Source organism: Desulfonatronospira sp. MSAO_Bac3, assembly GCF_003838035.1.
In the GTDB taxonomy this organism is placed as follows: domain Bacteria; phylum Desulfobacterota; class Desulfovibrionia; order Desulfovibrionales; family Desulfonatronovibrionaceae; genus Desulfonatronospira; species Desulfonatronospira thiodismutans.
Map to the genome: position 1 here is coordinate 1 of NZ_QYZY01000057.1, position 57,671 is coordinate 57,671.

General features: G+C 53.9%; 49 protein-coding genes (1 of these 49 running past the window's edge). 24 read left to right on the plus strand and 25 right to left on the minus strand.

All coding sequences use genetic code 11. The features are described from left to right. The 21 genes from D5S03_RS01775 to D5S03_RS01875 form a co-directional block, all read left to right on the plus strand. A partial coding sequence (locus tag D5S03_RS01775; protein WP_287042509.1) for an autotransporter assembly complex protein TamA occupies positions 1–861 on the plus strand: 861 nt, incomplete at its 5' end. Positions 862–906: 45 nt separating this feature from the next. Continuing rightward, positions 907–5,283 carry a translocation/assembly module TamB domain-containing protein gene (locus D5S03_RS01780; protein WP_287042510.1) on the plus strand — a complete coding sequence of 1,459 codons (4,377 nt, stop codon included), beginning with the start codon at positions 907–909 and terminating at the stop codon, positions 5,281–5,283. 710 nt (positions 5,284–5,993) lie between these two features. Then, complete coding sequence (locus D5S03_RS01785; RefSeq protein WP_008871247.1) at positions 5,994–6,377, plus strand: NADH-quinone oxidoreductase subunit A; 384 nt, start codon at positions 5,994–5,996, stop codon at positions 6,375–6,377. Then, positions 6,353–6,901, plus strand: coding sequence for an NADH-quinone oxidoreductase subunit B (locus tag D5S03_RS01790; protein WP_008871246.1), 549 nt, complete (start codon positions 6,353–6,355; stop codon positions 6,899–6,901). Before D5S03_RS01785 ends, D5S03_RS01790 begins: the two co-directional genes overlap by 25 nt. 120 nt (positions 6,902–7,021) lie before the next feature. After that, positions 7,022–7,609, plus strand: a complete 588-nt coding sequence (locus tag D5S03_RS01795; protein WP_008871245.1) for an NADH-quinone oxidoreductase subunit C — start codon at positions 7,022–7,024, stop codon at positions 7,607–7,609. Beyond that, positions 7,606–8,766, plus strand: a complete 1,161-nt coding sequence (locus tag D5S03_RS01800; RefSeq protein ID WP_008871244.1) for an NADH-quinone oxidoreductase subunit D — start codon at positions 7,606–7,608, stop codon at positions 8,764–8,766. Before D5S03_RS01795 ends, D5S03_RS01800 begins: the two co-directional genes overlap by 4 nt. After that, entirely contained in the window at positions 8,763–9,746 is a 984-nt protein-coding gene (gene nuoH / locus D5S03_RS01805; RefSeq protein WP_287042511.1) for an NADH-quinone oxidoreductase subunit NuoH, read from the plus strand. Before D5S03_RS01800 ends, nuoH begins: the two co-directional genes overlap by 4 nt. Beyond that, on the plus strand, positions 9,743–10,282 hold the full coding sequence (locus D5S03_RS01810; RefSeq protein WP_287042512.1) for a 4Fe-4S binding protein: 540 nt from the start codon (positions 9,743–9,745) through the stop codon (positions 10,280–10,282). The genes nuoH and D5S03_RS01810 overlap by 4 nt, the downstream gene beginning before the upstream one ends. Further along, the gene (locus D5S03_RS01815; RefSeq protein ID WP_287042513.1) at positions 10,283–10,807 is read left to right on the plus strand and encodes an NADH-quinone oxidoreductase subunit J family protein; all 525 of its coding nucleotides are present in this window, start codon (positions 10,283–10,285) and stop codon (positions 10,805–10,807) included. Next, positions 10,804–11,112 carry an NADH-quinone oxidoreductase subunit NuoK gene (locus D5S03_RS01820; RefSeq protein WP_287042514.1) on the plus strand — a complete coding sequence of 103 codons (309 nt, stop codon included), beginning with the start codon at positions 10,804–10,806 and terminating at the stop codon, positions 11,110–11,112. The genes D5S03_RS01815 and D5S03_RS01820 overlap by 4 nt, the downstream gene beginning before the upstream one ends. 2 nt (positions 11,113–11,114) lie before the next feature. Next, positions 11,115–12,599, plus strand: a complete 1,485-nt coding sequence (locus D5S03_RS01825) for a monovalent cation/H+ antiporter subunit D family protein (protein WP_287042515.1) — start codon at positions 11,115–11,117, stop codon at positions 12,597–12,599. A gap of 34 nt (positions 12,600–12,633) precedes the next feature. Next, positions 12,634–12,888, plus strand: a complete 255-nt coding sequence (locus D5S03_RS01830) for a hypothetical protein (protein WP_287042516.1) — start codon at positions 12,634–12,636, stop codon at positions 12,886–12,888. Continuing rightward, positions 12,878–14,662, plus strand: coding sequence for a Na(+)/H(+) antiporter subunit D (locus tag D5S03_RS01835; RefSeq protein ID WP_287042517.1), 1,785 nt, complete (start codon positions 12,878–12,880; stop codon positions 14,660–14,662). The genes D5S03_RS01830 and D5S03_RS01835 overlap by 11 nt, the downstream gene beginning before the upstream one ends. Positions 14,663–14,827: 165 nt before the next feature. Next, complete coding sequence (locus tag D5S03_RS01840; protein WP_287042518.1) at positions 14,828–16,450, plus strand: complex I subunit 4 family protein; 1,623 nt, start codon at positions 14,828–14,830, stop codon at positions 16,448–16,450. Between the two features lie 127 nt (positions 16,451–16,577). After that, positions 16,578–17,951 carry an NADH-quinone oxidoreductase subunit N gene (locus D5S03_RS01845; protein WP_287042543.1) on the plus strand — a complete coding sequence of 458 codons (1,374 nt, stop codon included), beginning with the start codon at positions 16,578–16,580 and terminating at the stop codon, positions 17,949–17,951. Between the two features lie 300 nt (positions 17,952–18,251). Then, positions 18,252–18,866 carry a precorrin-8X methylmutase gene (locus D5S03_RS01850; protein ID WP_008871235.1) on the plus strand — a complete coding sequence of 205 codons (615 nt, stop codon included), beginning with the start codon at positions 18,252–18,254 and terminating at the stop codon, positions 18,864–18,866. A 95-nt stretch (positions 18,867–18,961) separates the two neighbouring features. Further along, the gene (gene cbiD / locus D5S03_RS01855) at positions 18,962–20,086 is read left to right on the plus strand and encodes a cobalt-precorrin-5B (C(1))-methyltransferase CbiD (protein WP_287042519.1); all 1,125 of its coding nucleotides are present in this window, start codon (positions 18,962–18,964) and stop codon (positions 20,084–20,086) included. Then, positions 20,083–20,946 (plus strand): undecaprenyl-diphosphate phosphatase, encoded by an 864-nt coding sequence (locus D5S03_RS01860; protein ID WP_008871233.1) that lies wholly within the window; start codon positions 20,083–20,085, stop codon positions 20,944–20,946. Before cbiD ends, D5S03_RS01860 begins: the two co-directional genes overlap by 4 nt. A 12-nt stretch (positions 20,947–20,958) precedes the next feature. Continuing rightward, positions 20,959–21,546 carry a DedA family protein gene (locus D5S03_RS01865; RefSeq protein ID WP_008871232.1) on the plus strand — a complete coding sequence of 196 codons (588 nt, stop codon included), beginning with the start codon at positions 20,959–20,961 and terminating at the stop codon, positions 21,544–21,546. Positions 21,547–21,657: 111 nt separating this feature from the next. Continuing rightward, positions 21,658–22,008: a type II toxin-antitoxin system RelE/ParE family toxin gene (locus D5S03_RS01870; protein WP_287042520.1), complete on the plus strand. Its 351-nt coding sequence runs from the start codon at positions 21,658–21,660 to the stop codon at positions 22,006–22,008. After that, positions 22,009–22,320, plus strand: coding sequence for a helix-turn-helix domain-containing protein (locus D5S03_RS01875; RefSeq protein ID WP_008871230.1), 312 nt, complete (start codon positions 22,009–22,011; stop codon positions 22,318–22,320). It abuts the gene before it with no gap. A gap of 5 nt (positions 22,321–22,325) precedes the next feature. Here the strand turns inward: D5S03_RS01875 and D5S03_RS01880 are convergent, their stop codons facing one another. The 16 genes from D5S03_RS01880 to D5S03_RS01955 form a co-directional block, all read right to left on the minus strand. Beyond that, positions 22,326–23,081: an ABC-type transport auxiliary lipoprotein family protein gene (locus tag D5S03_RS01880; RefSeq protein WP_008871229.1), complete on the minus strand. Its 756-nt coding sequence runs from the start codon at positions 23,079–23,081 to the stop codon at positions 22,326–22,328. Next, positions 23,078–24,202: an MlaD family protein gene (locus D5S03_RS01885; RefSeq protein WP_008871228.1), complete on the minus strand. Its 1,125-nt coding sequence runs from the start codon at positions 24,200–24,202 to the stop codon at positions 23,078–23,080. Before D5S03_RS01885 ends, D5S03_RS01880 begins: the two co-directional genes overlap by 4 nt. Next, complete coding sequence (locus tag D5S03_RS01890; protein ID WP_008871227.1) at positions 24,199–24,981, minus strand: ABC transporter ATP-binding protein; 783 nt, start codon at positions 24,979–24,981, stop codon at positions 24,199–24,201. The genes D5S03_RS01885 and D5S03_RS01890 overlap by 4 nt, the downstream gene beginning before the upstream one ends. 232 nt (positions 24,982–25,213) lie before the next feature. After that, positions 25,214–26,353, minus strand: a complete 1,140-nt coding sequence (locus D5S03_RS01895; RefSeq protein WP_008871226.1) for an MlaE family lipid ABC transporter permease subunit — start codon at positions 26,351–26,353, stop codon at positions 25,214–25,216. A gap of 41 nt (positions 26,354–26,394) precedes the next feature. Then, complete coding sequence (gene ettA, locus D5S03_RS01900; RefSeq protein WP_008871225.1) at positions 26,395–28,080, minus strand: energy-dependent translational throttle protein EttA; 1,686 nt, start codon at positions 28,078–28,080, stop codon at positions 26,395–26,397. A 448-nt stretch (positions 28,081–28,528) separates the two neighbouring features. Beyond that, on the minus strand, positions 28,529–29,389 hold the full coding sequence (gene cobJ, locus D5S03_RS01905; protein WP_083804021.1) for a precorrin-3B C(17)-methyltransferase: 861 nt from the start codon (positions 29,387–29,389) through the stop codon (positions 28,529–28,531). Next, positions 29,290–30,324 (minus strand): cobalt-precorrin 5A hydrolase, encoded by a 1,035-nt coding sequence (locus D5S03_RS01910; RefSeq protein WP_287042521.1) that lies wholly within the window; start codon positions 30,322–30,324, stop codon positions 29,290–29,292. The genes cobJ and D5S03_RS01910 overlap by 100 nt, the downstream gene beginning before the upstream one ends. A 1-nt stretch (position 30,325) precedes the next feature. Continuing rightward, positions 30,326–31,102 carry a precorrin-4 C(11)-methyltransferase gene (cobM, locus tag D5S03_RS01915; RefSeq protein WP_008871222.1) on the minus strand — a complete coding sequence of 259 codons (777 nt, stop codon included), beginning with the start codon at positions 31,100–31,102 and terminating at the stop codon, positions 30,326–30,328. 251 nt (positions 31,103–31,353) lie between these two features. Further along, the gene (gene cbiE, locus D5S03_RS01920) at positions 31,354–32,583 is read right to left on the minus strand and encodes a precorrin-6y C5,15-methyltransferase (decarboxylating) subunit CbiE (RefSeq protein WP_287042522.1); all 1,230 of its coding nucleotides are present in this window, start codon (positions 32,581–32,583) and stop codon (positions 31,354–31,356) included. Positions 32,584–32,589: 6 nt separating this feature from the next. Further along, positions 32,590–34,302: a bifunctional sulfate adenylyltransferase/adenylylsulfate kinase gene (locus D5S03_RS01925; protein WP_008871220.1), complete on the minus strand. Its 1,713-nt coding sequence runs from the start codon at positions 34,300–34,302 to the stop codon at positions 32,590–32,592. 430 nt (positions 34,303–34,732) lie between these two features. Then, a complete protein-coding gene (locus D5S03_RS01930; protein ID WP_353745144.1) occupies positions 34,733–34,819 on the minus strand; it encodes a tryptophan-rich sensory protein in 87 nt (28 codons plus the stop codon). 9 nt (positions 34,820–34,828) lie between these two features. Further along, positions 34,829–35,044: a hypothetical protein gene (locus tag D5S03_RS01935; RefSeq protein ID WP_008871219.1), complete on the minus strand. Its 216-nt coding sequence runs from the start codon at positions 35,042–35,044 to the stop codon at positions 34,829–34,831. Next, on the minus strand, positions 35,034–35,483 hold the full coding sequence (locus tag D5S03_RS01940) for a PIN domain-containing protein (protein WP_008871218.1): 450 nt from the start codon (positions 35,481–35,483) through the stop codon (positions 35,034–35,036). The genes D5S03_RS01935 and D5S03_RS01940 overlap by 11 nt, the downstream gene beginning before the upstream one ends. Before the next feature lie 160 nt (positions 35,484–35,643). Further along, positions 35,644–36,090, minus strand: a complete 447-nt coding sequence (locus D5S03_RS01945; protein ID WP_008871217.1) for a TspO/MBR family protein — start codon at positions 36,088–36,090, stop codon at positions 35,644–35,646. Between the two features lie 12 nt (positions 36,091–36,102). Further along, positions 36,103–39,180: an efflux RND transporter permease subunit gene (locus D5S03_RS01950; protein ID WP_008871216.1), complete on the minus strand. Its 3,078-nt coding sequence runs from the start codon at positions 39,178–39,180 to the stop codon at positions 36,103–36,105. 193 nt (positions 39,181–39,373) lie between these two features. Continuing rightward, complete coding sequence (locus tag D5S03_RS01955; RefSeq protein WP_287042523.1) at positions 39,374–40,537, minus strand: efflux RND transporter periplasmic adaptor subunit; 1,164 nt, start codon at positions 40,535–40,537, stop codon at positions 39,374–39,376. 463 nt (positions 40,538–41,000) lie between these two features. On the opposite strand from D5S03_RS01955, the gene D5S03_RS01960 reads away from it, so the two are divergent. After that, a complete protein-coding gene (locus D5S03_RS01960; protein ID WP_287042524.1) occupies positions 41,001–42,056 on the plus strand; it encodes a radical SAM protein in 1,056 nt (351 codons plus the stop codon). Positions 42,057–42,259: 203 nt separating this feature from the next. On the opposite strand, the gene amrS is transcribed toward D5S03_RS01960, so the two are convergent. Next, positions 42,260–43,441 (minus strand): AmmeMemoRadiSam system radical SAM enzyme, encoded by a 1,182-nt coding sequence (gene amrS, locus D5S03_RS01965; RefSeq protein WP_287042525.1) that lies wholly within the window; start codon positions 43,439–43,441, stop codon positions 42,260–42,262. A gap of 284 nt (positions 43,442–43,725) precedes the next feature. Here amrS and D5S03_RS01970 point away from each other — a divergent pair, with 284 nt between their 5' ends. Both D5S03_RS01970 and D5S03_RS01975 read left to right on the plus strand, forming a co-directional pair. Next, on the plus strand, positions 43,726–44,628 hold the full coding sequence (locus D5S03_RS01970) for a DMT family transporter (RefSeq protein WP_008871212.1): 903 nt from the start codon (positions 43,726–43,728) through the stop codon (positions 44,626–44,628). A gap of 571 nt (positions 44,629–45,199) precedes the next feature. Next, the gene (locus D5S03_RS01975; protein WP_008871211.1) at positions 45,200–45,460 is read left to right on the plus strand and encodes a hypothetical protein; all 261 of its coding nucleotides are present in this window, start codon (positions 45,200–45,202) and stop codon (positions 45,458–45,460) included. Between the two features lie 487 nt (positions 45,461–45,947). On the opposite strand, the gene D5S03_RS01980 is transcribed toward D5S03_RS01975, so the two are convergent. The 8 genes from D5S03_RS01980 to D5S03_RS02015 form a co-directional block, all read right to left on the minus strand. Next, positions 45,948–46,298, minus strand: coding sequence for a flagellar protein FlaG (locus D5S03_RS01980; RefSeq protein WP_008871209.1), 351 nt, complete (start codon positions 46,296–46,298; stop codon positions 45,948–45,950). Between the two features lie 69 nt (positions 46,299–46,367). Next, positions 46,368–48,254: a flagellar assembly protein A gene (locus D5S03_RS01985; protein ID WP_287042526.1), complete on the minus strand. Its 1,887-nt coding sequence runs from the start codon at positions 48,252–48,254 to the stop codon at positions 46,368–46,370. A gap of 138 nt (positions 48,255–48,392) precedes the next feature. Beyond that, a complete protein-coding gene (locus tag D5S03_RS01990) occupies positions 48,393–50,330 on the minus strand; it encodes an AsmA family protein (protein WP_287042527.1) in 1,938 nt (645 codons plus the stop codon). A gap of 302 nt (positions 50,331–50,632) precedes the next feature. Beyond that, a complete protein-coding gene (locus D5S03_RS01995; RefSeq protein ID WP_287042528.1) occupies positions 50,633–53,773 on the minus strand; it encodes an MFS transporter in 3,141 nt (1,046 codons plus the stop codon). A 257-nt stretch (positions 53,774–54,030) separates the two neighbouring features. Continuing rightward, positions 54,031–54,288 (minus strand): hypothetical protein, encoded by a 258-nt coding sequence (locus tag D5S03_RS02000; RefSeq protein ID WP_008871205.1) that lies wholly within the window; start codon positions 54,286–54,288, stop codon positions 54,031–54,033. 24 nt (positions 54,289–54,312) lie between these two features. Continuing rightward, a complete protein-coding gene (locus D5S03_RS02005) occupies positions 54,313–54,738 on the minus strand; it encodes a DUF4168 domain-containing protein (RefSeq protein WP_287042529.1) in 426 nt (141 codons plus the stop codon). A 233-nt stretch (positions 54,739–54,971) separates the two neighbouring features. Then, the gene (locus D5S03_RS02010) at positions 54,972–56,369 is read right to left on the minus strand and encodes a sigma-54-dependent transcriptional regulator (RefSeq protein ID WP_008871203.1); all 1,398 of its coding nucleotides are present in this window, start codon (positions 56,367–56,369) and stop codon (positions 54,972–54,974) included. A 36-nt stretch (positions 56,370–56,405) separates the two neighbouring features. Continuing rightward, positions 56,406–57,671: the 3' portion of a sensor histidine kinase gene (locus tag D5S03_RS02015; protein WP_008871202.1), read on the minus strand. 198 nt of this gene lie beyond the right edge of the window; only the last 1,266 of its 1,464 coding nucleotides appear in the window; the start codon falls outside the window, past its right edge — the gene reads right to left on this strand; the stop codon is at positions 56,406–56,408.

Genomic DNA, 57,671 nt, shown 5'->3' on the forward strand with positions numbered 1-57,671 from the left:
GGGGAGACACTGGAAGCGGATCTGCAGCTTTCGGATGTGGAGCGCTTTCTGGGCGGAAGCTATACCATTCCCAGCTTCATGCGCCCGGATCAGCGCCTCATCCTCAAATCAGGCTACAGGGAAGAATACCAGGACGCCTATGATGCCACCAGCATATCCGCCACAGGCACCGTGGACCGCGATCTGACCCGTGAATTATCCGTGGGCGCTGGAGCAGGCTACAGACTGGCCCAGGTTGAACAGATGGGAGAGAAAACAGACCTGGGGCTTCTTTTTTTCCCGGGCAACCTCCTGTATGATGCCCGTGACAATGAACTGGACCCTTCCCAGGGCCTGCGCTTCAACCTCAGGCTTACTCCATTTCTGGACACCATGGATCTGGAAACCAGGTTTCTCAAGACTTATGCCAGCCTGAGCAATTACCTGGAGCTTTGGCCTCAAAGGATCGTTCTGGCCAACAGGGTGGCCTACGGGGCCATCGGGGCGGAAGACAAAAGAAAAGTGCCTCCGGACGAGCGGTTTTATGCCGGAGGCGGAGGCTCCATCCGGGGATACGCCTACCAGAAGGTGGGGCCCATGGAGGATGGTGATCCCATAGGGGGGCTGGCCCTGGCCGAGGTCAATACGGAGCTGCGGTTCAAGCTCAGCCGCAACTCAGGTCTGGTGATGTTTCTGGATGGCGGACAGGCCTACGAGGATTCATACCCGGATTTTTCTGAAAATCTCAGGTGGGGAACAGGTATCGGCTACCGCTATTATACAGATTTCGGCCCCTTAAGGGCTGACATTGCCTTTCCCCTGAACCGCAGAAGCAAGGACTCGGCATATCAGCTTTATTTGAGCATCGGGCAGGCTTTTTAAGATGTCAGATGTCAAAGATCAGAGATCAGAGGTGCATCATTTAAGATGAAAAGATATATAAAACGTGGAATTATTGCCCTGGGCATCCTGCTGGTGCTGCTGGTGCTCCTTGTGGGGGCGGCCCTGGCCTGGCTGCAGACAGATTCCGGGCAGAAGCATCTGGAGTCCACCCTAAACCGGGTCCTGGTCTGGGAAGACGGCCGGGTCGAGATAAGCGGTATCTCGGGCAGAATTCCTTTCAACTTCGAGGTCCAGAGCATAGAAATACACGATAAAGACGGTGTCTGGCTGGAATTGCAGGATTCAGGGCTTGACTGGTCTTTGGGGGATCTTTTTCAGGGGCGGATAGTGGTGAGAAAACTCGGAGCCGCGGCCCTTTACATGTCCAGAGCTCCGCACACTGAGCCCATGGAAGAACCTGAAGTGCCTGATGAACTTAAAAAGAAGCTTGAATGGAAATGGCCGTTGCCGCCTCTTATCGTGGAAAGCCTGTATCTGGACAGAGCGCGCATGGGTGAAGAGGTCCTGGGGGAAGAAGCAGAGTTCTTTATGCAGGGGGCGCTGTCGGCGTATCAGACAGGATTTGCCGTGGACGGCCTGAATATCAGCCGGCTGGACAAAGATGAAACCAGCCTGGATATGTCCATGGATTTTTCTCACAATTCCCATGAGCTGGAGTTGTACCTGCGTTTTTTCGATTCGGCCACACTGCCTGCACTCGTTCCTGCAGAAGATATGCCCGACAGCCTGGAGCTTGTCCTGGAAGGCACGGGACCTGTCCAGGACTGGCCGGGCAGCTTGACGGTCAGGGGCGGAGATCTTCTGGACCTGGCCATGGACATGAATATGAAGCTCCTGGAGGAGAGCCTGGAGTTTTCGGCCGATGCAGAAGCTTCCATAAGCCCGGCAATAGCTCCCGAGCCCCTGGATTTTTACTTAGGCCACCCCCTGCATCTGAAAACGCAACTGAGCATGGATTATGCTGAAAACCTGTTGAGCCTGCAGAGCCTGCACCTGGACTCGGAGCAGTTCAGTCTTGACTCCCGGGCCGAGCTTGTCCTGGATGAAATGTTTATGCAGGGCAGCGCTGAGATGCTGGTACAAGATTTAAATCCTCTACTGGATAAGGCACAGTTTGCTTCCACCAGTCCTGCAGAGCTCGAAGCAGAGTTTCATGGGCCGGTCACCTCTCCGGGAGGCCAGGTGAACCTCCGGCTGGAGGAACTCAAGGGGCATGACCTGGATCTGGCAAGTCTTCACCTGCAGGCGGATCTGGAATATCCCGGTGAAGTAAACGGCACCACGGCCCTGGCCCGGGGCAGGGTAATGCTCCAGGGGCTGGGGTATGAACATTATCCGCAGCTTCCCGGCGAAATGGAAATCGGTTTTGATGTGGATTACGCCGACAGCGGCCTGGTGGATTTTAAGGAGCTAAGGCTTGTCTCCCGGAATCTGGAAGCCCTTGCCCGGGGCCGGATTGACCTTGATGATCTAAATTTCGAGGCTGCACTGGAAAGCAAAATCTCTGCCCTGGAAAATCTCATGCCCGAGGAAGCTGCGGACCTGGAGCTTGCAGGTTCTCTAAACTTCAAGGCCGATACTCACGGAAATATTGCAGAGGAGACCTACAACCTGCAGTTGTCCCTTTCCGGTGAAGAGTTCAGCTCCGGGCAGGACCTTCTTGATGCTCTCGTGGGTGACAAGCCGGGCCTGAGAGCTGCAGCATCCATGTCTGAACCTTACATCCTTGAGCTTGAAGAACTGGAGCTCATCACCAAGGAGGCCGAGTTTTTTTCATCCGGGCTGGTGGACCTGAAAAAAATGGATATGGACATTGAGGCCGGCCTGGACATGGCCAGCCTGGAGTTTCTGGGAGCGACCCTGGACCGGGAGACGGGCGGCAGCCTGTCTGCAAGGGCCACGGCCAGGGGCGGCCCCGAGGAGCTCGAACTGAATCTGGATGCCGGTCTTGACGGGGTTAAGCCTGGTGCGGACCTGGATCTCATGGATATCCAGGCTTCCGTGGATTCGGTTTATACCCGGGAGAGTTTTTCGGGAAAAGTCCAGGCCTCACTGGATTCAGAGCAGGGGAGTGTGGAGCTTGGCTCCGACTTTGAGCTGGTTGAAAAAAATCTCAAGGTGGCCAACCTGTTTCTATCCGGATTTGATTCCAGCGTGCGCGGGGACCTGGATCTGGATCTGGATACTTTTCTGGCTCAAGGTGCGCTGGACGTGGATGTCCCGGAACTGTCCGCCTTCGCCGGGCTGGCCGGCCTGGAAATCTACGGCGATCTTCAAGGCAGTGTTTTCCTGGACAAAACCCGGGACAGGCAGGACGCGACCCTGGATTTTCAGGCCATGGACCTGTTGGTGGACAGCATGAGTGTTGTCTACCTGGAGCTTGCAGGGCAGGGGCAGGACCTTTTTGCCGACAGGAACTACAATATCGAGCTGAACCTGGCCGGCCTGGACCTGGGTGAGGCATATCTCAGCTCATGGGAGACTGAAGTGCAGGGGCAGGATACGGACTTAGGCCTTGTCACCAGTCTGGAGGGCCGGGCTGTGTATCCTTTGGAGCTCAAGGCTGATGCCTCATACTCCTTAGACAGGGGGGATCATTTGATAGACCTGGATGTGCTGCAGGGCATTTATGCCTTTGAAGATTTCTCCCTTTTAAAGCCCTTTCAGGTAAAGGTGGGGGATGAAGAAATAAACATAAGTCCGGGTGAGCTGGCCTGGGGAGACGGCCGGCTGGAATTTCACGGCGGCCTTAATTCTGAAGAAGTGTTTTTTGAGGCAGAGCTGCATGATATTTTACTGAGCCAGCTTCCCCTGGAGGCCTTCGAAGTTGTTGAGGGCCGGCTGACCGGTGATTTCAAGGTGCATGGAGATCCTGCCGGGCCGGTGGTCACAGCAGGGGTCGGGCTAAGCGAGCTTCGATCAAGGCACCCGGATATGGAAGATATGCCCCGTCTGGACGTGAATGCGGACCTGCTTGTGGAAGACGGTGCAGTGCAGCTCAAAGCCGCTTTGTTTCAGGGCCCTGATGAACTTCTCGGTCTGGAGCTTGGCCTCCCTGCTGTCTTTTCCCTTGAACCGGCGGTATTTGAACTGCAGGATCCGGCTGTCCTGCAGGGCAGGCTGGTTTCCGATGTTGAACTGGCCAAGGTGGCTCCCCTTTTCCTGCCGCCGGAGCTTACCCTTTCAGGTATTTTACAGTCAGGGGTGGATATATCCGGAACACTGCATGAGCCTGAGCTGGACGGAAAAATAGAACTGGATGACGGCGTTTTTGAGCATACAGTGGCCGGGGTTTACTTAAAGGATATCAATGCGCTGATCCGGGGCAGAAACGACCAGGTAGTCCTGGAAGAGCTTGCAGCAAGTGATGGTGAGGCGGGCAGGATCAGGGGCAGTGGCAGTCTTGGTCTGGATCCGGAAATGGAAATGCCCTGGGATTTCGATCTGCAGATTGAGAATACCAATATTTTGAGACATCCGCTGGCTGTAGTCAATATAACTTCCTGCGACCTGGAGCTTTCCGGGGATATGACCCGGGCTTCAGTAAAGGGGTCCTTGACCTTTGGAAGCATAGACGCGCGCCTGCCTCCGGGGTCCCCACCAGGCGTGGTGCACATTGATGTAACGGAAAAGAACAAGCCTCCAAGTGATCTGCCTCCCCCGCCCAGGCAGATGGATCTGGAAGACTATCCAGTGGATCTGGACCTGGAGCTCAATTTTCCAGCCCGTGTATATGTGCGAGGGCGGGGCCTTGACTCTGAATGGGCCGGACACCTCTATATTGACGGCAAGGCCCATGAACCAAGGATACGCGGGGAGCTGAGCCCTGTAAGAGGCCGCTTTACATTCCTTGACCGCAGGTTCGATCTGGACCGTGATTCCCAGGTTTATCTTGATGGGGCATATCCCCCGGACCCCACCCTGGATATGAGGGCGCACTACCGCCAGAGGGACAGGAATATAACTGTGCGTATTCACGGCCGCGCCCTGAACCCGGATCTGGACCTGGAGTCAGATCCGCCCATGCATGAGGACGAAATCCTGGCCTGGATTCTTTTCGGACGGGACCTCTCAGATCTTACCCCCTTTCAGGCGCTGACCCTTTTGAATGCCGTACGTACTCTGGCAACAGGGGAGGCCGGTCCGGGAGTCATGGACCAGGTGCGGTCCCTGGTGGGAGTGGATGACATCCAGGTCACCAGGGACGATGAAGGAGAACTGCAGTTCGGCCTGGGCAGATATGTGCATGAAAGGGTTTACATGCAGGTCAAGAAGGGGACAGCTCCGGGGTCTGACGAAGTGGCGGTGGAGGTTGAGCTTACCCCGAGGATATCCCTGGAAGGAAGTGTGGAGGCCGATGCCGACGGCGGGGTGTTTCTCTTCTGGAAGCGCGACTACTGAACACTTAAGCAAAACATTGCGATGACACGGACGGTCCTCTTCCAGGAGACGACTTTAAAATCTGTTTTTCCCAGCGCGGATGACAAGGCCGGACAGCCGTGCTCAGACGGGTTGCGGGCAGAAAGCAAAGAGCTGGAAAGGTGCTTTGAAGGTCATACATCTGATTTTCGACTTTTTGCAGTCATATCTGCAAGGGCAAGAAAACACTCTATCATGACGGTCATGAAGATCATGAAGTCAGGAAAAAACAGCAATTTTCCGCCACAATCATGCTTTTACCGGTGACGGCACCGAAAGTATCGGGGGCTTTGCACATGACCTGGTCTATCGATACTGATTTCGCCCCGACCCCGATGTCAGGCTGGTGCAGTCCAGCGCACTGGAGTGTATGCAAATGACACTGTTGTCACAAAGTATACCGCATCAACATGTTTTTTGTGTATCTGCTATCAATACAAAAATAGTTGTGAATAGAGGCCAGCTGCCGCACATCGATGCAAAGTTACCGCCCGCCTTGATAGCTTTGCAGGACGTCTTTTGTGAAACAATGCACAAGTAAGTCTATTTTTTTGAAAGAATTGTTAAAAAAGTTTCTTTTTTTGGTTGACATCACCATAGGTTCTTGTCTACGTCTTTATCAGTTTTGCCACGATGATGAACCGGCTGTGTTCCATCCTTCAAATGTCTAACGCAAAAGGAAGTAGGCCGTTATGAGCGTTTCCTGGCTACATATAGCGATAATCTATTTCTTTGTTCTGGGCATTGTCTTTTTTGCAGTAGTCCCGTTTCTCCTTTCCCACCTCCTGGCCCCCAAAGCCCGGGCCGAAAAATTAAGGATGCCTTACGAATGCGGCATGATTCCTCATGGATCCGCATGGGTCAAATTCGGGATAAACTACTACTTCTACGCCCTGATATTTCTGGCCTTTGACGTGGACGTCCTCTTCCTCTTTCCGGTGGCCACTCACTATGTTGAGGCGCCCGATCTGGTCAGCTTCATTAAGCTGCTGATCTTTATCGTTATTCTGTTCGCCTCAGTCATCTACTTCTGGAAAAAAGGAGTCTTTACATGGCCCAAGAAAATCAAACCCTAACACATGCATATGCTGACACCAGCTATGACGAACCCATAATCGACCATGCACCTGTTCAGAAAATTCTGAACATCTGCAGGGCCATGTCTCTATGGCCCATGACTTTCGGGCTGGCCTGCTGCGCCATAGAAATGATGGGTTTCGGCATGGCCAGGTTTGATTCGGCCCGTTTCGGGGCTGAAGTTTTCAGACCGTCTCCGAGGCAGTCGGATTTGATGATCGTCGCCGGTACAGTCAATAAAAAACTGTCACCCTTAGTGACAATGCTCTACGAACAGATGCCCTCTCCCAAGTGGGTCATTGCCATGGGCAACTGCGCCATCTCCGGCGGTCCCTTTGTCTACAAGAACCAGTACGGTATCGTGGAAGGAGTGGATCGCATAATACCGGTGGATGTCTATGTGCCGGGGTGTCCGCCCAGGCCTGAAGGCCTGCTGGAGGGGCTTTTTCAGGTCCAGAAGAAAATCACCGGCAGACGCTGGTGGCCTGTGCCTGAAACAGCAACTAAAAGCGAACAATGGTAATTTACATTTTTACCTGCTTTTGAAGTAATACTTTTATATAGCATGCTGAAATTGTAGCAGATCATAACGCAGACCAGCGCCTGAAAATGTTCTCTGCACCCTGCCCAAGGAGGTAAGTTGATGAGCGAAGAAAACGCCCAGCCGGAACAGGCGGCCGAGAAAACAAAAAAAGCTGAAAAAGCCGCCGGGAAAGAAGCCAAAAAGGAAGAGCCGCAGGGTCCTGCATATACCGGTTATGACGCCGATTTTTTCGTGACCCCCCAGGACCTCCTGAATGCCGTGGGCAAGCTGGATCAGGCCGGCTTTTTTCTGGAAGACGTTTCCTGTGTAGATATGCAGGAGGGCTTTCAGATGGTCTATCACTTTGATCGTTTTGATCAGCCAGGCCGGGTGGGAATCCGGGTCATGATCTCTAAGGAAAATCCTGAAGTCCCTTCCATTTACGATATTTATCCCGGAGCGGCTTGGCATGAAAGGGAGTGCTTCGATTTTTTCGGGGTGCGCTTCAAGGGTCATCCCAATCTGCTGCCACTGTTGCTGGCTCCGGACCATGACGGACCACCGCCTCTGCTCAAAGAAGAATCTGCACTCAAGGACCTGCACCAGATTTATCCGGACCGGGCACACAGCCCCGTCTCCGCTGACAGCCAGGAATTTATCCAGGCAATCACCAACTGTTCCAACAAACCAAGCAGGGATCAATCATGAACCTTGATCTGAGATTAGACACCAAGGGGGATTTTTATTCCCAGAGGTTCCAGCCCACAGAGCGCGAGGATACTCTGGTCCTGAACATGGGGCCTCAGCATCCATCCACTCACGGAGTACTGCGCATTCTGCTGGAAATCGACGGTGAGTATATTTTAAGGGCCGAACCGGTTCTGGGGTATATTCACCGCATGCACGAGAAGATGGCCGAGGTGATGAGCTACCCCCAGTATCTGCCCAACCCCGGGCGTACCGACTATCTGCACGCCCTGGCCTGGAACTGGGCTCATGTGGCTGCCGTGGAAAGGCTTATGGGCATCGAGGTTCCGGAAAGGGCCGAGTACATCAGGGTCATCACCTGTGAACTCAACCGGATATCTTCGCACCTTCTGTGGTGGGGGGCCATTCTCCTGGATCTTGGGGCGTTTACTCCCATCATGTACGCCTTTGACGACAGGGAAAGGATCCAGGACATTATGCAGCGCAACACCGGGTCCAGGCTGACCTACTGCTATTACCGCTTCGGCGGGGTGTCCGCGGACATCGACGACAAGTTCATTGAAGCTACCAGGGCCGAATGCGCCAGGCTCAAGGATAGGGCCAAGATGTTCAAAGACCTGGTCACGGACAACTTCATCCTGCGCAAACGAATGGAAGAAGTTGGAGAGATCCCCATTGATACCTGCCGCAAGTACGGAGCCACCGGACCGGTACTGCGGGGGTCCGGACAGGCTTACGATGTGCGGCGCGCAGAACCATACTCCATTTACAACCGTTTCGACTTCAACATACCTACCTACGACACATGCGACTCCATGGGCCGCTACCTGGTGCGCATGGATGAGATACAGGAGAGTATCAAAATAATCGAACAGGCCCTGGATACCCTGCCTGAAGGCGATTATATCCTGCCCAAAGCCCCCAAGCGTCCCAAGCCTCCGGCGGGCGATGTATACTTCGCTTTAGAAGGGGCACGGGGGAAAATAGGGATGCACCTGGTAAGCGACGGGGGCAAGTCCCCGTATCGCCTCAAGCTGCGGGCCCCCGGCTTCTCCAACCTGAGCCTTTTTTCCGAAGTCGCCCAGGGAACGCTCATCTCGGACGCCATCGCGATTCTGGCAAGCCTTGACCTGGTAATACCGGAGATAGACAGATGATAGATGCAATACCTACGCCGTTTATTATTATTTTTGTGGGCCTGCTGGCGATTATGGCCTTTGTCGGTCTTAACGCAGTGGTCCTGGTGTACCTGGAAAGGAAAGTAGCCGGTTTTATCCACAGGAGACCCGGTCCTTACGAAGTGGGTCCCCCATGCTTTCCTCACGGAATCCTGCAGCCTGTTGCCGACGGCCTCAAACTCGTGGGCAAGCAGATCTTTACTCCCAAGGGGGCGGACAGCTTCCTGTACTGGCTGGCCCCGATGATCTCCATTGCCCCGGCCATAGTCTGCTTTATCGCCATTCCCTTCGGGCCGCATCTGCAGGTAATAAACACCAATGTGGGCCTGATTCTGATCCTGGCTTTTACCGGGATCAACGTACTGGCCCTGTGTCTGGCCGGCTGGGCCTCACAGAACAAATACGGCCTCATAGGGGCGGCCAGAGATATCTCCCAGGGTGTGGCCTATGAAATTCCTCTGCTCCTGGTGGTCCTGTCCATTGTGTTTATGACCGGAACCTTCAACCTTTTCGACATCGCCGACGGACAGGGAACCTGGCCGTGGCAGTGGTACATAGTATATCAGCCTCTGGCTTTTATCCTCTTTTTTATCTGTGCCCTGGCCGAAACCAACAGAAACCCCTTTGACCTGCCCGAAGCCGAAAGCGAACTTACCGCCGGATTTCACACCGAATACTCAGGCATGGCCTTTGCCTGCTTTTTTCTGGCGGAATACGCCTACATGGTGGTGGCAGCCTGCATCATGGCCATTCTTTTCCTGGGCGGATTCCAGGGGCCTGGTGCTCCCGGAATATGGTGGTTTCTGGCCAAGGTGTATGTCCTGCTGCTGATCATGATCTGGATCAGGTGGACTTTTCCAAGGGTGCGGTTTGATCAGCTGCTCAATATCTGCTGGAAATGGCTGATCCCCCTTGCCGTTCTTAATCTTCTGATAACCCTAGCGGTGATTGCCTTATGATAGTCAAAAGCTTGAGCGAAACCCTGTCGGGCATGTGGAGCCTTCTGGTGGGAATGAAGGTGACTGCGGGCAACTTTAAGTCTTCTCAGATAACCGTCCACTACCCGCGCCAGGTTACTGACCTGGAAGGCTACCGGGGACACATAGAGCTTGTTCCAAGCGATAATGACCCGACGAAGTCCAAGTGCATAGCCTGCATGAATTGCGTGCGTATCTGCCCGGGGGGATGCATATCTATTACGGCCAGCAAGCCCAAGAAGAAGGCGGCAGAGGAGAAGAAGGAGACTTCAGGGACCGAGGCCGAGGCTTTGCCCGAGGGCAAGAAGGAAGCCCCTCCCAAGAAGGCCAAGCCTGAACCGCAGTCCTTTGTCCTGGACTACAACTATTGCTGCCTGTGCGGACTGTGTGTGGAGAGCTGTCCTTCAGGGGCGCTGAGGTACTCCAGCGACGTTTATGTAGCTGGATTCAGCAGGCAGGAGTTTGTCTACGACCTGTTGTCCAGATTGCAATATCAGGCTCAGAACAAGGAGCAGTAAATGGAAAATCTGGAATACGAAAGACTGGCATGGGCGGTGCTCTTCGGGCATATCGCCATAATAGTTGTCGGCGGATTTATGACAGTACTGTCCCAGAGTCTGGTCCGGGCGCTTGTAGGACTGATAATGACCCTTCTTGGGGTGGCCGGGCTGTTTTTCCTCATGGCCGCCCCCTTTATCGCCCTGATGCAGATCCTCATTTATGTCGGCGCAGTCAGCGTGCTGATATTTTTCGCCATCATGCTTACCAGTGCATGGCCGGGCGGAGACGAAAGCGGCAAGATATCATTCAGAAGAATCATTTTCGCCGGACTGGCTGCCGTATCTCCGGCAATCTTTCTGGGCATGGCGGCCATACACACTGCTCCACCTTCCTTCCTTGTTCCCCATGAAACCGAGGTGAGCACTCTCGGCCGCTTCTTTCTGGAAGATTTTATTCTGCCTTTTGAATTGATTTCTCTACTTCTGACTGTGGCCATGGCCGGAGCTGTGGTTCTGGCTTTTGAAATGAGGAGGAAAAAATGAGCGTAATGACCATCTATCATCTGGTGGCCATATTTCTGCTGTGTATCGGCATTTTCGGCATAGCATACAGAAGGACACTTATAGGAACAGTTCTGGGCATAGAACTGATACTTAACGGTGCCGGCCTGAGTATAATGGCATCAGCCCAGCTTACGCCCGCTCCCGACGAACTGGGACAGGTAGGTACTCTTCTGGTAATGGGCATCGCCGCTGCCGAAGCTACTCTCCTGCTGGCCATTTTTCTAGTAGTCTCGAGGCGCTTCAAAAACGTTGATGCCGGCAAACTGATCACCATGCGAGGTTAGAAATGACTGAGTTTGTCTCTTCCTCTTATGTGCTGCTGCCCCTGGCAATTACCCTGGTTGCACCCTTCATCATTCTGCTGCTCAAGAACCATATAAACCTCAGGGAAATGGTGTCATTTATAGCCGGCGCGGCAACGTTCATCTCCATTCTGTATATGGTGCCCTCAGTCCTTGACGGTACCATTTACACATTTACCCTTTTCACCCTGTTGCCCGGCATCACTGTTTCCTTCGCAGTTGACGGGCTATCTCTGATCTTCGCCCTGCTGGCATCTTTTCTGTGGATCATCGCCACCAGCTACAACATCGGCTACATGCGGTCTCTTAAAGAACACGCTCAGACCAGGTATTACTTCTGCTTTGCAGTGGCCATATTCGGAGCGGTTGGCGTAGCTTTCAGCGCCAACATTTTTACCCTGTATCTCTTTTATGAGATAATCACCATTTTTACCTACCCCCTTGTGGCGCATCATCAGGACGAAGAAGCCTACAGCGGAGCCAGAAAATACGTGGTCTATCTCATGGGCACCGCCAAACTTTTTCTGCTCCCTGCGATGATCATGACCTATGTCCTCTGCGGCACCCTGGACTTTCATCTGGGAGACATGGTTCAGGGTATATTCCCTGAAGACGCCCCTACACACTGGGTGGTTCTGACGTATTTTCTGTTTGTGTTCGGTCTGGCCAAGGCTGCCATCATGCCTCTGCACAACTGGCTGCCGTCAGCCATGGTCGCTCCTACGCCTGTATCAGGCCTTCTGCACGCTGTGGCGGTGGTCAAGGCCGGAGTCTTCTCCATCAGCAGGGTGATCCTCTCCGGGTTCGGCGTGGAAACCATGGAAGCACTTCATCTAGGAATCATTACCGCTTATCTTGCTGCCTTCACAATCATTGTAGCTTCCATCATAGCCCTGACCAAGGATGACCTTAAAGCCAGGCTGGCCTACTCCACAGTAAGCCAGCTTTCTTATGTGATCCTGGGGGTAGCCCTGCTCGCCCCCCTGGCTGTAGCGGGGGGAAATATGCACATAGCCCATCACGGCTTCAGCAAGATCACGTTGTTTTTTGCTGCCGGAGCAATATATGTGGCCACCCACCAGAAAAAGATCAGCATGCTCTCCGGGCTTGGCAGGAAAATGCCCTGGACCTTCGGGGCGTTCAGCGTGGCCGCGTTGAGCATGATTGGAGTGCCGCCCGTGGCCGGGTTCATCTCCAAGTGGTATATGATCACAGGGGCCATGGATGCTGGCCATATGCTTTTCGTATTCGTGCTCATGGCCAGCACAATCCTTAATACGGCCTACTTCGGCCAGATAATTTACAAGGCCTTTTTTGAAGCGCCTGCACCCGGCGTCAATATCGAAAGCTACAGGGAAGCACCGTTGTCCATGGTAGTGCCCATCTGCATTACAGCTGCCATATCTGTTTTCCTTGGACTGTACCCAACTGTCTTCTATCAATTCATTGAACTGTTGCTGGGCGTTTAAGACCTGGATAACACAATATCAAGGGAGTTTAGACATGGATCTGGCCAAAATTCTGGAGTATCTAAAAGAAAGGACCGACATACTGGTCAAGTTGTCCTATCTGGTACTGGGATTGCTGCTTGCTTACGATGCCCTGTTCCTGGACAAAACTCCAGCTCACACCTGGATCGAACATTTTCCCGGATTCTGGTCAATCTTCGGGTTCGGAGCCTGCGTGATAATTATCCTCGTTTCCAAGTGGTACGGCAAGCTGGGCATCATGACCAGGGAGGACTACTATGATAACTGATATCTGGATACATCCAACCGCTGTCCTGCTTCTGGGTGTACTTCTGATGCCTGTTTTCAGGGGTCAGGCCAGACCGGTTTATCTCCTGACGGTCCCTATCCTGGCCTTTGGGGCCGTGCTTACCATGAGCCAGGGAGTACACGCCGAATACCAGTTCATGAACTGGGAGCTGGTATTCGGCAACGTAGACCGGTTAAGCCTGGTCTTCGCCCATATCTTTACCCTTTTCTGCATTATTGCAACCCTTTATGGACTGCATGTGCGGGAAAACGGGCAGATCATGGCCGCATGGACATACGTGGCTGGCTCTCTCGGGGTAACCTTCAGCGGCGACTTGTTGACTCTCTTTGTTTTCTGGGAACTGATGGCCTTTTCTTCGGTTTTCCTGGTCTGGTACCGCCGCACAGACGAATCCCTGGCAGCAGGCTTCAGATATCTTCTGGTGCATGGATTCGGAGGAGTGGTATTGCTGGCCGGTATAGTAATTCACTACAATACAACCGGTGACCTTTCCTTTGGTCAGTTCAACGTGGCTGAACCCACCCTGGCTATCTACCTGATCATGATCGGCTTCATTCTCAATGCTGCGGCAGTCCCGCTGCATGCATGGCTTCCTGACGCCTACGGCGCAGGCACGTTTATGGGTTCAGTGTTCATGTGCGCTTTTACTACCAAGACCGCGGTCTACGTTTTGGCCAGGGGCTTCGCAGGTATGGAGATACTTATTATCCTGGGCGTCATCATGGCCCTGTACGGAGTTGTATACGCGGTACTTGAAAACGACCATCGCAGACTTCTGGCTTATCACGTAATCAGCCAGGTGGGCTACATGGTAGCTGGAGTGGGTATTGGAACTCAACTGGCCATCAATGGTGTAGTGGCCCATGCCTATGCCCATATCCTTTACAAGGGCCTGCTTTTCATGGGTTGCGGTACTGTTTTGTACATGACTGGAAAGAGCAAGTTTACAGAACTGGGCGGGCTGTACAAAAAAATGCCCTGGACCTTTGTGTTCACCCTCATCGGAGGCCTATCCATATCCGCCTTTCCCCTGTTCAGCGGGTTTGTCAGCAAATCCATCATTGTTTATGCCAGCTTTGATGATCACCTGTACTGGGCTGCATTCCTGCTGACACTTGCTTCTGCAGGAACATTTCTGCATACCGGACTTAAAGTGCCCTATTTCATCTGGTTCGGCAAAAACAATTGCAGCCAGGAAACATGGGACAATGCCAAGGATCCGGGCTGGAACATGATGACTGCCATGGCCATTGCCTCAGTGCTGTGCATCTTTATCGGCATCTATTATCCGTGGTTGTACAATATGCTGCCCCATTCCATAGACTTCCAGCCTTACACCGCTTACCACACCATGGAAGTGCTGCAGATTCTTCTGTTCACTGCGCTGGGTTTCTTCCTGTACCTGAAGAAGATCACCCCGGAACCCACCATAGCCATTGATATGGACTGGTTTTACCGCAAAGGCGCCAGAAGGTTTATGGCCCTGGCCAAAAATCCAGTGGAATCCATCGATTCTTTCTGGGGTAATCTCTACCACAGATTGGGCCTGGCCGCGCTCATGGGAGCTGCCAGGAAAACAGTGGGCTTTGACAGCAAGGGCATAGACGGTGTTGTGGACGGTTCGGCATACGGTGTCATGAAAATCGGCAGAAATATCAACAGGACTCAAACCGGTAACATTCAGGAATATCTTGGGGCAGGAGTATTCCTGGCGTTGATTGTGGCTGCTTATGTCTTTTTCTATTACTTCTGAATCAGCGCTCATGGTTAACTGCTTTAGCTGTGCCGCAGCATTGTGAAGCACATGAAAAAACAGGCACACCATAATGAACACGCAACTGACATTGATGGCCGATTCCTGAATAATTAACGTACTTTCCTTGAATCATAACGCATTAAACTGTTGGAGACTTTACCAATGAATGCTAGTTGGCCGGTACTAAGCACCTTGATTTTCTTTCCTCTTGCGGCGTCAGTGCTGATAATGTTCCTGCGCAGGGAAACAACTGTGCGCTGGGTGGCTCTGGCCGCAGGCCTGATTGAAATAATTCTGGCTTTGCCTTTGTTGAGCTTCAACATTGGATATGCAGGCTTCCAGTTTGTTGAGAAGTATACCTGGATACCACAGTGGAACATCAGCTATTATGTAGGTGTTGATGGAATCAGTTTTCTTCTGGTGCTAATGACCGTGGCCCTGTTGCCCTTCTATGTACTCTGCTCCTGGTCATACATCAAGACCAGGGTCAAGGAATTTCATATCTGCCTGATGATCATAACCTCTGCCTGTATTGGAGTTTTTACGGCCCTTGACTTTGTTCTTTTCTTCATCTGCTGGGAAGTACAGCTTGCGCCCATGTTCCTGCTCATTGCAGTCTGGGGAGGCAAGGAACGAATATACGCCGCAATTAAATTTCTGGTTTACACTCTCACGGGGAGCACCCTGCTGCTGGCAGCCATTATTGCATTCTATATCCACAGCGGTACATTCTCCATACCTGACCTCATAGTACATGAGTTTTCATTCCAGTTCCAGGCATGGACCTTTCTGGCCATGGCTCTGGCCTTTGCCGTAAAGGTCCCTATGTTTCCATTTCATACCTGGCTTCCTGCAGCCCATGTTCAAGCCCCCACCGCCGGATCCGTGGTCCTGGCATCGGTACTCTTGAAACTCGGTACTTACGCCTTCATTCGCTTTTGCCTGTCCATCACTCCTGATGCCAGCGTATATTTTGCTCCACTGATGATCGGGATTTCACTGGTATCAATAATTTACGGCGGGCTGGTGGCCCTGGGACAGTCGGATATAAAAAAGCTCATCGCCTATTCCTCTGTAGCGCATATGGGTTTTGTAACCCTGGGAATATTCATTTTCAGCATCCGGGGCATGGAAGGTGCCATACTGCAGATGATCAATCACGGAATTGTCACAGGCGGTCTGTTCATGATGGTGGGAATAATCTATGAGCGCAGCCACAGCACTGCAATCAGGGATAATATGGGCGTGGCCAAGTTCCTGCCTGTATATATATTCTTTATGGGCTTCTTTTCCTTCGCGTCACTGGCGTTTCCAGGCACCAACAGTTTTGTGGGCGAAGCTCTCGTTCTCATAGGTGCATTTGAGTACAGCCTGGTCATCGGACTTGTGGCAATACCTGGAGCTCTCCTGGCCGCAGCCTATATGCTGAGACTGCTGCTGTACATGAGTTATGGGGAGCCGGTCGCCCCAAAGGTCAGAGAATGGCATGACCTGAATTTGCGGGAATGGATATACCTGGCTCCTCTGGCGGTCCTGGTGCCCTATATAGGCCTTGCTCCTACTCTGGCCTTGAGCACCATGAGCCCTTCCATAGAAAAAATCCTTGGCTATATCGACTCTGGCAAAGTTAAAGTCAATATTATGGAAGTTGATGAACAGGCTGCGGAGCAAAGGCTTGCAGAATTTCTCCAGGAAAAGAATCTGACTCTTGAGGATGAAGCATACCCTGAAGAACCGTGTATTGGCAGCGGCTACCATCCTGCCGGCGGCAGTGTAGACAGATAAAACGACTCTCACGGGGTATAATAGCTTTAAAGCCGAAAACCCAGGGTTTAAAATAGAAGCAGAAGTATAAAAAAGGAGACAGGCCTTGCTTAACTTCAATCCACAACTCATAATTCCTGAACTGTACATGGTGGCTCTGCTGGCAATTCTGTTTGTCCAGAGCATAAGCCAGAGACTAAAGGACAAGATTACCTGGGTACCATTTGCAGCCATCCTCGGAGCTGTACTCGCCGGTTTTTCCACTACAGATCCGGAGTTTATGTTTTATCAGTCCTACAGGATCGACGGCCTGTCCCAGTTCTTTAAGACCATCATCTTTCTGGGTCTGGCCGTCTGCGCAGCCAATGCCATCAGAGTCGGGTCACTGGGAAAGGCCAACAAGGCGGACTATTTCTTTTTCATGTTCATGAGCGCCTTTGGGCTGCTTCTTCTTTCCAGCACTGTGGAGCTCTTCACTATTTATATTTCCCTGGAACTGGCCTCTTTCAGCCTGTATATCATGCTTCCCTTTCGAAACAAGGACCCAAGATCGGTTGAAGCTGCAGTCAAGTATATACTCTTCGGTGCAGTGGCAACAGCTGTGGGGCTATTCGGAATTTCATACATCCTGGCGGGACAGCACACCACCTATGTAAACGAACTGCTGGCCATGGACTGGTCTTTTTCCCAGCAGCCCATGGCCCTTATAGGCCTTATGCTTTTCCTGCTGGCCTTCATGTACAAGCTGGCTCTGTTTCCGCTTCACTTCTGGGCCCCGGACGTCATGCAGGGCGCCAGCAACGAGACAGCTACCTTTGCCGCCACGCTGCCCAAGCTGGGTGCAATAGTGATCATGGTCCGGCTCATGGGCTTTGATCCCGGCATTGAACTCAAAGTCCTTCTGGGTGTTTTCGCTGCCCTGTCCATGACTGTTGGAAACCTGTCCGCACTGAACCAGAAGGATGTGAAAAGGATGCTTGGGTACTCCAGCGTTTCCCATGCAGGTTTCGTTGTGGTGGGCGTGGTGGCCGGAGGAACATACGGCCTGGCTGCTGCGTCATACTATGCACTGGTATATATGGTTATGAATCTGACTATATTCTGGGTGATCACCCGTATCTCCCAGGAAGGCAGGAACGTCTATCTAAATGATCTGCGGGGGCTGTATTCGAGCTCGCCCCTGCTCGCCCTGGTCCTGGCAGTGTCTGCATTCGCCCTGGTAGGACTGCCGCCCACAGCCGGATTTATAGGGAAACTTTTTGTGTTTGGAGCAGCCTGGGGTGAAGGTTTCTACTGGCTGGTAATCATTGGTGTGCTCAACTCCGCCCTTGCCATATTCTATTACCTGAACCTGGTACGACATGCTTATACCCTGGACGAGGTGGTGCCCTCCAGAATCAAGCTCAGTCCGGCCGGGGCGATTATAGCAGTGATACTGGCTCTGGGAGTGCTTTATCTCGGTGTTATGCCTCAGAATATATTCGACTTCCTGGTCCAGGCCAGTCAGGGAATTTTGTCCTGATAGCCACAGACTGACAGAAATGTAAGAAGCCCTGTATTGTTTGAATGCAGGGCTTTTTTGTTTGCCTGGTCATGGCAACTGTTCACTCTTTATGATATCTGATCCTGCCCTCCAGTGCAGGCATCAGGATTCTTTGTTGCAGGGCCGGGTAGCGGCAGGGCACTTTGTGCTTGATTTCGCCATGAGCAGGGCCTATGTTTTCAGAATAGCGACGCAGGCTCTGGTTAACTGCCGCAGAAGGCAAAGTTTCAAAGCAACTGCTGCAGTAATGATATTATTATAAAACAAGGGAAATTCTAAATGCTTCCTCAGGAAATTGAACAAAAGAGCATGGAGATCATAGCCTCAGAAGCTGGAGGACATTCCTTTTCTGCAGGTCAGTGGGCCGTGGTGTCCAGGATGATTCATACCAGCGCTGATTTTGAGTATATGCAAAGTATCCGCTTTCACCCCCTGGCTGTGGAGTCAGGAGTGGAAGCCATCAAGTCCGGCAGGACCATTGTCACTGACACCAACATGGTCCTGGCCGGGCTGCGCAAAAAGGACCTGGCCGGGATGGGGTGCAGGGCCGTTTGCTACATGGATGATCCGGATGCTGCCCGCCTGGCCCGGGAAAAAGGAACGACCAGGGCCGAGGCTGCAGTGGACATGGCCCTGGATGACATGCAGGGGGGGATTTACGTGGTGGGCAACGCCCCCACTGCGCTTTTGCGCCTGATTTTGCTGATCCGTGAAGGCAAGGCAAGGCCGGGACTGGTGGTGGGGCTGCCTGTGGGTTTTGTCAATGCAGCCGAGTCCAAGGCTGAGCTTGCAGGGCTGGATATTCCCTTTATTACCAACCTGGGCCGCAAGGGTGGCTCCAACGTGGCTGCGGCCGTGGTCAACAGCCTGGTCATTATGGCCGGCTCAAAATAGTTTCGAGTTTAAGAAGTGGTCTGGATTTTTTTGCCTCCTTCATGCAGGACTTGCCGGCCTATGAGTATCAGCGGTTCACCATCTGCCGGAAAACCATGAGTAGAAAGAAAGCGCGCCGTCTGCGAAGCGGATTCACCACGGGCACGGCTGCTGCAGCTTCGACTATGGCTGCGGCAGGTCTTCTGCTGCAGGGTACATGTCCAGGGCAGGTCCGGGTGCGGCTTATTACCGGGGATGATCTGGAAATCCCGGTACATGCCTGCGGGATAGACTGCAAAGACTTTGCCTGGTGCTCGGTGATAAAGGATGCAGGGGATGACCCCGACGTGACCAACAAAGCCGAGATTGGGGCCAGGGTAAGCAGGCTGGAAAACACCGATGAAATATCCATCTGCGCCGGTGAGGGAGTCGGGCACATCACCAAGCCCGGCCTGGAGCTTGCGCCGGGGGAGCCGGCCATCAATCCTGGCCCCAGGCACATGATCCGGGAGAACCTGGAGAAAGTGCTTCAAGAGACGGGTGTTCAACATGGCCTGCAGGTGGAGGTGTTTGTACCCCGGGGTGAAGAAATTGCCAGAAGGACCCTTAATCACAGGCTGGGCATAACAGGCGGCATTTCCATCCTGGGCACCACCGGTGTGGTCCGGCCCATGTCTCATGCAGCCTACATAGCCACCATTGATTCAGCTCTTTCGGTGGCCCGGGCCTGCGGTCTGGACAGGGTGGTGTGCACCACGGGCCGAAGGTCGGAGCGCTTTGCCCAGGAAATTTTTCCGGAACTGGCAGAGGAAGGCTTTGTCCAGATCGGGGATTATTTTGCAGAAAGCATGAAGCGGGCCGCACGTAAAGGACACAAAGAAGCCATCCTGGTGGTATTTTTCGGCAAGGCGGTGAAGATGGCCCAGGGCGCGCCCCATACCCATGCGGCCAGATCGCGCCTGGCCCTGGAAGATCTTGGCCGGATGGTGCTGGAGATATGCAGTGCTGCAGAATTGTCCCAAAGGGTGGCCGGTGCCAATACAGCGAGAGAGGCTTTTTTTATGCTCCAGGATGAATGCCCGGAAATTTTTGAAAGGGTTGTGCAGTTAATGGCAGAGCAGGCCCGGGCCTTTGCCGGCGGGGGGATAAATGTGCGGGCGGTGCTTCTGGATTTTGAAGGCCGGGTGACAGCAGACAGCAGCGGCGCACTGAAGCAGATAAGTACCCGGGAGATGACATGACCCTTTTTGTTGCCGCACTGCTTGGAGTCATACAGGGCATATTCATGTTTTTGCCGGTTAGTTCCACGGCCCACCTGGTACTTGCCCAGCACTGGCTCATCCGCCACGACCATCCGCTGCCCCCGCCGGACTCACCAGAGATGATTCTCTTTGACCTGGTGGTGCATGTGGGCACCCTGGTTTCCATTGTTGTGGTTTTCTGGTCCAGCCTGAAGGTATTCTGCGTCAGATGCGTGCAGCAGTCATTTGCCTGGGCCAAAAAAGGGGGCCGGGAGAATTCCATTCTTTATCCCCGCCTTTTTCTTCTGGGCATGTTTTCCGTTCTGTGCACCGGAGTGCTGGGTCTTTCCTTCAAGGCCGCCTTTGAGCATATATTCGCAACCCCGTATATGGTCGGGGTGACCCTGATTCTCACCGGGGCTCTGCTGTGGTGGACTGACCGTCTGAAGCCCAGGCGAAGGGGCCTTAAAAAGATCAACGCTGGAGTGGCCGGGGTCATCGGCCTGGCCCAGGGTATGGCCCTGATGCCCGGTCTTTCCCGCAGCGCCATGACCATTGTCTTTGCCCTCTTCACCGGGCTCAAGAGGCGCTGGGCAGCAGAGTACAGCTTTTTCCTGGCCATTCCCACCATATGTGCGGCAACTCTTCTGCAGGGGGTGGAAGTGTTCAGACTGGGCGGGCTGGGAGAAGTGAGCCCGGCTGCTCTGATTATGGGGTTTGTGGTGGCCGCTCTGGTGGGGATAGTTTCCCTGAAGCTGGTGGTCTATTTCCTGTACAAGGCCAGGCTCAAGGTGTTTTCTTTTTATGTCTGGCTTCTGGCTGCAGCCATCCTCTCCGGTCTGCTGGATCTGTCCATTTAGGGTTTTGCAAATATGGAAGAAGCCATAGCCGCCTTTGGCCAGAACTACTGGCTAATCTTCATATCCAGCCTGTTTCTGGCCCCGGAAGCCGTGCTCTTTGTTACCGCGGCCATGGCGGATCAGCCCCTGCTGACAGTATTTTTGATCATAGTGCTGGTGAGTATCGGGGGAAGCATCGGTTCTGTATGCATATATTTTCTGTCCATGCTCCTGGGCCGGGAGAGACTTTTTTATCTGGCTGGGAGAGCGCAGCGGTATTACCTGGTTAAAGTTGACGATCTGGAACAGGTATTTGATTTTTTTGAAAGAAAGGGGCACTGGGTGGTTTTTTTCGGTCGCATGGCCCCCACCATCAGGAGCCTGGTGTCAGTCCCGCCTGGAATCATTCGCATGCCTTTCAGGCGTTTTCTGATCTACACTTTCATGGGTACGTTTGTCTGGAATGTATTTGTAGGGTATGCCTTTTATTTCTTCTGGATGCATGCTGAGGCTATAAACAAACTGCTCGGACTATACGCGGCCATATGCTTAGGTGCGGTCATCCTCTTCGTATTCTGGCTGGTAGGCAGAAATATAGTCAAAAGGATGATGAACAGCTAAGGCATAGAGCCTTGATGGCAGATCAGTACATGTATGGATGCCGGGAATCTAGCAAAAAATGCAAAAACCTTATGTTGACCTGAAGTACCTTAAACGGTACATGAGGTAGGTATGCCAAGACAAAAGGTTCTTGTTGCCAGGTTCTATGCCACAACTTCCGGCTCAATGCCGGTAAGAGAGTGGTTGCTGTCCCTGAACAGGCAGGACAAGATAGAGATCGGGTCAGACATAGCCAACCTGGAATTTAACTGGCCAGCAGGCCCTTCACAGTGCAAATCCCTGGAAGACGGCATATTTGAAGTGCGCAGCCGCATGACCGGCGGCAGAACCGCCAGAGTTCTTTTCTTTATCAAAGAGGAACAGATGGTGCTTTTGCACGGATTTATCAAAAAAACCCGCAAGACTCCCAGACAGGAACTTGACCTGGCTAAAAAACGAAAAAAAGAGATGGAGGAAATATAAATGACTGCCTCAAAACATATGGGCCAACCATTCGATCAATTCCTGCAGGAAGAAGGCATCTACGAAGAAGTTCAGCTCATGGCTCTGAAAAAGACAATTTCGCACCAGATCAGAGTACTCATGGACAAAGAAAACATTAAAAAAGCGGAGCTGGCCCGGAAAATGGGTACCAGCAGATCCAGCCTGGAACGCTTGCTAAGCGATGAATCCTCCAACATTACCCTGCATACCATCAACAAGGCTGCGCTTGTCCTGGGAAAAAGACTGGACATCTCCCTGGTAGACCTGCATCCTGAAGAAGCACAGCATTAGAGCCTTCAGTTCTGTATCGTACTGCTCGTTTTAATCATCCAGCTATAGAAAGACAGCTCTTCATCACCGATATCCAGGAGAGGCAAACCAACCGGGGCATTTTTGAGAAAAAAGCCCCCTGGATGCCGGGATTGCCGTCTGTTTTCCATGGCCGCGGCCATATCCTTTTCCAGCCTGGTGAGTATCCTGGTCAAGGCCTTGTTTAGACCCTGGACCACGTGCTCTGCTCCCGAACCGGTCAGGGTGACCCGTTCTTTATATGTGCGGTGCATGAGCATGTGGTAATCCAGCCGGTCATCCTCAAGGAGCAGAAACTGCATGCGCAGAACGGATGCCGGCTCATCCCCTTCCTGGAAATCCCCGTAAAGCGAGGTCACTGATCCTTCCAGGATATAGTCCGCTTCCTTGTGGCTGCCCATGGATATGACTGCTTCGAACATGCCCGAGTCATCCAGCCACTGCCTGCTCACGTCTGTGAGCATGGGCCCCGGGGAAATGAAGTACTGGTTGTAGAAGTCGGACTGGCTCCGGCCGCGCTCTGTTCTGTAGACAATCTCCTTGCCCCTAAAGCCCGGGGAGACATCGAAGCCGCGAACGCTGAGTATTCCTCTGGGCTCATCCCAGGTTTCGCCTGCCTGTCTTTTTGTTTCCAGGACAAAAAAGTTTCTTTCCGGCGGCTTCTTTTTGGGGGCGCAGGCCGCTATGGCCAGCAGAAGCAGGCACAGCAGGCAGAGCAGGAGTTTCTGGCTGTTGGTCATCATTTTATCTCGCTCTCCAGGGGTTTATCTCCAAAAAAGATATATGAGGGATATTTTCTGGCATCCTGGCTTAAATCCAGGAGGTTTTCGCTGATGATCTGCATGTTCTGCAGAAGTCTTCGCAGTTCCTCGTTCTGGGACCTGAGCATGGTGTAGCTTCTGCTGCTCAGGCGCTCCACGCTCTTGCTGCTCTCCTTGAGGCTGGCAGCGGTGACGTCTATGCTGTCCATGGTTTCGGGCAGAGTCTTTGAGGCCTGGTGCAGGTTGTCCAGGGTCCGGGCTATCTGATCCGCAGCCCCCCCTTCCTTGTCTATCTGCAACCGGTCCAGGCCTTTATCCACCTTCTGCAGGATTTGTCTGGAATCCTTGAGCACTGCATGCAGATCGGTCCGCTTTTCCTCCGGGTCCTCCAGTGGTCCGATGAGCCCGGATATTTTACGGTTGGTTTCCCTTAACTCCTCAATAAAGACCTCCGCCCTGGCGGATATGCCGGCCAGGTCAAAGGACTGCACGCTCTTGTCCAGGCTCTGGATAAGATGGTCCAGGTGGTTCAGAGTCTTTTGAATATCCATTTCTTCTATCTTGGCCATGGTGTTGCCCAGGGACTCAAAGGTCTCCTCCAGGCGGGCGAATGTGCCGGGAGCAGAGGGCACATAAGGATTCCTGGGTTCCCAGCTTACGGGCAGAGGGGGATGGCGCGCAGGGTCCACGTAGTCCATCTCCAGATAGGCTGCACCGGTTATGCCCATGGGCAACAGCCTGATCCTGAGCCCCTTCTGAATTTCCTGCTCCAGAAACCTCTCAAAGGCTTCCTGGTCCGGCACCCCGAATTCGTCCAGCTCCAGGCTGATTTTCAGGAGGACGTAGCGGTCTCCGGGATCCACGGACCCGGGATACTTGAGTCCGGCAAAGGTTATCTCGTCCACCCGGCCCACGGTAACTCCGCGCATTTTGACCTGGGAGCCTCTGTCAATGCCCTGGACGGATTCATCCAGGTAAGTCTCAACGGTTACTGTTTCTCTCCACAGGGCACCGGTTCCCAGCACGGTCAGGGCCCCCAGAAAAAGGGCCAGGCCTATGCTTACGAAGATGCCTATGGTGTAATAGTTGGGCTGGGTACTCATTGGGCGATTTTCTCCCGTTTAAGAAATGAGCGCACCCAGGGGTCCGTATGGGTGCGGCTCAGCTCCAGGGGGCTGCCCTGGGCTGCAAGGTTTTTATTGCGCTTATCCAGGATGATCATGCGGTCGGCGATCTTGAAGATGCTGTCCAGTTCGTGAGTGACGATGACAAAGGTAATTTTCAGGGTCCGGGCTATACTCAGGATAAGCTCATCCAGATCCAGCGAGGTCAGAGGGTCCAGTCCGGCTGATGGTTCGTCCAGGAAAAGTATGGACGGGTCCAGGGCCATGGCCCGGGCTATGGCTGCTCTTTTCTGCATTCCGCCGCTTATTTCCGAGGGCATGTGTTTTTCGTATCCTTCCAGGCCAACCTGGAAGAGCTTCAGGCGACAGACGAGATTCATGGCCTCCAGGGGCATGTCCGTGAATTCCTCCAGGGGCAGGCGCACGTTTTCCAGCAGGGTCATGGAGCCGAACAGTGCCCCGCTCTGGTAGCTGATGCCTATGCTGTTCATGATCTGCGTTTTTTCAGTGGGCGTGGCCCGGGTGAGGTTGCGGCCGTGGACAAAGATTTCCCCGTCCAGGGGAGAATAAAGTCCTATCAGGTGTTTTAGCAGGGTGCTCTTGCCGCTGCCTGAGCCACCCAGGATGACAAAAATTTCCCCGGTGTATACATCAAAGGAAACATTCTCCAGGAGGGTCTCTCCCGGAAAACCCATATACAGGTTGCGCACGCATACCGGGTGCTCAGTGGGTGATGGCACATTATAACTGTTCACCATAATATTTGTATATGCTCCAGTGGTCCGGGGATTCGGCAAACAGGACGTAAAAACTCGCTCCAAGGCAGCGTAAATCAAAACCTCTACAAGTTTTTATCAACTGGAAAATTTTCTATTACATACTTTGAATTAATTTCGTTGTTTAACGGTTTTGATTAACGCTGCCTACGTCGCTCAGACAGTTTACGCCCAGTTTGCCGAACCCCCGGACCCTGTCTTTTTGCCGATTATTTTATATCCCCAGCATGTAATAGACAACCGCAAAGATGCCGTCGGCCAGGATTATCAGGACTATGGCGCTGACCACGGCGCTGGTGGTGGAACGACCCACCGCACTGGCCCCGGAGCCGGTCTGCAGTCCCCGCACGCAGCCTATCCAGGCTACAAGGATACTGAAGACAAAAACTTTGACCATGCTGCCCAAAAAATCAGTCATGCCCACGGAAGTTTTCAGCTGGTGTATGTAAGTAGTCAGGGTGAAATCCATGGAAAGCATGACCAGGGCCCCGCCGATGAAGCTGAAGAGCAGGAAGAAAATACATAGAAGCGGAGTGACCAGCATGGCCGCCAGCATTCTGGGTACCACCAGGAAACGCACTGGGCTTAAACCCATGGTCTGCAGGGCATTTATCTCCTCGTTGGTCTTCATGGTCCCTATTTCAGCGGCAAAGGCCGATCCGGACCGCCCGGCCAGGATTATGCTTGTGACCAGGGGGCCCAGTTCCCGGACAATGGACAGGCCCAGAAGCTTGGCTACGAAGATCTCCGCCCCGAATGCCCTCAGGGTAATGGCGGTTTGAAAGGCGATGATCACTCCTATTAAAAATCCCATTAGAGCAATGATAAAAACCGCCCGGCCGCCCACTGCTTCCATGTGCGAGAGGACATCCTTCCAGCGCACGGTCCCCGGATGGGTCAGGCTGTAGGCAAAGGAAGACACGAATTCGCCCACAAAGGAGAAAAACTGCCTGGTATCCCGACCCAGGTTGACCGCTGCCCGGCCCAGTTCCTCCAGAGCCGATAATTTGCGCTGCATGGGCCTGGGACGGCAATCGAAACAGTCAATCTCTTCCTGGATCTCCCTGAGTTCGGGACGCAGCCCCCTGACCTCCACAGAAAGGTTTCTGTCCTGCATCTGGCGGGAGAAATGCAGAAGCAGGGCCTGTCCGGACATGTCCATGTAGTCCACTTTTTCTACGTCCAGGACAAGTCCGGCCCGGTTCTTTTTGAGCTTCGAGGCCAGTTCCTTCCACAGGGGGCCGATGCTGCCGGCTTCCATGCGTCCCCGGACCACTGCGTGCAGTATCCCCTCGGCGTCTGCCTTCAGGGTGTAGTCCAGGGACCGGTTGTCGACTGATGCAGTCTGGTGCATTGAATACTGGTGGTCTTGAGTTGTCTTTTGTGATGTCCGGCTTAATCCCTGGTGAGCTTTCTGTATCTTATACGGCGGGGGATGTCGGATTCTTTGCCCAGCCTTTTTCTGCGGTCGGCTTCGTACTCGGTGAAGTTGCCGTCGAAGAAAACCACCCGGCTGTCACCCTCAAAGGCCATGATATGGGTGGCTATGCGGTCCAGGAACCAGCGGTCGTGGCTTATGACCAGCACGCACCCGGCAAAGTTCAGAAGTCCTTCCTCCAGGGCGCGCATGGTGTTCACGTCCAGATCATTGGTGGGTTCGTCCAGAAGAAGCACATTGGCCTCCTGCTTGAGCATCCGGGCCAGCTGCACCCGGTTTCTCTCACCTCCGGAGAGTAAACCTACTTTTTTCTGCTGATCAGAACCGGTGATGTTGAACCTTCCCAGGTAGGCCCTGGCGTTTATCTCCCGCCCGCCCATCTTGATAGTGTCGTGTCCGTCGCTTATGACCTCGAACACTGTCTTGTCCGGTACAAGGTCATCACGGTGCTGGTCCACGTGGGCCAGGCGCACTGACTGACCAAGCTCGATGCTTCCGCTGTCCGGATGTTCGGCTCCGGTGATCAGCCTGAACAGGGTTGTCTTGCCCGCTCCGTTGGGGCCGATAATGCCTACAATGCCCCCGGGGGGGATGAGAAAGTCCAGATTGTTTATAAGCAGGCGGTCATCATAGGCCTTGGTCAGCCCGTTGGCTTCGATGACCTTTTGTCCCAGGCGCGGGCCCGGAGGGATAAATATTTCCAGGTCCTTGTGCTGTTTCTGGTAGTCCTGGGAAAGCATCTGCTCGTAGGCCCCGATGCGGGCCTTGCTCTTGCTTTGTCTGCCCCGGGGGGACATTTTAATCCATTCCAGTTCCCTCTCCAGGGTTTTCTGGCGCTGGCTCTCGGCTTTTTCTTCCTTGCGCAGGCGTTCCTTTTTCTGGTCCAGCCAGGAGGAGTAGTTGCCCTTCCAGGGGATGCCCCGGCCCCGGTCCAGTTCCAGGATCCAGCCGGCCACGTTGTCCAGAAAATAACGGTCGTGGGTGACTGCGATGATGGTTCCCGGATACTGTTGCAGGTGATGCTCCAGCCAGGCTACTGTTTCCGCGTCCAGGTGGTTGGTGGGCTCGTCCAGAAGCAGGATGTCCGGGCGCTGGAGCAGCAGGCGGCACAGGGCCACCCGTCTTTTCTCCCCTCCGGAGACCTTGTCCAGGGTCATTTCAGGGGGCGGGCAGCGCAGGGCGTCCATGGCCATGTCCAGCCTGGATTCCAGGTCCCAGGCGTCCAGGGCATCCAGCTTTTCCTGGACCTGTCCCTGGCGCTCGATGAGGTCATTCATTTCGTCGTCGCTCATAGGTTCTGCGAACCTGGCGTTTATTTCCTCGAATTCCTTGAGCAGTCCCACTGCCTCTGCAGCTCCTTCCTCTACGATTTCACGCACGGTCCTGGTCTCGTTGGCCAGGGGCTCCTGCTCCAGGTAACCGACAGTATATCCCGGGGACAGAATGGTTTCGCCTTCAAAGTCCTGGTCCACTCCGGCCAGGATACGCATGAGGGAGCTTTTGCCCGAGCCGTTCATGCCCAGGACACCTATCTTGGCCCCGTAGAAATAGGACAGTGAAATGTCCTTGAGCACTGGTTTGCGGTCAAAGTGTTTGCTTACCTTGACCATGGAATAGATTATTTTGTTGGGTTCATCGCTCATTTTTGTTTCCTCTGAATATGGATGTATTTTTGTATCTGTTCACCTTAATGATATGAGCTCCAGTGGTCCGGAAATTCGGCAAACAGGACGTAAAAACTCGCTCCAAGGAAGCGTAAATCAAAACCTATACACGGGTTTGATAACCAGGATATTTCCTATAACATGCTTTGAATCAGGTTCGGTGTTTTACGGTTTTGATTAACGCTTCCTACGTCGCTCAAACAGTTTACGCCCAGTTTGCCGAACCTCCGGACCCTGGCTTCTGGTCCGCAGGTGCTGAATAGTTACGTATTTTTTTGATAAATTGAAGCTGCTTGGGGGCTTGTTTATCTTATATCCCAGCAAATGAAAAGCATTAAGTAAATATTCAGCATGGATTGTTCCCGCTCTTACCCCGAAAAAAGCAGGGAGAACAGACAACTTGCCCCCTGGCCAGGAAGAAGAGCAGTTATGCTTCCCTCATTTCCAGCTGGTATTTTTCATGGTAACCCCTGGGGGTGATCATACGGCTGCCGTAGATAAAGGTCCTGGAATTGCCGATGAAGACCGTGGTCTGCATGCCCACATGGTTGCAGTCTAAGGAATCCAGGGTGCAAAGGCTTACGGACTCTTCTTGGCGGGTGGCGGAAGTGACCAGGCCCACCGGTGTTCCGGGGGAGCGGTGCTCCAGGATAAGTTTCCTGGCGGTTTCCAGCTGCCAGTTTCTTTTTTTGCTCCTGGGATTGTAGAAAACAATGACGAAATCCCCCCAGGCTGCAGCCTGGATACGTTTTTCAATGGCTTCCCAGGGAGTCAGAAGATCGCTTAAGCTGATGCAGGCGAAATCGGTCATCAGGGGCGAGCCCAGCAAAGCGCTGCCGGCCCCCAGGGCCGGGACTCCGGGAATGACTTCCAGCTTCAGGCTGTCTTTGCTGTCGCCTATGGGGATGCTGTTTTCCCGGCACATTTCAAATACCAGCCCGGCCAGGGCGTAAATACCCGGATCGCCGCTGCAGACCAGGGCGCATACCGAGCCTTGACGTGCAGCCTGCAGGGCCCTGCGCACCCGGTCCACCTCCTGGCGCATGCCGGTGGAAACGATTTTTTTGTCCTCCACCAGGGGACGCACCAGGTCTATGTATGTAGTATATCCGAACACGGCCTGAGCCTCCTGCAGGGCCTGCTGAGCCGCCGGGGTCATATGGGAGACATGGCCGGGGCCGATGCCTACTATGTACAGGACGCCACGGCCACGGTCACGTTGCCGGACTTGATCTTGGGCACCATCAGGGTCCCTTTGTCCGCTGCCATTATGGCTGCTGCTTCGCATACGCTTTTTACTCCCATGTGTCTTTGCACCATCAGGGAAGGATTGGGTACGTCCGGGACCAGGTCCAGGATGTGCCTGGTGATGCCGATCAAGGGCCTTTGCAGGTGCTTTGACAGCTGCAGTAACCCTGGTTCGCCGGTCTTTTCCCGGATGGTGGCCAGAAGGTTTATGCTTTGAATACTCAAGCGGTTTTTATCAAATGCCGTGTGCAGGACTTCCAGGATTTCCTCAAAGGATGTGGCGCTGTTGCAGCCGATTCCCACATAAAGGTTTCTGGGTCGAAGGACCAGGATGTGCTCCGGGACCGGGATCATCTGGTGATGCACCATTATCCCCGGATGCCGGGTAAAGAGGGGCTCTGCAAGAGTGTTTGTCCAGGCTCCAGCTTCCTTGTCCAGCCAGCCTCCGGGGTCAAAGCGGTCAACTTGTTTTTTGGCCAGAAAGGCCATGCTCACCTGCTTTACAGCCTGGGGGTTTTCCATGAAGAGATTCCGGTGCCGGGCGGTCTGGTCAATGGCCGGCACCCGGGCATTGTCCGTGGCTGTGGTGATTACCGGGGTCGCCCCCAGTACCCGGGACAGCTGATGGGCCAGAGTGTTGGCTCCGCCCATGTGGCCGGATAAAAGGCTTATGACAAAATTTCCTGAGTCGTCAGCCACCAGTACGGCCGGGTCTGAAAGTTTGGAAGTTACATGGGGGGCGATGATCCTGACGGCAATGCCTGCAGCCATGACAAATACATGGGAGCGGTAACGGCCGAATTTTTCTTCTACCGCCTGCTGCAGGCTCTGAAAAAGTGCAGCCTCTGGTGGAGGGTCTTTTACTTTGTCGCCCAGGTATATATGCGCACCGGGGAACTGCCTGGCGATTTTGCGGCATATATTTGCGCCCTGGCTGGTAACCGCCCAGATGGCCATAAAATTTCGGGGCTGCATGTTAATCTTCTTGCCGGCCTTTACGAAATCCGTGGGTGAACTGCGGGTCATAAAGCCTGGAGGCGGGACGCTGCGGGCTGTCTTCCAGTGCCGCCCCGATGATGATAAGTGCCTGGCCTTTTATGCCGTGTTCCTGCATCTGCCAGGCCAGGTCAGATACGGTGGTGCGGATTATCTTCTCGTCCGGATGCGAGGCCCGGTGGACTATGGCTGCCCGGGCCCGGGGGCCGTAGGCTTCCTGCAGGATGGGCTGTACCTGCTCAGCCAGGCCGGAGGAGAGATATATGGCCATGGCCGCCTTGTGAGATGCCAGGGATTGCAGGTGCTCGGAATCCGGTACCGGGGTGCGGCCCTGGGCCCGGGTCAGGATCAGGGTCTGGCAGATTTCGGGCAGGGTATACTCTATCTGCAGGGAGGCTGCCGCGGCAAAGGCCGCAGTGACGCCCGGGATGATCTCAAAGGGTACCCGGGCTTTTTCTAAGGCGCTTATCTGTTCGAAAATGGCCCCGTACAGGCTGGGGTCTCCGGAATGCAGGCGTACTACCTGAAGACCATTAAAGTGAGCCTGGGTCATTGAGTCAACAATGTCCTCTAAGTGCATGTCTGCGCTGCTGATCCTGCGGGCGTCATGGCCAGCCCAGTGCAGGACTGCGTCAGGCACAAGGGAGCCTGCGTAAATGATCAGGTCGGCCTGCTGCAGGGCCCTGGAGCCCTTGACGGTGATGAGTTCCGGGTCGCCGGGTCCGGCGCCTACGAATTTTATCGGATAATTTGTCATGTACGTATTATGTGTTCCAGTTTAAAAAAATGTTGCTTTTTGTAAAACCACCCCCGGCCCCTCCTTGGCCAAGGAGGGGAGCTGTACCGTGCCCTGGTTGAAAATGAGGGCAGGAGGCAGTTTTTATGTCTTGATTAAACTTTTGTCTTGGAGTTTAAAGATGCTAAGCCGATGCTTTATCGTTGTTCCTCAGTGTTTCTCCACCTGCCCCATGCCCTATGCCCCATGCTCCATGCCCTATGCTCCATGCCCTATGCCTCTTCAACATTTCGGGGCAATGCTGAAAGTACAAACACCGGGTTCTGGGCCTGGAGCCTGACACCTCCGGGCATTTGCCTGCCCCGGCTTATCTGGACCTGGATGACTTCGGTGCTGAAATCCAGGCTGTTTAATGTCTCCACTGCTTTGTGCAGGGTTTCAAAGACCACTAAGTTGAGTATTATGCGTCCGCCGGGCTTAAGGATACGGGCTGTCTGCCGGATTATTTCCGGCAGGTCTTCTCCGCCTCCGCCGATGAACACCCGGTCCGGCGGGGGCAGGTCCTGGATGCCCTCCGGCAGATCCATCTGCAGGACCTCTACTCCAGGGGTCTGAAAACGTCTGATGTTTTCCCGGATATGGCTGATGCGCTCCGGGTCTTTTTCCACGGCTACTATGCGTCCCCCGGTGGTGAACATTGCTGCTTCAATGGCCATGGAACCGCTGGCTGAGCCCAGATCCCAGAATACGTGTCCCGGCTCAAGCCCCAGCTTGGCCAGGGATACCGCCCGCACTTCGGACTTGGTGATCATGCCACGCTGGTGCAGGTAGAAATGATCAGGGGTCCCCAGGGTCAATACCCGGGGCTCTTGAGGTTTTTCAGGGACTGGAAAAAGGATCAGGGCGTTGGGCTCCATGAATTCTTCGTCTGCAGCCTCTGCCGGTGAAAACCAGCGCACGCGCTCGTCCGGCCTGCCCAGTCTTTCCAGTACGCACATGCTCCAGCCTTTGCTTTTGTTTTGCTCCAGTATTTGGGCCGCCCTGGCTGGAGAGTTTCTGGGATCAGTAAAGACAAAAAGAGGCCGGCCGGAGTCTAAGGCTGCAAGCAGATGGCTGTGGCTGCGGCCGTGCAGGCTGACCCAGGCGGCCTGATCCCAGGGCGTCCTGATGCGGGCGAAGGCCCCGGCCATGACTGAAATATTGGGATGGACCTCCAGGTGGTCAGCTCCCAGGTCCAGGATGAGCCGGCGGCCTATGCCGTAAAATAAGGGATCGCCGCTGGCCAGGACCGCTACCTGCCTGTCCAGCATCCAGTTGCGGATGTCCTGGATCAGGTCGTCCAGGGGGGAGGTGATCCGGCGCTTGATGCCCGGGTGCCCGGGGAACCAGTCCAGCTGTTCCTGTCCGCCCACCAGGACATGGGAATCCTGGATAATCTCTAAATGCCTGGCGGTGAGGTCTTCGTACCCCAGACCTGTGCCGATTACCTGTACCCCCGGCATGGCAGGCTACCTGATGTATCCCTGCTCCTCCAGAAAGAGAAAGACTTCCTGGGCGGCTTCAGTGGGGGTCAGGTTGGTGGTGTCAATGTTTATTTCCGGGTTCCTGGGGGGCTCATAAGGGTCGTCAATACCGGTCACCCCTTTCATGGCCCCGGACCTGGCCTTGGCATAGATGCCCTTGCGGTCTCTTTGCTCGCAGATATCTAAGGGGGTGGACATGAAAATTTCCACAAAGCCTCCGTAAGGGGTAATCATGTCCCGGGCCAGGCTGCGGGATTCTTCATAAGGCGCTATGGGGGCGCAGATGGCGATGCCCCGGTTCTTGGTGATTTCCGAGGCCACAAAGCCTATGCGCTGAACATTGAGATTGCGGTGGGCCCGGGTAAAGTCCAGTTCGCTGGACAGGTTTTTGCGCACGATGTCTCCATCTAACAGGGTCACCGGACGCTCGCGCATTTCCATGAAGCGCACGTAAAGGACCTTGGCCAGGGTGGACTTGCCGGCCCCGGACAGACCGGTGATAAATACGGTAAAGCCCTGCCGGTGCCGCGGTGGATAGGCTTTTTTGAGTTCCTGGACCACGCCGGGGAAGGAAAACCATTCCGGGATTTCCAGGTCGAATTCCAGGCGGCGCTTGAGTTCGGCAGAGGAGATTTCCTTAGTCTTCATATCCGGCTCCACCTGGCTTACAGGGAAATACTGGGCCTTGTCCTCCACATAGACCATCTGCTGCAGGGGAATCATCTTTATATCAATTTCATCTTCAAGGGACTTTGTCAGTTCCTGGGCGGCACCCTGGGGGTAAAAGCGTTCCCGGGAATCCCCGGCAAATGGGTCGCCGTGGTCCTGACTGATCATGAAATGCGTGCAGCCGTAGTTGCGCCGGATGATGGCCTCGAAAAGTGCCTGCCTGGGACCGGCCAGACGTCTTTCTAAGGGGATGAGTCCCAGCTGAACCATGTTTCTGGGGAAATTGGTGATAAATTCCTGGTAGCAACGCACCAGGGTGAAGTGGTCCAGGTCATTGGGTCCGGCCCGGCCCACCACGGGATGAATAAAGAGATTGGCTCCGGCCTCCCGGGCCCCGCGCAGAATCATTTCCCGGTGGGCGCAGTGCAGGTGCCGCTCGGTCTGAAACCCGGCCACGTTGCGCCAGCCCCTCTGGGTGAAGATGCGGTGGGTTTGTGCCGGCGAGGTGCGCAGATCAGCAAAGTCGTAATGAAGGGGCAGATGCAGTCCTTCCAGGGTGCCGCCCACGAACCACGGATGAACCTCTTGAAAAAGTTTGCCCACGCCGGGATGTTCGTCCGGCCTGGAAGTCCCGAAAACGGCCCGGGCATGCCGCTTTAAATCCGGCATCCAGACTTCCTGGACGGTAAGCACTGCCAGCATGAAGCCTTCTTCATCCCTCAGGGCCAGAGGCTCGCCTGGATGCAACTTTTGAGCCACTGCTTCGGGTACGTCCAGGCATACGGGCATGGGCCAGACAGTGCCGTCAGTTAGACGCATATTGTCCAGGACGGATTCATAATCGGCCCGGTTCATAAAGCCCACCAGGGGGTAAAAGGCCCGGTTGAGCAGAAGCTCCAGGTCGCAGAGCTGTCTCTGATTTAAATCCATGGACAGATAAACGCCGGCCTCCTGCTTGAGGCGGTCAATGCGGCGGAAATGAACCAGAAGGTTTTCAGAATAGAAGTTGGCTGTGTTTTCAGTGCTCATGGTTTCCCTGCGCGTGCAGTTTATCTGGGATAACTATACTTTATGGGCTTTAAAGGCAAGGGTATAGTTGGGCGAGGGGGCGAGGGGGCGAGAGGGCGACTTGGCGATGAAGAGAATATGCAGAGGACAGAGGGCATGGGGCATAGGGCATGGAGCATAGGGCATGGCGTATGAGGCATGGGGAAGAGTTTATTCCGACTTGCATTCAAGATGATCTTTATGCCCGTTGTCATCAAATATTTGACACCACAGAGATCACAGAGGTTCACAGAGAAAAGCCCTCTTTATCTTAACTCTGTGCCTTCTGTGCCCTCTGTGGTAAAATTCTTTTTCTGTGGGGCGGTTTTCCGAACTTAGAATGATATCTATACTGTCTGGAGAAATCATCTTGATTGCAACTTAAAATTAGCTGTCATGGTGGTGGCAGGATTCAATTCAAAAGCACTATGCCCAGGTTGAGGTAGGTGGCGAAGGCTACCCACAGGGCATAAGGCATGAACAGGATGGAGGCTGAAATTTGTCAGCCTCAAGTGTTCTTTGTTTCATTCAGTTTGTCCGCCAGTTCATTTCCTTGTTCTGCAATGGCTTCAATGGTCAATTCGGGTAATTCTGTGCGCCGCCATTGTGTGTAGTTGAATCTATCCCTGGAGACCGCTGCAAGAAAGCGTTCTGTTTCCACCAGCCCAAGCTTGTTGATTAAAGCCTGCATGCCCTGCATGCGAATTTCCATTTCAGTCTTCATACCAATTCTCCAGTGCTGCGAGGGCGTTGTTTGGAAAGGCTACCTGTATTTCTCTATTTCCGCTTATTTTTTTGTGTATGCGGTCATCGGTGGTGATAAAAAAATCCGCCTTCCCCTCTATTGCGGAGGCAACATGAAGTGCATCATAATTCGAAAGTCCAAAACTGGCAAATCTATGTGCCGTGGCAACCACCTCGGGTGTGGCGAAAATTATACGTTCAGCTAGATACCGCCATCTGGTAATAGCTAAGCGATGTTCTGCGAAAGGGTTTTTTTGGCACTCAAAGTCGAGAGTTGATGACCAGAGTAAACCACACTCTCTTTGCTTGACTTTTTTCTGAATAATTAACTTTGCTTCTGTCTCCAGTCGGATACGTGACTGGTTTTGGTCGTCGTAAGGACGATTGAAGCAACACATGTCAAGGTAAATTAGTTGCATGTCAAAGATTTACTCCATTCATTAAGCTGGCAAGCGGATATCAACTGGTGTTAAGAGCAGAACATGATACCTCTTTACTTTTTCGCAGATATAAAATTACAATTAAGTCACGGTAGCTCATCATGTCAATATGATAATAAAAAAGAATGCCTGATATTTCTCAATTCAAAAGCACTATGCCCAGGTTGAGGTAGGTGGCGAAGGCTACCCACAGGGCATAAGGCATGAACAGGATGGAGGCTGGCCTGCTTATCGGCCAGGAGAACCTGATAAAGGCCAGGATCAGGATCAGGAGCAGGAATATATTCACTAAGGCCAGGGCAGGGCTTTGCAGCCCGAAGAAGAGCCAGGACCACAGGGCGTTTAATACAATCTGGCACCCCCAGCAGACAATGGCCGGATGTTTGATGGAACGGGTTTTTTGCCAGACCAGCCAGCCGGCGATGGCTATCATGAGGTACAGGGTCATCCAGACAGGAGTGAATATCCAGCCCGGAGGGGTAAGCGCAGGTTTGATAAGCTCATTATACCAGGGGCCTGGCCTGAAGATGGCTCCGAATGAAGAGGTGATGAGTACCAGGGCTAAGAATATGATAAATGAGTACATTGGATTTCCTTTTTATTTATCGTCTTTACGGGCGATGAAGGAATACATTACCGGGACCAGGACCAGGGTGACCAGAGTGGAGCTGGCCAGCCCGCCTATGATGGCCCGGGCCATGGGGGCCTGGGCCTCGCCGCCTTCTCCGGCCCCGATGGCCAGGGGGGTCAGGGCGAAGATGGTGGTCAGGGCGGTCATGAGAATGGGCCTGAGTCTCCTGCGTCCGGCCTCCCGGATGGCGGACTGCATGAGCATGCCGTCCCTGCGGCGCAGCAGGTTGGTCTGGGCCACCAGCAGGATGGCGTTGTTCACCAGGATGCCCACCAGCATGATGCACCCTATGTAGGACTGGATATTGAAGGTGGTGTTGGTGAGAAAAAGCATCAGGCAGACGCCGATGATGGCCATGGGCACGGCGAACATGACTATCAAAGGGTCGCGCAGGGACTCGTAGAGGCAGGCCAGGACCATGTACACCAGCACCAGGGCCAGGATAAGCCCCAGTCCCAGTTCTCCAAAGGCCTCCTGCTGTTCTTCGTAGTCCCCGCCGAAACCGATGCTGAAGCCCTGGGGAATGGGCATGAGCTCCAGCTGGCTTCGAATATCGCGCACAACCTCTCCCAGGCTGGTGTCTGCAAAGTCAGCCGAGACAGTAACAATCCTTTCCTGGTCCTTTCTCTCGATATTCATGGGTCCGGTGCCCGGGCGTACGTCCACCAGGTTGCGCAGGGCAATGCCGGTGTCTCCCAGTCCGGCCACGGTGGTGTCTAAGATTTCATCAAGGGGCATGAATTCCGCGTCCTTGAGCTTGACCCGGATGGAATACTCCTCTCCCCGGTCCCGGAAGTAGCCTGCAGTGGAACCTGAAAGCACGGTGCGCAGGGCTTCGCCAGCCTGGGAGACGCTTACTCCCATGCTTTCAGCCCGGGCGCGGTCAACGGTTATGATTTCTTCCGGGGCCTCGGTTTCGCGGCTGATACTGGCATCGCTTATGCCGGGCACAGCTTCCACCAGTTCCTGGACTCTCTGGGACAGGGCCGCAGAGGTATCTAAGTCGTGTCCCCGGATTTCCACCTCCACCCGGTCGCCATCGGATGCGCCCAGGCGCAGGATAAACAGCCCGCCGCCGGCCCTGGTCCTTATCTGCGCCCCGGGAATCCGGTTCAGCTCGCGGCGCAGGTCATTTGCAATCTCCTGGCTGGAGCGGTCTCTTTTACTTTCCTCCACCAAGCTTATGCGGACTTCCCCCAGGTGGGAGCCGGAAAAGCGCCAGCCCACACCGCCCAGAAAGGAAATGACGTTTTCGGCCTCAGGGACCTGGCGCTTGACGATTTCCTCCACCTGCAAAGCGGCCCTGTCCAGGACTTCCAGCCTGGAGCCCACGTCCATTTCTATATTTATGCGCACCTCCCCCTCATCGGTCTCAGGCATCATCTCAGTTCCGATGTAGGGCACCAAGGCCATGCTGGAGATTAGAAGCAGCAGGGCGGTGAGGATGGTCAGGGCCCTGTGCCTGAGGCAGGTGTCCAGCAGGGACTGATAGCTGGATTCAAGGCTGCCGAAAAAGCGTTTAGATACTGCATTTATGCCGCCGACTGTGCCTGTTTTGCCCCCGGCGCAGCTCATGGGGCCAAGACATCTGGAGTAGAGCATGGGCACCAGAAGCAGGGCCACAGCCAGGGAGCAAAGCAGGGAAAAACCCACCACATAGGCCAGCTGGGTAAACATGACCCCGGCCATGCCCCGGATAAATATTATGGGCAGAAATACGGCCATGGTGGTCAAAGTGCTGGCGGTGATGGCTGCTGCCACCTCTCCGGCCCCGGAGACCGAGGCCTGGGGCGGTGGGGAGCCGCCTTCGCGCTTACGGTGGATGTTTTCCAGGACCACTATGGAGTTGTCCACCAGCAGTCCCGCCCCCAGGGCCAGTCCCCCCAGGGTCATGAGGTTTATGGTGAACCCTCCGAAATATATAATGATAAAGGTGGCCACGATGGAGATGGGAATGGCTGCGGCCACGATGGCCGTGCCCCGCAGGCTGCGCAGGAAAAAGAGCAGCACCAGCACGGCAAAAAAGCTGCCGTAGAGCAGGGTTCCGGCCACGTTGGTGATGGACCTCTGGATGTAGCTGGAAGTGTCGATAATGGGGGATATGCCCAGCTGGGGGAACTCACGGTTGATGCGCTCCACTTCCTGCAGGACCTGGCCGGCCACTTCCACGGTATTGGCCCCGGACTGCTTGTTGATGGTAAGCCTGATGCCCGGTTCTCCATTGACCCTGACCAGGCGGGTTATGCGCTCCCAGGAGTCCTGGACATCGGCGATGTCCCCCAGCCTGATGGTGGACCCGTCTCTCTGGGCAATGACTGTTCCTGAGAGTTCCTGCAGGTCGGTGAATTCTCCCAGGATGCGCACGGTGGTCTCATGCTGGTCCTCTTCGCGCACTCCTGCCGGGAAGTTCAGGTTGGCCTCACGGATACGCCGGTTTATTTCCTCTAAGGAAAGGTCCAGGGCCTGGATCTTGCCCGGCAGCAGGTCTACATGGATTTCGCGTTCCAGGCCTCCGCGGATTTCCAGGGCGGCCACCCCGGGGACACGTTCCACCCTGTGGCGCACCTCGTCCTCGATGAGTCGGCGGGCCTCTATGGGGTCCAGGCGGCTGGAGGCCCCCAGGATAAGTATGGGAAAACTGGCCAGGTCGAATTTGCGCAGAAAGGGCCGGTCGGCATCAGTGGGCAGGTTCGGGGCGACCCGGTCCAGGCGGTCGCGCAGGTCATTGGCGGCTGCATCCAGGTCCGTTCCCCAGGCAAAGCTGACCCGGATATCGCTTAAGCCCTCCACCGACCTGGAATATATTTCATCTACCCCGGGTACGGCGCTGAAGGCCCGTTCCAAAGGCCTGGTAATTAGGTTTTCGACCTCCTGCGGTCCGGCATGTTCATAATTAGTGCGCACGCTGATGGTGGGGTAGGTGATGTCCGGCATGAGGTCTATGGCTACTCTGGACAGGGAGACCAGGCCCAGCAGCAACACTATCAAGGAGGCCATGGTCACCAGGACCGGGCGGGAGACTGCGAAAGAGGAGAGCTTGTTCATTTCTGGCTTTGTTGGTAAATCTATTATCTGTTATTTGTTGTCGGATATCCGATGGCGGTCCACAGGCAAGGCTGACTATTTAAGCCTATAAAAATGCAAAGCTTCCAACAAGGCTGCCTCTACCCGCATCCATTCCCCAAGTCCCTGAATCCCCCAATTCCCCAATCCCTAAATTCCTGAAATCCCTGAATTCTCACTCCCCGAATCCTTCAGGTACGACAATGTCAGCCCCGTCCACCAGCAGGTGCCTGCCCGAGGTGACCACGTAGCCCTCCAGCTCAGGCTCAATTATTTCCACCAGCCGGCCGTCCTGAAGCCCTGTGCGCACCGGGACGAAATGTGCCTGCATGGTGTCCCTGTGGGCCACAAAAACCCCATGGGAGCCGTTGCGGCGGGCCAGGGCCGCCGAGGGGACAGCTGTGGCCTGCGGCCTTTGACCCAGTTCAATCTGCACCCGGACAAACATTCCCGGGGCCAGACGACCGTCCGGGTTGGGCACAAGCACCTCCGCCCTGGCCTGACGGGTGGCATCCTCCAGCAGAGGGGCCAGGCGGATGATGGTTCCCTCAAGCTGCAGGTCTGAAAAGGCGTCCGGCTTGATTACAGCACTCTGGCCGGTGGATATGAAGGGATAGTCCCGTTCGATTACATTTATGACCGCCTTGAGATTTCTGGTGCAAATGATGGTGACTATGGGCTCGTTGGCCTGCAGCATGTCGCCTTCGTCCACAAAGCGGCGGGCCACCCGGCGGGTGGGGTCATCCCCGGACCATCTGGCCCGGATGGTGGTATATTCCAGCCTGACCCTGGCAGCCTCTAAGGCGGCCTGTCTCTGCCTGACCTGAGCCTGGGCCACATCATGTCTGGACTGGCGGACATCAAATACAGACTGGGCCTGGTCCAGCTCGGACTGGGAGAGATTGCCCCTTTCAAAAAGCCTTTGGGAACGGTCCAGGTCTTTTCGGGCCACCTCCAGCTCACTGGAGCTTTCCACCAGTGCAGCCCGGGCGAGCTCCAGTTCAGCCGTGGCCATATGGACCTCCTGGGCGAATTCTTCGCTGTCCAGCTCTGCTATGATGTCCCCTCTGGCCACCCGGTCTCCGATATCCACGTGCAGTTTTTCAAGTCTGCCGGACACCCTGGGGGCGACCTGAAATGATGTTTCAGCCACCAGGGTGCCGGTAATCTCTGCACGGTGGAGCAAAGTCTCGGTGCGTACCGGCTCGACGCTTACGGCCTGAGCTCTCTGGCCCGGGCCATTGGAGGCGGGTTCAGGAAAAAGGATGTCCTGGTAGACCTTGTATCCCATCAGTCCCAGAAATGAGAGGATAATGGCCAGAGTCACAAATTTTTTCATTTTTTCATATCTCCTGCGGGGAAAAACATAATAGCCATTAAAACAGCTCCGGACAAGTTTTTTTGGATAATTTGCACAAAAATACTGAGCTCTCTTTTTACCCATTTTGCGTCAAACCTGAAATGGGTAAAAAAGGTCAGACATAAGATGTGCTGAGTAATGATGTTTGCGCTTTATTTACATCCCGGATGAGTGTATTATTTATCTGACAATGAGAATCTGTCTGGAATCCTGCCGAGACATGGTGATGGGGTAACCATTCAAAAAGCGCAGGAAACGGCCCGGGACAGTCCCCAGTCACGCCAGAGGCGTGAGTCCCAGTAGCCACCACCGAGGCCCCCCTGAATGGTTACGTGATGGCTGACAGAAGAGTGACAAATGATTAAAGGTGCAAACCAGGGCAGCATGATTAATGGTGCTTGTGCTGTCCGGGGCCTTTTTTGATTCAAGGAGGCAGCAGGTTATGATTACCCGCAGAAATTTTGTCAAAGGCGTGTTTGCAACTGCAGGCACATTCTTTTTTGCCGGGTGCTCCGAGGCTGGAAACCCCGGGGTGGGCAACAGCGAATGGACTCCAGCTTATGCCCGGCTGGAAGAAGAGGGCAGGCTCAAGGACAGGGTGGATGAGGCCTATGGCCGACTGGAGAAGTGTACCCTTTGCCCCCACAAGTGTGGTGTGAACCGGCTTGACGGCGAAGAAGGCTTTTGCCGGGCCCCGGGCCGGGCCGTGGTGCACAGCAGGTCACCGCATTTCGGGGAAGAGCTGCCCCTGGTGGGGGATAACGGATCCGGGACAATCTTTTTCTCCAACTGCAACCTGCGCTGCGTGTTCTGCCAGAACTGGCCCATAGCCCATGAAGGGCGGGGCAGGGAAGTGGAGGATGAAGAGCTGGCGGAAATGATGCTGGATCTGCAGCGGCGCGGTTGCCACAACATAAACCTGGTTACTCCCACCCATGTCATGCCCAATATTCTAAGCGCCACAAGAATAGCCATGAAAAATGGCCTGAATCTTCCGCTGTGCTACAATACCGGGGGCTATGAACTCGTGGAGAATATCGAGCTTCTGGACGGTATAGTGGATATCTATCTGCCGGATCTCAAATTCATGGGCAGTGATGAGTCTGCAAAGTACGTTCTCGAAGGACGCGGGGACTATCCGGAAATGGCTCAGGATTCAATAATTGAGATGAACCGCCAGGTCGGGGTGTTGGAGAAAGACGAAAGGGGTGTTGCCAGAAGAGGCGTCATGGTCCGCCACTTAGTCATGCCCAACCGGGTGGCCGGGACCAGGGAGTTTGTAGACTGGGTGGCAGAGAACCTGCCCGGGGACACTTATGTCAATATCATGTCCCAGTACCGGGTGGAGCATATGGCCTTTGAATACGACAAGATTGCCAGATCCACAAACTCAAGGGAATTTGTGGAGGCAATCGACTGGGCCAAAGAAGCAGGCCTGACAAACTTGGACGAAAGGTCCATGTCCCAGTACAGGCTGCATCGGCGCAGGATGTCCTGAGTTTCTCAGTTGTCATACGCCAAGGTGTAAAAAATAGTTAAGAGTTTGCTCACGCCAGGGCGTCAGCGCGCTAAGAGCTTAAGAGTTATCTCACGCAAAGACGCTAAGGCGCAAAGAAAAAACACTTATGGCTTTCCAGCTTAGCTGCTTTGGGCCGTTGCGTGAGGCTGGTTTTCTCCTTGTTTTAAATGAGCTCACTGGCTTTAAGCCCAGATGCCGGAAATCTCCCGGCTGCAATGGCTGCATTTGCCTTCCTGTATGTCCATGCTGTCGATGACGAAGCCCACCCGGTTGATTATCTTTTCGCCACATCCGGGACAGAAAGTGTTTTCTCCCTCGTGGCCGGTCACCCGGGAAACGTAGACATGGTTCAGCCCGGCCTGCATTGCTGTTTCCCGGGCCTGGTCCAGGGTGGACACCGGGGTCCTGGGCAGCCCCGATAGCTGGTACAGGGGGTAAAACCGGGCCAGGTGCAGGGGTACGTCTGGACCCAGTTCATTTTTTATCCAGCTGCACATTTCATTTATCATCTCCATGTCGTCGTTCAGGGTGGGGATAACTATGGTGGTTATTTCTAAGTGCAGGCCTTTTTCCCGGATGGTTTTAAGGGAATCTAAGACCGGCTGCAGTTCTCCCCCGACAACCTCCCTGTAAAACTCTTGATCAAAGCTTTTCAGGTCCACGTTGACTGCATCCACGGAGTTGCAGATCTCCTGCAGGGGTTCAGAATTGATGTAGGCCGCCGTGTGCATCAGGTTTAAAAGCCCCTGCTCCCGTGCTTTTTCAGCTGTTTTTTTCATGTATTCATAAAATATTACCGGCTCTCCAAAGGCGTAGCTCAGTGACTTAAGGCCAGCGTCCATGGCATGTTTTACCACTGCTTCAGGGGGCATGTCGTAGGCGTGTACCTCTTCGGGATCCACCAGGGCCATGTCCCAGACCTCGCAGAACTTGCAGGAGAGGTTGCACCCGGCGGTGGAGATGGACAGGGCCCTGGTCCCGGGCAGGACGTGAAAAAATGGTTTGCGCTCCACAGGGTCCTCCTGGATAAGGGCCGGGTTGGAGTGGGCCAGGGTATAGCCCTTGCCATCGCGGTTCTCTCTTACCCGGCAAAGAGATCTTTCCCCGGGTTTGAGCCGGCATCCATTGGGGCAAAGTGCGCACTCTATTTTGGAGTCTTCCACACTGCTGAACCAGGCAGCCTCCCTGGGGCTGGTAAAGCCCATCCGGGCTGTCTGGGGCTGCTCAGCCTCGGGTGGGGCTGTCTGGGCCATGACTTTGGAAGAAGCCACGGCAATGCCAGCAGCGCAGAGCGAACATGCCCCCATGGCGCTTTTGATGAATTTATTACGGCTGATTTTTAACTTGCTTTGTGTATTTTTCATAAGACCTCCCTGCAGTCGGAAAGACTGCAAAGATACGCCTGCGAAAATTTGAACGCAGGCAATAAGTTGTAAATGGTCCGGATCATCCGATGCAAAATAATACATGAACACGTTCCCGGCAACAAGTTTCCGGGAAAATATGTCATCCCAGGGGGCGAAAAAGTGCCGGTGCCTGTCCCCTCCGCCGGGGTAGCCGCATGTTAATATGCGGATTCAGCCTGGAAAGACAGTTCTTGACGTCTCTTAACACCCTGGTTGACTTTTGGAAAGGGGGAGGGCATTGCATGAGAGGTTTTACCCTCTCTGCAGTGCAAAGGCATCCTGTTATGGAAACCTGGTATGTTTATTCCCTTTCAGCGCTTGTGCTCATGGGCCTTCAGCGCTTCCTGTATAAAGTGGCGGCTTCTAAAAACTGCAGCACTTTCAGGACCACCTTTGTCTTTATGGCCACTGTGGGTGTGCTCGCGGGTGCTGTCACCCTGATTCGGCGTCCGGAGATAGCTGACCCGGGATTTCTGGTTTTCATATCCCTGGCCAACAGCCTGACCTTTGCAAGCGCCACACTTTGCCACATCCAGGCCCTGAAGTATGTGCCAGTGGCAGTGGCCTATCCTCTGATCCGCATGAACATCGTCCTGGTTGTCCTTTTTGCGGTTTTTTTCCTGCAGGAGAGCCTGGCTCTGCAGCAGGTGCTTGGCCTTTTATTCTCCCTGGCCACTGTATGGATTCTGGGAAGGGACAAAAATTCAGACTTTCAGGTTTCAGGCAGGGCCAGGGGTCTCTTGCTGGTCTTTCTGGCCATGCTGGCCGGAGGTCTGTCCGCCATTACCTGCAAGTTTGCAGCTGATTATACCGATATATGGGCTTTTATGGCCCTGTCCTACATATTTTCCACCCTGTTCACCTTGGCCCTGGCACCAAGGATGTTCGCCGCTTCCCAGGATCCCGGTCCGGGAAGGCTGGCCCTGGGTATCGGGCTGTTGATGGGTCTTCTCAACCTGGCCGGCTTCTATCTTTTCCTGCGTGCCCTGGCTCTTGGTCCTTTATCCGTTGTGGCTGTAGTCAACGGCATGAACTTTCTTGTTCCGGTGCTGCTGGCGGCGATATTTTTCAGGGAGCGCCTGGATGCTTACCGCTTCCTGGGCCTGGCCCTGGCCGTTGCAGCTCTGTGGCTTTTGAGGGCCTGAAGTCGGGAGCCTGGAAGTTCTGTTTACCTTCATGGTCTTGCCGATCCATTGGAAATTTCGGACCAGTGCTTTTTTTGCAGGTGCATCCAGAACCTGGTTCTGGAGGGTTCTGGTGGTATTTTTTCAAGACTGTTGAAAGTAGTGTAAAATAAATTTTATTTAACACCTTAAGGGGTATGCTTTGTTGTTTATTATACAGTCCACGGATATTTATACTGTATATGATAATTATAAAGTAGCAGTTTATATGTCCACTGCGTAAACAGATACAAAAAAAGGGCTGAACTGTTACATTTTTAAAAGAGTATTGTTATTTAAAGCATGTGAAATTGTGAACAATATTTTTATGTTTATTGGTTGACACGATTTTTTATGGTTGTTAATTATTAAATTTAATATGCAGAACACATTCGAATTTTTTGTTTGATATACATGGCAAAAAATTGGTTGCAAAAAGGATTTGCTTAATAAAAGTATGGACAGCCCAGGTTGTTCTTGAAGATATGATTTTCGGGCGAAAGCCCGATTGAGGCATCTATGTTTTTGTCCAACATTATAACCTGGAGGTTTTATGGCTTCAAACAAAACAGAAAATGGTGATGCAAGGGTGGTAGACTACAAGCAGATGAATATCCCTGATGACTTGTCTGACAGCGAGCGTCAGATGTATGAAGACAATCAGACTGTGCAACTCAAGGATAAAAATACCGGCGAAACCGTAGAAGTTTCAAGGACAGAGGAATCCCCCGAACTGGGCAAGCTGCTTATGGTCTGTGGGATCATCGGGGCAGTCCTGGTGGCAGGGTTTCTTATATTTTCCCTTGTTTCCTGAACATCCCGCGTCCCTGGCCGGCACCGTACTGCCGGGTTCCTGATTCACAGGTTCCTTTTTAGTCAGACAGGCTGAATGGCTACAGAACAAGAGAGAAAGAGGCGTGGTCCTCCACGGACCACGCCTCTTTTTGCGAAGTTTGATGTTCTGGATGGCTGGGTGTAGGGTGCATGTGAACATGCATTGAAAACACAAGGAGGTGAGCATATATGTCTGTGACTGTTAGCGTGCTGCTGGCTGTTCTGGTGGGCGGGGCTGTGCTTGGGCTTCTGGCCTGGAAGGGCGGGGAGAGCTGCACCCCGTGACTGTACCTGTATATCCCGCTGGGAGCGGGAGTTCTGGCTTTTTTTGTTTTTTCCAGGCTGTTATAGCCTTGAGGGTTTTGCAGGTTTTGCGAAAAAGGTGTCAGCGCTAAAAAAACCGGCAGGCCCGGTCCCTGGCAGGGGGTGAAGCTGGGGCCTGCTTTAACAGGACTTTCTGGCCGGTCTTAAGCCTCCTTGTTTACCAGTACTCCGAGCATATCCTCTATGGATTCGGCCAGGCTCAGGATCTCATCAGAAGGTATCTTGCGGATGATTTTGTCGCTTGTCGGATCCAGCACCTCCACCTGGATGCTCTCGCCTTCACCCTGAAACTGGAAATTCAGCTTGACCCCCATGGAACTCATGTATTCCTTGATGGAGTTGGCTGCTCCCAGGATCTTGTCCTCGTCCAGATCCTGGGCCGAAGTCTGAGGGTGAACAATGGTTTTTGTTTCTTCGGCGCTTTTGGGTTGGGCCCCTCCGGTCTTGAGAGTTGGGGCTGCCAGGGGATTTATGTCAAAATTGGTTATCTTCATTGCCGGCCTCCTTTATGCTTATTTTATATATCGGACAGAAGGCCGAAAACTTTAGCCGGGAAAATCCGGTCAACTCCAGGCGACCCGGTCTTCAACAGGGTCGTAATAGAATTTGCAGGCCTTTTGCTCTTTTTGTACCTGCACTGTCTTGCCGGATATGGTGATAACCGTGCCCGGGTAAACTGTGTCCGTGACCTTGAGCACCAGGCTGGTGCTTTTTTTGAATTCCTCCCTTTTTTCCTCCAGCTGCCTTTCTGTTTCCAGAAGCCTTTCCTGGATGGTGGAATAGACGTTCATGATTTCCTTGATGACTTTTTTCTGTTCCGGGGTGGACTTTTTCAGGTCAAAGGAAGAGATTTTTTTGTTTATCTCGTCCTTGTGTTTTTTCAGCTCTTTTTTCTGGTCAAGAAGGCTCTGCAGCTCTTCCGGAACCAGGCCTATGTTCACCTCTGTCCTGACACCGTAGCTGGAACCCAGTTCCCGGACCTCCATGCCCTTTTCAGCAGTGATCTTACCGCCCATGACCTTGCCTTTTCCCTGGGAAACCACCCTGTCCTTGCAGACAACTGTACAGTTGGTAAGGTTGTTGGCAAAGGAGACCTGGCCCACGGCCATGATATTGGCGTTTTCGGCAAACTTGCAGCGAAGGCTGCCCTTGACCTTGATGTATCCGGAGCCTTTCATGACCACTCCGCCCTGGACCTCGATGTTGCCCCCGGCAAGGACCTGGGCGTCCTCAATGTTTTTATGCACAATCAGGTGTTCCGGACAGCGCACAGAGAAGGTGTCCCTGACGGTGCCCATGACTTCCAGAGAGCCCTTGTTCAGCTTGATGTTGCCGGTGGACAGAGCCACATCACCGTTGACCTGCAAAAAGTCCAGAACAGAGACCTGCTTTTCCTGAAAAAGGACCAGGCCTGCCGATTCGGCCACGAGTTCTCCGGTGGAGGGGTCCAGGCGGACATTTTCTCCCGGCCCCAGAGGGCATTCCTTGCCGTCTCTGCCGGGTATCACGTTGCCGAACACGTCCTGTCCATCGCGCCCCGGGGTTGCCTGGTGGATCCTGCCCAGGACGGTTCCTTCTGCAACAGAGCGGTAGACGCTTCGCTCCCGGTAATCAACCCTGCGGGTGACGTCGGAATCGTCAACTTCTTCCTGCTGCAGTGAAGAGGCCAGCTCAAAGTAACCGTTGCGGCCGTGCTTTGCCGGAGTTCCCCTGGCAACCACGGCTATCTGGGGGGACTGGGTTTTGTGAGCGTTTTCCAGGGCTGTCTCAATGGCGTTTTGTTCCACCATGCTTTCCGCAACTTTCATGTCAGTCAGGGCTTTGAGGAGCTGCTCAATCTGGATTTCCAGCTCATAATAGTCCCTGGGGAAGATAATGCTGACTATCCGGCTTTTCTCGCCGACAATGCGAAAAAGGGGCTTTACATCTATTTTTCCGGGATCCATCTGCACCAGGCCGTAACCCTTGGCCAGAACTCCGCCGGACTTGGAGTCCAGTTTGCAGCCAGAACCCAGAACCATTTCCTGGTAATACTCCTGATCCAGCTTATGGGGAAGAACAGGGCGTCCAAAGACGTTTTTTCCCGACTGGTCCTGTTCAGCCCTGGCATAGACCCCTATCAGGGTGCCCTTGAACACCGGCAGTGAGAGATTGCCCCTGGGCTCGAAAAAGCTGGCCCCTTTTTTGCGGGGCATGATGCCGGTCATGATGGTCATGTCTTTTATGGGCGAGCCGGACCATGACCTGAGCAGTATATTGTTCAGCAGGCCTTCATCGGGTTTGAGCAGGACGTCGAGTCTTGCCAGTTCGGCATAGATGTCCTCCAGGCTTAGATTTGACTGGGTTCCCGGAGGTGGGGAATAGTTTTTGACTTTGACACTCATGCGGTCTTCTGAAACCACAAGTTCCAGGCCAGAAGAACCGGCTGATCCGTCCCTGTTGTCCGTCATGCTTCACCACTCCCTGATGCAGGTGGCAGATATTCGAATCTATTTAGACAGCGCTTTTAAGGAAAGCAGGGGACAGTCCCCGTGCCACATGTAAAGCGTTGACCAGATACATTCCCGCAGACTTTCTGTAGACGCATCTTATCTGGGCAGAAAACGCTGCAGCATATCCCTTGCTCCGTTTTCCTGTTCCTCATTTTCAGGGTCCATCTGGTCCATCAACTGCTGCAGCAGGCCTTCGCCCTTTTCCCGCAAGAGGTCGCGTACTATATCCTCAATATCCAGGCCGACACTTACGTCGTCAAAGGGGCCGCGGATGCGCAGGGGTATTCCTGCCTGGGGAAGGGCATATCTTTCTTCGATTTCTTCTTTCAGTGCACCGGCAAGGGTCACTCTGGCCCGGGATTCCAGGTAGGACTCCGGAAGGTCTAAGCGCATGTCTCCGGTCATGCCCAGGGCAGGAGAGTCAAGCTCCAGATCCTGGGAGGAGGCGATGCCGGATGCTATATCAAAGCTGCCCTTGAAACTGGAAAACCTGGTTGTTTCTTCATCGTCCCTGCTGGGTCTTTCTTCGCCAAAGGCCGCAGCAAAGCCGTCCCGGATCATGTGGTCCAGGTCCATGCCCCGGATGGTCCCGTCGCGTACTTCAATCCGTGCCTCGCCGAAAAGGTTTTCCAGGAACAGGTCGGTGTTTTTTCCGAAGGTCTTGAGTTCACTGTCCAGTTCGGCAGTGCCGGACAAAAAGTCCTTTTCCGCCACGTCCTGCAGAAGAGGTTTTACCTGCACATCCCTCAAGGAGCTGTCCATCTCGATATGGGCTTCATCCTGCACGTCTTTCAGGGAAAGAAGTCCCTCAAAAGTGCCCTGGTAAAGTTTTGCCGTGAGCGGAGATATGACCATCTCCCCGTTTCCCGAAGTTATCTGTGCGCTCAGTTCGTCGATTACCGCCTGGTAAGCCTTGAGACTGGTCAGCTTTATTTCCCCTTCCAGGGCGAGATCGTGCAGAAAACCCAGGTCCATATTATTTTTATCGTCATTTTCCGGATTTGAATTAGGGCTGTTGCCGGGGTTGTTGCCCGTCTCAGAGTTTTCCTCCGGTGGAGGCATGATGCGGTCCAGGTCCAGATTGTCTCCCTCCAGGTCGATTCTGATCTGTGGGACGGCGTCCAGTTCACGGGCACTTATTTTTCCGCTAAGATCGGCGTCCAGTGCCTGGATGGATAGTTCTGAAAATTCCATGCTGTTCGCCCCGAAGGCATAAACAATGTCCCCGCGTATCCGGGCGTCTTTTACCGGTTCATGTAGAGGTTCCCCGGAAAGATCCAGATCCATGTCCAGCTCTGAAAGCCGGATGGATTTTTCTTCTCCCTGCAGCAGGGCCTGTGTGGTGAGGCTGATTCTGCCATCCAGCTCCGGGCTGAAATTTTTGAATTTCATGTCCGACTGCAGATCAAAAGGCTCGTCCTGCCTGATACGTTCTGTAAGGAGGTCGAGGTCTTCAATACGGAAGTGAACATCTGTACCCATATCTTTGTAGGATATGTTGGAGTCGGTGATTTCAAGCCCGGCGATGTCCAGGGCCGGGATGAAAATGTCTTCGGAATCCTGCTGTGCAGGCTCGTTTTCCCCTGCGTAAGCAAGAGAAGAGCCAAGCATAACGCCTTCTCTGGATTCCTCCGGCCTGGAAGCGATCCAGTTGGGCCGGCCCTGGGCGTCTTTTACCAGGTCCAGGTTAAGACCCTTGAGGACCACACGGTCCATCTGAACCTGGCCCAGAAGCAGAGGCCATACTTTGAGCCGTATCTGCAGGGCTTCAACCGAACCCAGGTTTTCGTCTTCAAAATCCGGTGGATTGGCCACGCTGGCCTTTCCTACATCTATGCCCAGCCAGGGGAGAAAAGAAAGCTCAATATCTCCCTCCAGGGAGACCTCGTAGCCTGTGGCATTGTAAATGCCTGCCTCTACCTCGGGCTTGTGCTTGTTGAAATCAACTATGTGCGGCAGGATGATAATGGCCAGGATAATCAGGAAAAGAAGAATGCCCACAATGGCCAGGGTTAGTTTGATTGTTCTTGCCATGGTTGATTACCTCTCTTTTAATGACTTGTCGGTGTCAGGAGTATCTGTTCAGCTTTTTAAGGAAATCAGGGGACAGTACCCAGGCCTTGTGCCAGTAATCAACACCGAGGACCCCCTGAATGGTTACAAAAAATTAACCGCCGGACCGGGCTTTTGAGCCTTTCAGGAAATTTTGGGCCGCAAAAAATACCGCCTGGGCGGACAGTTACATACAGCCTGAATACAGTATTAAAATACACTCCTTGAATTGGCAATCCCAACGTGGCCCGCAGCACTGTATTTTCCCCGGGTCAGAGCTTTTTTCAATGGTAATCCGGGGGACGGTTTATATTGCCTGCTGCAGGGTGATACAGGCTTTCCAGCATGGAATATTTGTGCATGTCTTCCTGAACCGGGGGGTACTTGTTGGCCTGGTATTCTATCTCCTCTAAGTATTCCCTCCAGTGGTCCAGGTAAAAAGACAGGGCCCGGGCAAAGTTTTTTCCAACCAGTCCGTCCACCAGCAGTCTGCTTATTCTTTTCTGCCTGAAAAGAACATGCTGAGACAGCAGGAAGACCTTGCGCTCTTCACGGGTCATCTGTCTTAGAAGCAGCTTGAGCACCCCCTTGGCCCGGGGCTGATACATCCAGAAGTACATCAAATCCAGTGCGTTGACTATAATAATATTTACCATGTCCCGCTTTTCGTACTCAATGGTAAGCATAAGTTCCCGGGTGGATTCCAGCAGGTCCAGAACGTCGTCCATGGGAAAAAGCATTTCCAGCTGGGCGTAGGTGTCAAAAAGGTGCTGCAGTTTGCGCCGATAGTCCATGATCCTGCGGCGGATATACAGGGCCCTGTCCGCAAATCCCTCGATGATGCCGGCCACTGTGTCTGAGGCCAGCTTGGAGATGATGGTGGCCCATTGCTGCAGGATGCGGTCCACGGCGGCCACACCCATAAAGGCCAGGATGCCCCCGGCTACCCAGTTGAAGACCAGGGCCAGGGGAATGGCCAGCAGACTCCTGAAAAAATTGCCGATGACAGCGGCCCGGGGCAGCCCCCGGAAATAGTTGTGCGTGGAAAGGTACATGCCGTTTACCAGGGAAATGGTGGCATAGACTATTACCGGGTGGGTGGCCACGGTGGCCCCGAATCCCTGGTCCAGGATGAGGGTCTTGAGGATGAAATCCAGAAGCGGGACCGAAAAACCAGTATACATCAGGGAATCGGCAAAACGGTCCCAGCTGACAAAAGTGCTCCACTTGGCTAAGGAAGGCCTGTTGATTCCCCCGCAGCCCAGAACAGACTGGATTACGTTTCGAACCCCGGTGATGCCGAACCAGATGACGGCTCCGAAATACATGAGAATCCACCACTCGTGGGTGAGCAGAAAAGTGAGAAAAGCCGGGATAAATCCAATGCCTATCTTGGAGGCGATCTTGATGCGGGTATTTAGATACTTAAGAGAGGCCAGGCCTCTGGTTCTTTTAGTTTCATTGTGCCTTCCGCCGGGACCGTCCTCCCCGGGGGAGTGTATCCCCCCCAGGGTGAAAATATTACTCTTTTCCGGGGACAGGCTGTAGTAGTCCTGCACGATCCATTCGCGCACTCTCTGGTATTCCAGCCTGTTCAGGGCCGGGATTTTCTTCAGAACCCTGGAGACCCCGGCTGAGAGAAAATTGTAGCGGGTCTTGGGTATATAAGTATCCTGAGTCAGGGATTTTATGCCCACGTCCAGTCTCTGGTGGTCATTCCTGCTCCCGCCCGCAAGCTGCCTGCGGGCGCTTCGTGGAAGCGATTCCGAGAGTATCAGGCCCATGCCGTAAACACGACCGGAACGGCCGGTGGAATCGGATCCGATGCACCCGTAGAGGGGACGGTTCTGATAAAAGGACTGCAGAGTGGATATATCGCAAAGTATTTCCACCAGCTTGTCCCGCCTGGAGGAATCAAGGCTCTGGCGCTCTTCAGCTTCGCGCACCAGCTGCCCCAGGTATTTTTTCAGCTTGATGACGTTACCGGCGTTGATGGCATTCTGCAGGTTTATGATCCTTTCCTTGTCGTGTTCCCGGCCCAGGACCTGGTTTTTCAGGTTCAGGATCTCCAGGTGAGTGATCATGCCCTTGCAGTCGAAAAGGATTTCAATGACGTCCTCTACCTTGAGGTCGCACAGGTTGAGGGTGATGTTGGAATTGGCATGCAGGCTCTTTAGTTTTTCCGCCAGTTCTTCCGGGGTCAGGGTCAAAAGCTCGGGGGGATCTTCAGTCTCGAATATGTCCGGAACGTCAGGGTTCTGGGAAGTGCGCAGGTAGTTTTCGATGATATCGTAGATGTCCGGTTCCTGGACCATGTCATCGGCTTCTCCGGAAGGATCCGGACTTTGCCCGGGACGGCTGTAACAATTTTTTGCCGCCAGTTCTGCAGAGATAAGTTCGTGGATGTATTTGCCCAGGTGGTGTACTGAAACCTGCCCCTGCCCCACGGATTTTAGAAAGCTGTTTTCGTCCAGAGGGGCCAGGTTCAGCCCCATCTCCTGGTTGATTGCCGGAAGATGATTGCGGTTGAAGGAATGCAGCAGGCGCAGGACATAGGACCTGGTCAGGCTGGATATTTCGCGGCCCTGATCCATGAACTGGCGGATGCGCGGGGAGCGCAGAAAATCTATAAATCCTCCGGAGTCACTGAAGCCCCGGGGCACCCAGACCATGCGCACGGGCTTGTCTCTTAGCTTCACGGTGAATTCTATGCCCACCATGACCTTGATGTCCATGATGGAAGCCGCTTGCAGCAGTTCTTCGGCGGCTTCCCGGGGAACATGGTTGTAATAGATAACTGTGAGCCTGCGGATGCCTTTGATCCAGGCGTCCATAATAAGATGTGTGGGTGATTTTCTGCCGGTGGTGTTTACATCGTGGACATGCTCGTCAAAAGCCACCTGGTTCCACTCTTCCGGCATCTCCAGGAGATGGTATCTCTTCAGTTCCGAGCGGACCTTGCGGGGTTTGCCCAGAGAGACCATGGCAAAGTCCCTGGCCAGCTCCAGCTGTCGTCTGCAGTCGCCGTGGCTGCGGACCAGGTTTTTCATTATTTCCACCAGAACCCTGGCGGTGTTTATGCGCATGTGTCCGTGGGAAGTATAAAGGACCTCGTCGCGCAAAGAGCCCAGGGCGCTTATCCTGTCCTGTCGTTCCCCGCTTTCCAGGGATTCCAGGAGCTGAATCACGGAATAGGCTATGCGCTGCGCCCTTGGGGCGGCCATTTCCTTGATGCCGTGAGGGTGCAGATGTGGGGTCAGCAGTCTTTTCTGCTCGGGGTAAGTCTTGCGGGTGTAGACATCATTGACCATGCGCAGGAGATCGTAGTCGCTTTTATCAAAAAAAAGGGGTGATACGTTTTCCTGGTCGGGGCAACTGTGTGTGGATGTGTCCCGGGATGTTATATCTTGTATCTCTTTTTGCATGCCGTAAAAAAGGAATAACTAAAAAACAGGTGTGGACTTGCTTAATAAAATTTTTTTCTTAAACTGAAATGTTTTTTGTAACAACTTTGCTAATCAAATCACAATCATTATTTCCAGTGTGTTGTCAAGCTTCAGCCGCTGATGCAAACCGGCAAATAGTCCGTTTATATGCTTTGCAGCAAAAAAAGGCCCTCCAGCTGGCTGGAGGGCCTTGATGTCGCTTTTGAAAAAAGTCAGCGATTTTTGTTCGTTACTGTTTAGAATCCGGGCTCTTCTCCCGGGTCACCGTAGGGATCTTCGCCTTCGGGCTGTTCATACCCTTCGGGTGCAGGCTGCTCGTAGGCATCGGGTGCTGGTTCTCCGTAGCCCTCGGGAGCAGGCTGATCGTAGCCTTCAGGCGGTGCCTGTTCTTCAAAGCCTTCTGGTGCGTCCATTTCCTGTTCTGGCTCGCAGCCCATGGAAAAACCAAGTACCAGTACTGCAGCCAGTGTCAATAACGTTCCTTTAATCCACATTTGCCGTTACCTCCTGAAAATCGATTACTGCATTCCTTCAAGGCGTTCCAGGAGCTGGTTCCTGAGTTCTTCATCCACCTGGGCTGCTTCCATGACCTGGTTGTAGGTCTGTACATCCAACCCCTGGGCTTCAACAGCTTCTACCATTTCTTCCCCAGCCTGCTGCTGCAGTTCCTGAGCCCTTTCAGGATCAGAGACTTCCCCCAGTTCCTGCTGGAATCTCTCACGCACATCCGTCACTGCCTGGTAGGCATCAGCAACCTGGTCCAGTTCGGCATCGCTGACATCAATGTCAGGCGCCTGCTGCTGCTGCATCATTTCCTGCTGATACTGCTGCTGTTGGCCTTCCTGCTGGTATTCCTGCTGGGCCTGTACGTTCAGGCCGAAGCCGAGGATCAGCATTACCGCTGCTGCCAGACTGAGAACAATTGAACTTTTCGTGCTAAACATTCAACCCTCCAAATAAATAAATTAATTGTTGTGCCGCACTACCTGTGCAGCAAAGAAACACATAAAATATTTAAAGCAAGTGGTGTGCCAGTCTTGCATTGAGCTTGCAGGCAGGCTGCAGGCAATGGCTGAGAGGATTTTTTGCAGATCGTGGCCGGGCTGAGTGTGCCAGGGATGCAGGTAATTTATGTGTATATATGACACATGAGACGGTTTTGTGCAGGGTGCAGGCGTTATCCGCTCACCTCTTCTCCCAGCCTGCGGTAGAGAGTACGCCTGCCTATGCCCAGAATTGATGCTGCCCTGCGCTTGTTGCCCCCCACTTTGTCCAGCACGTGCTGGATGTAGCGCTGTTCCACCTCGGATAACGGGGGAAGGTTCTGGTCCTGGAACAGCTGCTGAGAGACATGTGCCTGACTTTCCTGGGAAGAGGACTGGTTGTCCCGGATGCGCGCCGGCAGGTGCCTGGGCAGAATTTCGTTGCCGTCGCAGAAAGTTACTGCTCTTTCCACGGCATTCTGCAGTTCGCGTACATTGCCCGGGAAATGATATTTTTCCAGGATGTTCAGGGCCTGTTGTGAAAACCCCTGTATTTTTTTGCCCGTCTGGACGCAGAATCGGCGCAGGAGTCTTTCAGCCAGGAGTTCCAGGTCTGTTTCCCGCTCTCTTAAAGGAGGAATCCTCAGGGTGAATGTCTCCAGGCGGTAGAAAAGGTCTTCCCGGAAGTGGCCATGGCGGACCTCTTCTTCCAGGTCCCTGTGGGTGGCGGCCAGGATACGCACATCCACCTGCTCTTCCTGGTTTCCCCCCACGGGACGCACTTTGCCGTCCTGCAGCAGGCGCAGCAGTTTGGCCTGCATGAAGAGGGGCATTTCCGAGATCTCGTCCAGAAGCAGGGTGCCCCCGTGGGCCTCGGCAAAGAGTCCCTGCCTGGTTTTGCTGGCCCCGGTGAATGCGCCGGCCTTGTGTCCGAAGAATTCGCTTTCCAGGAGATGCTCGGGAATGCCGGCGCAGTTGACCGCCAGAAACGGGTTCTGAGCCCTTTTGCTTTCGCCGTGGATGGCCCTGGCCACAAGCTCCTTGCCTGTACCCGACTCTCCCAGGATGAGCACCGGACCGTCGGCCTGGGCCACCCTGGTTATCTGGTCGAAAAGAAAGCGCATGCACCTGCTCTGGCCATACATGTCATGAAAGCTGTCGGAGTTGAGCAGGCTTTTGATCTGCTTGACTTCCAGGCGCAGGGCGCGGTTTCGAAGCACTCTCTCCACAGTAAGAATGAAGTGATCCAGATCCAGGGGTTTGGTCAGAAAATCCTCGGCTCCTGCCTTGAGAGTTTCCACGGCTCTGGATATGGTCCCGAATGCGGTGATAACAAGAAAATCGGGCTGATTATCCGGGAAGTTGTCCCGGACTTTCTGGAGAAATTCAAGTCCGTCCATACCGGGCAGCCTCAAGTCGCTTACCACAAGGTCCGGGTTCCAGGAGTTCATCATGGAAAGAGCCTCTTCAGCACTGGAACACCAGAATGCTTCAAGGCCGTTGTCCTGGACCTCTTCGGTGAGAAGCTGCCCCAGTCCCTTATCATCTTCAACAATAAGCAATTTGCTGTTCTTTATCTGAACCTGGTTCATGGTCTTTTCCCTGGGCCGGCTTCCCCGGTTTTTTGATTAAGAAAGAGGGAGCCAGATGCGAAACATGGCTCCGCCCATATCGCTTTGCCCAACCTCTACATATCCGCTGTGCTCTTCAGCGATGCCGTGGACCACGGCAAGGCCGAGCCCTGTCCCCATGCCCACGCTTTTTGTTGTAAAAAAGGGCTCAAACAGTTTGGACTTTATGTCCTCCGAAATTCCGGGGCCGTTGTCGTCCACCTGAAACCAGGCCCATCCGCTGTCCTCTCCCCAGGAGATCCGGGCAAGGGCGTTTGAACTTGATTGCAGGGCGTTTTTCAAAAGGTTGACCAGAGCCTGCTCTATGCGGGTGGGGTCGGCCTTGATGTGTATTTCCCTGTCCGGCTCCTGGATGGATAGCTCATGACCGGTGTTCCTGGCCTCTTCTTCCGCTGAAGCATGGGCGGAACGGGCAAGCTGTTTCATGGAGACATTTCTTTTCTGCTGTTCGTTTCGCCGGCTGAAGTCCAGAAGCTGCCTGATGATATTCTCCATGCGCTCCACTTCCTGGCGGATTTCCTGCATGGTTGCATTGAGCTCGGGGGGAAGCCCCTTTTTTCTCTGGGCTCTCTGGGCTTTTCCGCTGACCACGCTTAGAGGGGTTCCCAGTTCGTGGGCCACACCGGCGGCAAGCTGTCCCAGTGCAGCCAGTTTTTCAGCCTGCCTGAGCCTGGCCTGAAGCTCTTCCTGGGCCTGCCGGCGCTCCCTGATTTCGGTTTCAGCTTTTTCTATGCTGTCCAGCATAAAATTAAAACGTTCTCCAATGGTCACTATTTCCCTTGGGCCCTGGGGCTTGAACCTATGCCTCCTCTCTCCCCCGGCGACCCTGGACATGCTCTGGGTCAAACGGGTAAAGTATTTTCCCAGGGCTTTGTGGTGGCCGTATAAAACCAGCGCGCTCATGAAAAAGACAGCCACTCCCAGTCCCATAACCCCCTTGGTCCTGATGGCGCTTATGTCCTCTTTGAAGTCGCTTTCCCGCCGGGTGAGCTGCAGCAGTCCGCTTATACGCCCGCCGGAGTCTGTAAGGGGAACAAAATAGGAGTAAACCTCCCGTCCCGCTACGTGGCCATATTCACCGCGCCTTTCCCCTTCTGCGGCCAGTTCCGTCAGCTTGTCCTTTTCCGGGTCCGGGTCTGTTCTGCCGGCTGAAGCAATCTCCTGGCCGTCCTTGTCATAGACGTTTGCGCTGTATACCCTGCCGATGGCAAAGGCCGACTCCAGGGCCTGGATCATGCTGCCCTCACGGTCGCGTTCCAAAGC

Coding starts and splice junctions, on each gene's coding strand:
- D5S03_RS02010 (WP_008871203.1), bottom strand. CDS start 56,369: ATGAACCAGGTTCAGATAAAGAACAGCAAATTGCTTATTGTTGAAGAT.
- D5S03_RS01970 (WP_008871212.1), top strand. CDS start 43,726: ATGAGAGGTTTTACCCTCTCTGCAGTGCAAAGGCATCCTGTTATGGAA.
- D5S03_RS01825 (WP_287042515.1), top strand. CDS start 11,115: ATGACTGAGTTTGTCTCTTCCTCTTATGTGCTGCTGCCCCTGGCAATT.
- D5S03_RS01790 (WP_008871246.1), top strand. CDS start 6,353: ATGGCCCAAGAAAATCAAACCCTAACACATGCATATGCTGACACCAGC.
- D5S03_RS01800 (WP_008871244.1), top strand. CDS start 7,606: ATGAACCTTGATCTGAGATTAGACACCAAGGGGGATTTTTATTCCCAG.
- nuoH (WP_287042511.1), top strand. CDS start 8,763: ATGATAGATGCAATACCTACGCCGTTTATTATTATTTTTGTGGGCCTG.
- D5S03_RS01840 (WP_287042518.1), top strand. CDS start 14,828: ATGAATGCTAGTTGGCCGGTACTAAGCACCTTGATTTTCTTTCCTCTT.
- D5S03_RS01950 (WP_008871216.1), bottom strand. CDS start 39,180: ATGAACAAGCTCTCCTCTTTCGCAGTCTCCCGCCCGGTCCTGGTGACC.
- D5S03_RS02005 (WP_287042529.1), bottom strand. CDS start 54,738: ATGTTTAGCACGAAAAGTTCAATTGTTCTCAGTCTGGCAGCAGCGGTA.
- D5S03_RS01875 (WP_008871230.1), top strand. CDS start 22,009: ATGACTGCCTCAAAACATATGGGCCAACCATTCGATCAATTCCTGCAG.
- D5S03_RS01975 (WP_008871211.1), top strand. CDS start 45,200: ATGGCTTCAAACAAAACAGAAAATGGTGATGCAAGGGTGGTAGACTAC.
- D5S03_RS01940 (WP_008871218.1), bottom strand. CDS start 35,483: ATGCAACTAATTTACCTTGACATGTGTTGCTTCAATCGTCCTTACGAC.
- D5S03_RS01980 (WP_008871209.1), bottom strand. CDS start 46,298: ATGAAGATAACCAATTTTGACATAAATCCCCTGGCAGCCCCAACTCTC.
- D5S03_RS01815 (WP_287042513.1), top strand. CDS start 10,283: ATGGAAAATCTGGAATACGAAAGACTGGCATGGGCGGTGCTCTTCGGG.
- D5S03_RS01960 (WP_287042524.1), top strand. CDS start 41,001: ATGATTACCCGCAGAAATTTTGTCAAAGGCGTGTTTGCAACTGCAGGC.
- D5S03_RS01780 (WP_287042510.1), top strand. CDS start 907: ATGAAAAGATATATAAAACGTGGAATTATTGCCCTGGGCATCCTGCTG.
- D5S03_RS02000 (WP_008871205.1), bottom strand. CDS start 54,288: ATGTGGATTAAAGGAACGTTATTGACACTGGCTGCAGTACTGGTACTT.
- D5S03_RS01870 (WP_287042520.1), top strand. CDS start 21,658: ATGCCAAGACAAAAGGTTCTTGTTGCCAGGTTCTATGCCACAACTTCC.
- D5S03_RS01845 (WP_287042543.1), top strand. CDS start 16,578: ATGGTGGCTCTGCTGGCAATTCTGTTTGTCCAGAGCATAAGCCAGAGA.
- D5S03_RS01955 (WP_287042523.1), bottom strand. CDS start 40,537: ATGAAAAAATTTGTGACTCTGGCCATTATCCTCTCATTTCTGGGACTG.
- cbiE (WP_287042522.1), bottom strand. CDS start 32,583: ATGCCGGGGGTACAGGTAATCGGCACAGGTCTGGGGTACGAAGACCTC.
- D5S03_RS01865 (WP_008871232.1), top strand. CDS start 20,959: ATGGAAGAAGCCATAGCCGCCTTTGGCCAGAACTACTGGCTAATCTTC.
- D5S03_RS01935 (WP_008871219.1), bottom strand. CDS start 35,044: ATGAAGACTGAAATGGAAATTCGCATGCAGGGCATGCAGGCTTTAATC.
- cobJ (WP_083804021.1), bottom strand. CDS start 29,389: ATGCGAAGCAGCAGCCATAATGGCAGCGGACAAAGGGACCCTGATGGT.
- D5S03_RS01885 (WP_008871228.1), bottom strand. CDS start 24,202: ATGAGTACCCAGCCCAACTATTACACCATAGGCATCTTCGTAAGCATA.
- D5S03_RS01820 (WP_287042514.1), top strand. CDS start 10,804: ATGAGCGTAATGACCATCTATCATCTGGTGGCCATATTTCTGCTGTGT.
- amrS (WP_287042525.1), bottom strand. CDS start 43,441: ATGAAAAATACACAAAGCAAGTTAAAAATCAGCCGTAATAAATTCATC.
- D5S03_RS01795 (WP_008871245.1), top strand. CDS start 7,022: ATGAGCGAAGAAAACGCCCAGCCGGAACAGGCGGCCGAGAAAACAAAA.
- D5S03_RS01990 (WP_287042527.1), bottom strand. CDS start 50,330: ATGGCAAGAACAATCAAACTAACCCTGGCCATTGTGGGCATTCTTCTT.
- D5S03_RS01985 (WP_287042526.1), bottom strand. CDS start 48,254: ATGACGGACAACAGGGACGGATCAGCCGGTTCTTCTGGCCTGGAACTT.
- D5S03_RS01890 (WP_008871227.1), bottom strand. CDS start 24,981: ATGGTGAACAGTTATAATGTGCCATCACCCACTGAGCACCCGGTATGC.
- D5S03_RS01945 (WP_008871217.1), bottom strand. CDS start 36,090: ATGTACTCATTTATCATATTCTTAGCCCTGGTACTCATCACCTCTTCA.
- D5S03_RS01810 (WP_287042512.1), top strand. CDS start 9,743: ATGATAGTCAAAAGCTTGAGCGAAACCCTGTCGGGCATGTGGAGCCTT.
- D5S03_RS01785 (WP_008871247.1), top strand. CDS start 5,994: ATGAGCGTTTCCTGGCTACATATAGCGATAATCTATTTCTTTGTTCTG.
- D5S03_RS01850 (WP_008871235.1), top strand. CDS start 18,252: ATGCTTCCTCAGGAAATTGAACAAAAGAGCATGGAGATCATAGCCTCA.
- D5S03_RS01830 (WP_287042516.1), top strand. CDS start 12,634: ATGGATCTGGCCAAAATTCTGGAGTATCTAAAAGAAAGGACCGACATA.
- D5S03_RS01860 (WP_008871233.1), top strand. CDS start 20,083: ATGACCCTTTTTGTTGCCGCACTGCTTGGAGTCATACAGGGCATATTC.
- ettA (WP_008871225.1), bottom strand. CDS start 28,080: ATGAGCGATGAACCCAACAAAATAATCTATTCCATGGTCAAGGTAAGC.
- D5S03_RS01835 (WP_287042517.1), top strand. CDS start 12,878: ATGATAACTGATATCTGGATACATCCAACCGCTGTCCTGCTTCTGGGT.
- cbiD (WP_287042519.1), top strand. CDS start 18,962: ATGAGTAGAAAGAAAGCGCGCCGTCTGCGAAGCGGATTCACCACGGGC.
- D5S03_RS01880 (WP_008871229.1), bottom strand. CDS start 23,081: ATGATGACCAACAGCCAGAAACTCCTGCTCTGCCTGCTGTGCCTGCTT.
- D5S03_RS01995 (WP_287042528.1), bottom strand. CDS start 53,773: ATGCAAAAAGAGATACAAGATATAACATCCCGGGACACATCCACACAC.
- cobM (WP_008871222.1), bottom strand. CDS start 31,102: ATGACAAATTATCCGATAAAATTCGTAGGCGCCGGACCCGGCGACCCG.
- D5S03_RS01910 (WP_287042521.1), bottom strand. CDS start 30,324: ATGCAGCCCCGAAATTTTATGGCCATCTGGGCGGTTACCAGCCAGGGC.
- D5S03_RS01895 (WP_008871226.1), bottom strand. CDS start 26,353: ATGCACCAGACTGCATCAGTCGACAACCGGTCCCTGGACTACACCCTG.
- D5S03_RS01925 (WP_008871220.1), bottom strand. CDS start 34,302: ATGAGCACTGAAAACACAGCCAACTTCTATTCTGAAAACCTTCTGGTT.